This is a genomic window from Bacillaceae bacterium S4-13-56 (genome assembly GCA_040191315.1).
In the GTDB taxonomy this organism is placed as follows: Bacteria; Bacillota; Bacilli; order Bacillales; family JAWJLM01; genus JAWJLM01.
Window position 1 is genome coordinate 1 of sequence record JAWJLM010000037.1, and the last position, 42,607, is coordinate 42,607.

The following is a 42,607-nucleotide window of genomic DNA, read 5'->3' on the forward strand; positions in this document are numbered from 1 at the left end:
AAGGGCATCAGAGAGAAGCTTGTTAGTATCCTAGAACTCCACTGCTTTAGCTATGGGAGTTGTCAACTAATTATAAATTAGGTACTCTAGCGTCTTTCAAAAATATATCTTTCACCCACCATAATGCTTTAGAAGATGCATAAGCTGCCGGTGAGTTGTTTCGACATGTACTTATAGAAACAGAATCAGAAAGTGATAAAGAATTAGGAAAGAAGCTAAAGATGAAACGAGCAAAAAAGTTCATAGAAAGACCAAAGAAACCCATGAAACAATAAAGATTGATAAAAAAAGTCATGCGCCCTTCCATATTGTGATGTATTGAATAGGATATATCATCAATGGAAAAAGGAGGGTTACAAATGAGCGGAGGATATGGCGGCGGCTTCGCCTTAATTGTAGTATTGTTCATTCTGTTAATCATTGTAGGAACATCCTACGTTGGTGGTTACGGATATTAATTGATGGAAAGGGACAGAAAAATCTGTCCCTTTTTCATTGGTTTAATGGATAATTACAACTTTTCAAACACAACCTATTGAAAAAGAAAGGTTGAGTTTTGAATGGTTCATCGTTGGTTAGATCAATCTTCAAGTCTTCTATTTTTCTTTACGATCTACGCATTTTTTGGCTGGTGGATTGAAAATATCTATAATTTTTTTACTGTTGGTCATTTTTTAAAACCCAACTTCTGGGTTGGCCCTTTCAAACCTATGTATGGTGAAGCCCCTGTTTTATTAATTGTCCTTATATCCCCTAAAACCAGAAAAACAGTAGTTCTTTTTTTGTGTGCATTGGTTCCAACTATAGTTGAATACATTAGCGGAGCATTATTGGTATATTTTACAGATAGAAAATGGTGGGATTATTCTCATCTTCCCTTCCAACTTCATGGACATGTTTCCTTACTTTTTTCATTAGCTTGGATTATTTTGTCTCTTCTTTGTTTAAAGATCATTCATCCTAAAATCGTGATTGCCTTTCACTCGATCAAACCAGTTTGGACTAAATTCGTTCCATTTATCATCTTGTACTTTTTGTTAGAAACTTTTGTCGCAGTCCAACGATTCTCCAATAACCTAGATTATGTATTTAATTAATTTTCATTTTTCAGATCTATCTTTCCTTTCCTTCATGATAAAATAAGAACAAAATAGGTTAAGGGAAGTGGAAGAATGGAGGAAATATATCTAGATAATAGTGCGACAACGAAACCATATCCGGAAGTTGCTGAAAAAGTAATAGAAATGTTGACAAAATATTACGGTAATCCATCCTCTATCCATCGCCTTGGTTTAGAAAGTAAATCTGAAGTAGAAACAGCAAGAAAAAATTTAGCGGATTCCCTAGCAGTACACCCCAATGAAATTTATTTCACATCTGGCGGAACAGAATCCAATAACATTGCAATAAAAGGAGCTTGCTTGGCAAAGAGTAACATTGGCAACCATATTGTTACTACGGTTGCAGAGCACCCTTCCGTAACAAAAACGGTTCGTGATTTAAAAAGGCAAGGCTGGAAAGTATCTTATATCCCTGTACGAAATGGGAAATTAAATATTGAAAAGCTGGAAAATGCCATTCAAACGAATACCGTACTTGTTAGTACAATGTTAGTGAATAATGAGACCGGTTATATTTTTCCTGTTCGTAAAATAAAAGAGATCATAGAACGCAAAAACTCTTCAGCTCTTTTGCATTGCGATGCTGTACAAGGGTATGGGAAGCTTCCTTTTACAGCAGATAGCTTAGGAGCTGATTTAATCACTATAAGTTCTCATAAAATACACGGGCCAAAAGGAGTCGGTGCGCTTTATGTGAAGAAAGATACCCCTCTTTACTCTTTACATCTAGGGGGTGGACAAGAGCGAGGGCTACGTTCTGGTACAGAAAATACGTCATCTATCGCAGGATTCGGAGTAGCGGTTAAAAGAACTTTTGACAATATGGAGGAAAATGTTACTCATATTCGGGAAATTCGAGATTATTGTTTGGAAAGTGTACAGAATAAACTTCCCCAAGCAATCCTTCATTCTTCAAAATACGGAGCACCGCACATTGTTCACTTTTCTCTTCCTGGTTTTTTAAACAGTGAGGTGGTTACAGAATTGAGCAGGCAAAACATTTTTATATCAGGAGCAGCAGCTTGTAAGTCTAATCACTCTCGAGGTCCATCCATGTTAGAGTCCCTAGGGCTTACCCGTGAAATGGCAAATAGCGCATTAAGAATTAGTTTGTCCTATCAAAACACAAAAGAAGATATAGACCGATTGATAAATGGATTAAAACAAATTAACACACTTAAAGAGCTCGCTGAAAAGTGAGCTCTTTACATTTTTTCCCACAGTTATATTCCTTATAATTGAGAAAAATAGAAAAAACATCAAGAATCATATTAAAATGGGGTGAAAAAATGAAAAAAATCAATGTAGCATGGTTTTGCTTTTTATTGTTGTTAACGTCATGTAATGTAAATGAAAATGATCAAGGTCAGAATGAATTGAATAATGAAAAGGACAATATTTCTAGTTTAAGAACAGACTTGGATAGCAAAAATTATCCACATACTCAGCCTGTAAAAATTCAGGATGCTAAATATGAATTTAGAACCATCAATGGTAAAGGTCAAAATAATATCCAATCTCCAAATTTTCAAATGAACCAAAATCAAACTCAACAACGACAAGACTATTCAAGACTACAAAACACAAATAACATTCAAGCCAAGCAAAAAAATCAGCAACAAACACAAGAACAGATAACCAAAAAACAAAATAATCAAAACCAAAATGTGGATCAAGGTAAAACCCAAGAAAATAAAAATCAAACTACACAAGATAACAAAGCAAATAATAATTTTGTTCAATCTGTTATCGAATTAACCAATGTGGAAAGACAGAAGCAAGGTCTTCCAGTGTTAGAGGGATATACTGAATTAAGCAACGTAGCTCAAGAAAAAGCACAAGATATGAATCAAAAAGGTTATTTTTCCCATACTAGTCCTACTTACGGGTCACCATTCGATATGATACGGGATTTTGGGATTAATTATCAATCAGCTGGGGAAAATATCGCAAAAGGTCAGAAATCCCCTGAAGAAGTTGTGAATGCATGGATGAATAGTGAGGGCCATCGTGCTAATATTCTAGATAACAAATTTACACATATTGGAGTTGGCTTTGATCCAGGTGGAAACCAGTGGGTACAAATGTTTATTAAGAAATAAAAAGAAAAATAAAGTGAAACTTAAATCAGTGGCTGTCCCTCACTGATTGTTAGCACCAAGGGTATGACCTAAAGGCTCTTGAACCAATCGGACATTTACGGGCAGCCACCCATGTAGCAAGGTTCACCAACAAGGATGAAAAATTTATTGTTTTATTTTCATGAGAGTTTCTCACCACCTACTCTTTTCTTCTCACTTAAGACGTGAGGTGAGGGGGTATTACTGCCTGTTCATGCGGGATAAAAAGCGAGCCTCTATTTTGAGCGCTCGCTCTCTTCGATAAATTCATTTTATTCTTTCTCTAAAAGAGCTACACATTCCACATGAACAGTATGTGGAAATAGATCTACAGGCTGTACTACTTTCAATTTATAACCAAAAGGCTCCAATTCCTTAATATCTGTAGCAAAGGTTTCAGGGTTACATGAAACATATACAATACGATCTGGTTGGGATCTTCCTATTCTTCTCATTACTTTTCCACCGGCACCTGAACGTGGAGGGTCCAAAAGTAAAAGTTCGGGATGTCCAAATTCTTCAAGTATTTGATCAATCCCCTTTCTTGCGTCCTTAGCTAAGAAGTAGGTATTAGGTATTTCGTTATCCTTAGCATTTCTTTTTGCAGACTCGATAGAACTTTCCACAATTTCTATTCCTGCCATTTTACCTACACGATCAGCAAATGGTAATGAAAAAGTTCCAACGCCACAAAACAGATCAATCATTTTTTCTGACTTTTGCGGTTTCCCCATTTCAAGAGCCAAGTCAACGAGCTTTTGTGCTTGAACGGGATTTGTTTGGAAAAAGGTATCAAACCAAAGTCTATAACGGTAACCTGCCATTTCATCATTAATAAAGTCTCTTCCGTGTAATATATGACTTTTTTCAGATTGAGTACGATCCCCCCAGTCGGTGTTTTCCAACCACATTAAACTTTTAACTTGTGGAAACGTGGAAGTAATTCTGCTTACTAAATCATTAATTGGGACACTTAACTCACCTTCGGGTGGATCTGTTGCAAATAAAGCGAGCATTATTTCCCCTGTTGCGAAGGATTGTCGTACCATTAAATGACGAAGTAAACCCTCATGCGCATCTTTATCATAGCCTTTTAGATAGTGTTCCCTCGCCCATTGAGCCACTTCCATCGCAGCTTCAACCATTTCTTTCCCGGCAATCAAACAAGTCTCAAGAGAAATAATTTTACGCCAATTTCCTTGTTCATGTAGACCTAATTCACCTTCTGGAGAAAATGTGAATTCCATTTTATTTCGATAATGCCATTGATCATCCATTCCAATTGTATCTAGGACGAGATTGGTGTCAAAACCTTGAGAACCAATAGATTCTCTCACATGATCAGTTTTTTGTTCTAATTGCCCTTCATAGCTCCAGTGCTGCCACACACATCCTCCACATAGATCAAAATGGGGACATGGTGGGGTCACCCTTTCAGAATGAGTTTTCAATATTTCATCGGGCATCGCTTTCCATCTTTTACGATCAGGCGAATCCACAGTAACTCGAACTGTTTCACCAGGCAATGTTTGAGGAATAGTAAGTTTTAATTTTTTTGGATTTTCATTTCCCGTTTCACGCCAAACGACAGCTTGTCCAGAACCTTTTTTATCTAGTTGACGGATTTCGGCTTCAAAAACTTGACCAATTTCTGGTTTCATTCCTATCCCTCCTCGTAAATGGTTATATTCGCCAACAGGTTGTTCTCAAGTATATTGACTAGGCAACAATTCTTTTTTTCTATAACAAAATTTACAAAGGCTATCATACCAAACTTGATATTTCTTATCAATAAAAATATAAGTTTCGATTTTTGTTCATAGAGTATCCTCAATTCTTACCTATATTTAAAGTATAATAAAAGTGTTAATAAAGGATAGTTTTACCTTAAAATAAAAATAAAATTGGTTTAATTCATGGGGTGTATCGAAATGGGTATTTTAAGTAAATGGCTCGAAAGTTTAGATTATAGTTATGAAGTCCTTCAAACATGCACACGATATGCGAGTCATCGTTCTAAATGCCAAAAGTGTGCGGATTCTTGCCCGAAAGACGCCATCATTTTTAAAAATAATGTTCCAACCATTGAATATAGTCGATGTGACCAGTGTGGTGAATGCTTATCAGCTTGTCCAATCCAAGCTATCGCTGGAATTTTCCCTAAAAGAACGATAACACGAAGTCAATTAATTCTTTCTGGTGAGTTTACCCCTTCCACTAAGGAACTGCTTATTTACTATAAAAAAGGGATAAAATCAATCCTATTTACTGATGATTCTGTTTATAATCAATGTAAACAAGTACTTTCTGAAACAAATAAGACCTTAGACATTTTGAATGAGTCTAATTTTACTTTCGAAATTAAAAAATTGGATCCAAATACTGAGAGTCTTTCAAGACGAGAACTGCTCTTCCATTGGAAAAATGATTCTGAGCAAGTAATGAAAGAATTCACCCCTGCGAAATGGAGATTTAATCAAACCGATCTTGATTTACCAAGGCATTACCCTGATTACCAATTTGCAGAAATTACTTTAAATAGTGATAAATGTGTCTTGTGTAAGGCTTGTGAAAAACTATGTAACAAAAAGTGTTTAGAGATAAATGAGGATTACTTTTTAATAGATTCCCAAAGATGTAGTGCTTGTCAACTGTGTCAAGACATATGTCCTGAAAAAGCAATTTCAGTTTCGGAAAAAATTTCTAGGCATAATCCACTACAATTTAAAGTTTATAATAAAACATGCACTAAGTGTAATAATCCCTTTCAAACCATGTCCAACGATGAAACTACGTGTTTTATATGTGATAGAAGCTCTGATTTTTTAAAAGGATTTTAAAAGCAAAGAAGGACTAGCATTAGTTTTTTATCTAGCTAGTCTTTTTTGTGTGATTGAAAGGAAAAGCAAACCCAAACCATTTGAAGGTTTGGGTTTGCTTTTATAAAAATATTGAAGTGGAAATGGCTGCAGCTAATAAAATATAGCGTAGGATGAATCCTCCCACTAGTACTCCAGCTTCTGTCACAACAGTAGGAACTAGGTGTAGAACCCCCGTTGAAGTTGCAGCAACCTCTGCCTCTGCAGATTGTTTCTTAGATGATCTTCTTCCGAGTAATAATTCAATACCCTCAATAAGCATTGGTAGACCTAATCCAAATAACATGAGGCCTAACCAAAATAGAAGGCTCCAATTACCTGTGATAATGGACTTGATAGATAAATAAGCTACCTCATTAGCATTCATAGTTACATAGAACATGAAGAAGATGATAAGAACCTCTAGTGCTAATAAAACTAGATGTGTTTTCTTTAACCATTTTAATCCATGTGCTGCATGACGGTTAACAAGACTAGCGAGTAATACTGTAGCTGCTATTCCTGTAGACATTGCAGAAACTACAAATAAAATAGGTAGAATAGATGTGTTCCATAGAGGTACAGCTTTTACTACACCAATCAGTAATCCTGTGTAAGCAGCAGTACCTACTGCAAAGATAACACCGATGATATCAACAATTTTCGGAACATTCTTTTTGAAATATAGCATTACTGCTTTAAAAAGGGCTATCATCATAAATATGGAAAGGATGATTGTACCATTAGTCATCATTGAGCTAGGAAAGTTCACGAACAAATATATGAAACGTAACGGATCCTTTAGTCCTGCTTCTGCATCAAATACAAGTAATAATAACCCTATTCCAAGTAAGGCTGGAGCTAAAAAATATCCTGTCTTTTGAATAGTAGTTGATAATGGTGACTTATTGCTAACTACATAAGCAGTTAGGTACGCTCCTGCGCTCAGTCCTGCTAGAAATAAATACCAAGCAATAATTGTTCCCCATGCCATTTCTATCACCTCACATAATATATTTTAGGCTTAGTACCCAAATCCGGTCTTAGTAGTGCTGCTTTACGTGCAATAATTTCCTTGCTAATTGTACTATTTGGATCATCTAAGTCCCCAAAAATACGTGCAGAAGAGATACATGTGTTAACACATGCAGGAATATCTTCGATGTTTGATGATGCCCCTGAAGTTGCTTCTGCCTCACCAGAAGCGCCAGCCACAGCAATTACACCCTCGTAACAGAATTTACATTTTAAGACAACACCTGTTTCATGATGTTGAACACGTGCATCGTATGGGCAGGCAACCATACAATATTTACATCCAATACAACGGTCTTCATCTACCAATACAAATCCATGTTCTGTTTGATATGTTGCTCCTGTTGGACAGACCTCTTTACATGGAGGATTTTCACAGTGCTGACATTGAACTGGCAAAACTTGAAAACTCACATTTGGAAATTCCCCTTTTTCTATTGGATTTAAAGTTATAAATGATTCATCTTTTGGTAGATGATTTTGGTGCTGACAAGCTACTCTACATGAATAGCACTCTGCACATTTAGTTGTATCAATAAGCATTCCATAGCGTGCCATTAGCTTCTCACCTTCCTAACCTTGACAATGTTTTCATGTGCCATATTCGTACCACCGATAGGGTCGACTTGATACGGTAAAAAATCTAAATAGCTAAATCCAACCCCATTAGCCGTTTTTAAATGTTCAGAAAATCTTCCGTAGCCAGATGGTACATATACAGCTTCTGGATGAAGACGTTCAGTTACCTTCACTCTTACCTGCTTTGTCGCAACGTCATTGTAAACTTCTACTAAGTCTCCATCTTTTACACCGAACAATTCTGCTTTTCGAGTATTGATCCAGAGACGTTCACCGTTAGTTGTTTCTGTAATAGCCATAAGCTCGGGAATATCTGCTGTAAAAGTTTGAGAGTGGTAACCTTGCTTACCAGTAATAAGACGAACGGATTCTCCAATAGGTTTAACACTTGGTTCCATCCATTTTACAACTGGGCTAAATCCTGCTTTTTTATAGGCTTCACTTAAAAACTCTACTTTTCCAGAAGGAGTTTTTAAAGTTGGAACCGTTCCAATTTTATTACTTAATGCTAAAGTAATAGTTCCACTGTCTCTTATTTGCTTCATAGAAAGATTAGCTGGTGCTAGGATAGCTTCGTTTAGTTCTTCTAAGGTAAAGTCAAAATATTTACCTAATCCCATTTCTTTAGCAAGTTCTGTAAAGATTTCATCTGATCCTTTTGTTTCTGGATGGATTTTCTCAATTGCCCGTTGACCAAAAACGTAAGTACCCACATCAGCGGAAATAACGTGATCTCTTTCCAAATAGGAAGATTCAGGTAATACATAATCTGCAAGTAACGCTGTCTCAGACAATTGGACATCGATTACAACCATAAGCTCTAAAGCATTTAACCCATCTGTCATATACTCTGGATTCGAATAATTACGTACTGGATTGGTATGATTGAATATGGCAGCTTTAATTTTTCCTTGTTTAGCTTTTTCCGGAAGTACTACTGAGACTCCATGATTGGTAGGTACCAACTTAAATTCAGCATCCACTCTTTCTATAGTGGATGGTTGAGGAGTAGGACCTGCTATTGTTCCTAGTTCTGGTTTTGCTTTAAAAACGAGTCCACCGCTTTGTTGAATATTTCCTAATAAAGCATTAAATAATGCTACAGCTCTGGCGGCTTCTGCACCATTTGAATAAGTAGCACCGAATGCACCTCGCCATGATGGCTCAATGACCGCATTTGGTTTAAGAGCAGCCATATCTCTTGCTATTTCAGTTATTTTCTCAGCAGAAATACCAGTGATCTTAGAACCCCATTCAGGAGTATATTCTTCTAATGCTTTCGCATACTCCTCGAATCCAATCGAGTATTTTTCAACAAAATCTTTATCATATAAATTTCCTGTTACTAATACATTGGACATAGCAAGAACAAGTGCAAGGTCTGTTCCAGGACGAATGGCTACCCACTCATCAGCAAATGCTGCCGTATTATTTAGTCTTGGATCAACAATAACAACCTTTGCACGTCTATCCTTCGCAATAGCTAATTCTTGGATAGAAGATGGTTTAATTCCATCACCATAACTTCTACCTATAAATAAGATGTACTTAGAATTTTCAACATCAGCTGATGGTACCCCACCTAAAGTATGTTTAAAACCGGTGTCTCTTCCGTTTGAACATGCACTATGGTGTGTGAAGTAGTTTGGTGATCCAATGGCATCTAAGAACCTTTTTCCATAAAAAGTACCAGTAGGGCGCGGATTTTCTGTATAAGCAACAACCTGTGGACCATTTTCTTTTATAATTTGATTAAGTTTTTCACCAATTTCTTTATATGCTTGTTCCCATGAAATCGGTTCAAACTCACCGTCAGAACCCTTCTTTAAAGGCTGTGTCACACGATCAGGTGCGTATGGAAAAGTTATTAAACCATGACCTCTAGCACAAAGTTTTCCTTTACTGCTAGGATGATCAGCCAAACCTTGAATTTTCCAGATATGATCATCCAACTTATACACGTTAATTCCACACTTGTTAGAACAGCCGTCACAAACTGATGGAAGATCAGAGGCAGCCTCACTAAAAGCTTGAGCTCTTTCTTGAAAAGCTTTAAATTCCACAGTGCCAATGGTAGCCAATGCTGTCGTAGCGGCAGATGCTTTCAAAAAGGTACGTCTGTTTAATTTGTTATTAAGCATTATGCTTTTCCTCCTTTATTATTGTGAAAATATTCACAACAGTTTTCAGAACGTATGAAAATGGCAAGTCTTAGACTTCACTCTATCAGACCCCCTTAGTCTACAATCCGCTACCCAGTCGTCTTTTTTCTTCAGAAAGCACTTGCCTGATTAAATCTGTTACAACAACATACAACTCGCTATTTTCCAGTGTTTGTAATTTATAAAAAAAGTCACCTAGCCAATCTAAGTGATCTTGAATAAACTGTTTGGCATATATTTCATAGTCAGAACCTATTAAAAATGCCAAAAATTCAAGTAATAAAGTCAAATGATCAGGCATCATCTTGTATTCTTCAGGAATTTCAATATTTAATTCTTCAAAAAGATATCTAATATGCATAGCAGAATCTCCATTGAAATATCCCTTACTTCTTGCCATTGGAGATGATTGTAGAGCTGGATTTGTACTCCAAACCTTGTATACAGATTCAACAGGGGTTGCGAATGGTCTCCCTGTTCCTATAAAAGTCCGGTTGTAATTTCTTTTATATTTTTTAAAATTGGTTAAATAATCTTTAAAGCTTGTAAGCTTTAAATCATAATCAGCTTGAGAAAACAGTATCTCTAACAATCTATCAATCTCTCCACTATGTAATTGCTCATAAAATTCTACTGTTGGAGGTTTATAAAACTCGGAAAAAATCAAAAAGATCTCTTGGATGGCTTCTTTTTCCTTATGATTTTTTAGCATGAACATACTCTCCTTTCTTTTAAGTTTACTTTTTCTGCCAGCATAGTCGGCCGTTAAACACAAAATTATTGTCATTACTTACAATCCATTTGTTAACGATTTCACATTATTTTCTTACATTCAGTATATTTCATTACGTGAACAAGGAATGTGAAAAATAAGCAAACAGTTCTCATTCCTTCTATCTGGGTGGTGTTAAATGGAAAGAATGTGAAATTTAGATGGATAAAGAGTGAAAAATTTGTAAACTTATTTACAAATTTGTGTACAAAAAGAATCATTTTCTAACAGAAGAGTGCAGAAATAAGAAAAGCGCAAGCACCCTCGATCATCGACGTAAAGCGGTGGACCTCATCGATATTAAGGATCGTTGGCTATAACCGTAACATCGTGTGATAACGCCGACGTGACATACTTCCTCGAAAAAGCAAGCTTTTTCTTCGTGCGAAGTAGCTCTATGTAGCTTTCCTTTGTGCGATTACTTGGGGCAAAAACTTCGAAGATTACTCGATGAAGCTTTTTCGCTGGAGCTAGGCAGATTTTATACTTTCTTTCAAAAAAAGAAACCTCATTTTTTGAGGTCCCTTTTGTTTCTTTTCTCTTTATTTCTTTCTTTTCCGATAACTTCGCCAGATTTAAAATTATATCCTTTATGAAACCGCAGCGTGGAAGAACCAATATTATTGTTCATTGTTGCTTCTTCATTGAGTTTCTCATTCTTTGCCATACAGCGTCCCCCTAACTATTTTATTATTCTTATTATGAACAATATAGATAGAAAGATGTGTTGCACTTCCCGTGTGAACTTACTTCACGACTAGTGGGAATCAATGGATTTCTTTGTTTAACTCAATGACACCATAATGAAATAATGCGGTTTTTCGTTTGTACTGTGTAAATCCAAATTCCTTAAATCGTTGACTCTGCCAATGATCTTTGAGGACTACTCTTTGTTTAGCTACTCTTTTAGCCTCTTGAATAAGATCTAAAGTCAATTCTGATTTGAATGCTTGATTTCGGATTGAATTGATTCCATTGGAAGTTTCAATAGAAGAAGAAAACATAGGATCTAAATAAACAACATCAAAGGAATTTGTATCTGCTTTTTTTAGGTAATGACCATGATCGGCTTGTACCACATCGATAGCTCTCATCGCACAGTCGAATCTTTTAATTCCGGAGACAAATGATGATAAACCTTCCTTCGTTAACAGATATAATTTGGGATTGGCTTCAATGCCAGTAACCAAACCTTTGTCTCCAAGCACTAGGCTTGCAATAATACTGTCAGATGCTAACCCAAGAGTACAATCAAGAAACGACATTCCCTCCTTTAGTTTCGCTATGCTTACTAAAGGTTCCTCTTCCCCATTAAGTATCCTTTTTGCTCTTACCATAGCTAGATTTGGGTGAAAGAACAATTCTTGATCGTCATGCAGTGGAGAGATGACTAAACGATTTTTCCCGACAATAAGGACATCGTCTTGAAACTCCATCTTCATAGTCTTAATCGATACCCCACTTCTTTCTTTGTAATGAATCTGATGAGTTTCTGCTAGTTGTTTTGCTTTCTTTACCATATCTCTTGAAGTGCGACCCGCAGTAGTTACAATCATAATCATTCATCTCTCTTCAGTAATACCTATTTCTTCAATACTTATGTAATGTAACACACGGAAAATCAAAATGAAATTCCGTGTGTGATCATCTTTTATTCTTTCTCAAACATTGCAATCCACAAATCAACCTCAAGTGAAATTACTCGTTCCTTGTCAAAATCTATCGAAAAGTACTGTTTTTGTCTGGGTGTAGCATCCAATAATAGCTCTTGCATTTCGTGGACCTTTTTCTCATGAAGAAGGTGCTCATGTATCCATTCCTCCAAATAAATTTGTCTCTTCTCTATTTTGGCTGAATGCACATAAAGGCGGTACTTTTTAAATATTGTTTTCCATTCAATTGTAGATTTAAAATGAAATGGCTGATCATTTCCTAAATTGAAGAATTGGCTTACAATTTTTCCGTGTGAAGGATCATTGGGCAACACATGGTCTATAAACATGAATTTTCCTCCGTGTTTTAAAACCCTATGAAGCTCTGACATTAAAGGATTAGAGCTTGTTAAAAGGCAGGAGGACATTCTAAAAATAATAGCATCAAAGTAATGGTCAGGAAAGGGAACCCTATCCTCCCCTCCCTTCGACAAATCTAATAAGATAACTTTTCTTACCCATGGTGAAATTAATTCTTGAATATATTGAATATCCTTAGAGTCTATCACCAGTACACGCCAAGTCGATTTGAAATTCATCCACTCTTTGATTTTCATTATGTCTTTTTCAAACTTAGGAGAGCTATGAAACTTCTTATCTAACTGACCATTCACATGGTTAGAATTAATCATCCCATCAACTCCTATCCTAAACAGGATATACGCCATGCTTACGCTCTGAAAACATTACATTTTTTGATTCATAGGCAGCGAATCTTTGTATTAACTCTTTTCTTAATTGGTTTGGATCTACAATAGCATCGACAACCATTTCTGAAGCTAATCGATAGATATCAATATTCTCTTTATACTCTTCTTGCTTTTGTTTAATAAAAACTGGACGTTCTTCCTCTGGAAGCTCTGAAATTTTATTAGCATACACAGCATTAACAGCTGCCTCTGGCCCCATAACAGCAATTTGTGCGCTAGGCAAAGCTAAACAACAATCAGGGTCAAAGGCTGGACCTGCCATGGCATATAACCCAGCTCCATACGCTTTTCGAACAATAACTGAAATCTTAGGGACAGTTGCTTCACTCATGGCTGCCAACATTTTTGCCCCATGGCGGATGATACCTGCTCTTTCTACTCTAGTGCCAATCATAAATCCAGGAATATCTGCTAGGAATAGCAATGGGATATGGAAGGCATCACACAGTTGGATAAACTTTGCTGCCTTATCGGCTGAATCATGAAAAAGAACGCCACCCTTTACTCGAGGCTGATTTGCAATAATTCCAACAACCTTACCGTCCATTCTAGCTAAGCCAGTGATGATTTCAGAAGCAAACAGCTTTTTAATCTCACAAAAACTGTCTTCATCAATAAGGTGATTGACAAGCTCATACATATCAAAAGGAGCGTTTTGATTTTCTGGGATTAAATCTTCTATGCTTCTCTCAGAAAATAAAGGTGATTGTGCTTCATTCACACGTGGTTTTTGCTTATAGTTTTGAGGAAAATAGCTCAAATAATTACGCGCATAGTGGATGGCCTCTTCCTCTGTTTCTGCAAGCACATCACCACATCCAGAAACAGAGCAGTGCATTCTTGCACCTCCCATTTCCTCTAACGTAACTTTTTCCCCTATTACCTTTTCTGCCATACGAGGTGAGCCTAAGTACATGGAGGCATTTCCATCAACCATAACTACAATATCGCAAAAAGCAGGAATATAAGCTCCGCCCGCTGCTGACGGCCCAAACAATAAACACACTTGTGGTACACGTCCTGAAAGCTTTATTTGGTTATGAAAAATTCGTCCTGCTCCACGTCGACCTGGAAACATTTCAATTTGATCCGTGATTCTTGCTCCTGCTGAATCTACTAAATATAGCATTGGTATTTCTAGTTTTTCTGCAGTTTCCTGAATACGAATTATTTTTTCTACCGTTCGTGATCCCCATGAGCCTGCCTTGACTGTTGAATCGTTGGCCATAACGCAAACTTGTTGGCCGTTAATCTTTCCAATACCTGTAACCACTCCATCTGCAGGCAGATCCTCCCTTTGGCAATTAGCAAAAAAAGCATCTTCTATTTCTAAGTCCCCATCAAATAAAAGAGCAAGTCGCTCTCGGACAAATAACTTTCCTTGCTCTTGATTCTTTTCATGATATTTTGGATGTCCTCCTGATTTGATTCTCTCTTCTATTTCTTTTAATATTTTTGTATTTCCCACGAACAAGTAACCCCCTTCTTTCTCATTCTCCCTTATAGACCGGGCTTCTTTTCTCTTGAAAAGCTTGAAGTCCCTCTAATCGATCTTTTGTTCCAATTGTCTTCTTATAAAAAGTGTGTTCTATGTTTAATCCTTCCTCTAAACTAAGCTCGATTCCCTGATCGATGGCCTGTTTTGCCAACCGCACGGCAATGGGGCCATTTTGTGAAATCTGCTTGGCAATTTGTAGAGTACGTTCATATAGTCCTTCTGGCTCTGATATGAATTCGGTAACCCCATAATGGTAAGATTCTTGAGCATTTAACCGTTTGGCCGAGAGAATCATCCATTTTGCCTTTCCAGCACCAATTAACCTGCTTAATCGTTGCGTTCCTCCCGCTCCAGGAATAATTCCAAGAGAGGTTTCAGTAAGCCCGACCTTGGCATCGGTACTCATGACTCTAAAATCACAGCCCAATGCTAGTTCAAGTCCGCCACCAAAAGCTACTCCTTGAATCATAGCAACTACCGGAAATGGCAATGCTTCTACTTTCTTTACTACATCACCAATTTGTTGAACGGTCTGAATTACCTCTCGATCGTTCATTCCTTTTCTCTCTTTTAAATCGGCCCCCGCACAAAATGCCTTTTCTCCTTCTCCTGTTAAGATAAGGCATCGTATATCTGACCTGTTTTTTACCTCCTCTAGAGTTTGTAGAAATTCTTTCAGCATTTCTTGTGATAAAGCGTTAGCTGCCTCTGGACGATTCAGTTTTAGCATACCAATATGGGAATCTATCATATCAAATGTAACCGTTTTACTCATCGATTGTCTTCCTCCTTCCTCATCTGATTTCTTATTTGCATTTGATGACTAGGAAGGGACTTTCCAACAGCTTCTTGAATAAAATCTGCTGCCTTCATGAGTTGGCTGGTCTGTATCCCCGTTTCAACCCCCATAGACTCTAGCATATGATTTAGGTCATCCGTGGCCAGATTACCCGAGGCTCCTTTTGCGTAAGGGCACCCACCTAATCCACCAAGAGAGCTATCAAAGATGGTAAATCCCATTTCAAGCGCCGCCCATACATTTGCTAGTGCCATTCCTCGCGTATTATGAAAATGTAAGGCTATTTTTTCTTGAGGAATATATTTAGTGAGTTCGTATAAGACTTGCTGGACTTGTCTTGGATTCGCAACACCAATCGTATCTCCTAATGATAATTCATCGACTCCCATTTCTAGTAACCTCTCAGAAACCTTAACAACCTGAGAAACTGCTACGTCACCATCATAGGGACAACCAAACACGGTAGAAACGTAGCCTCTAATATTTCTTCCTGTGGCTTTCCCCTCTTTGACGACCTCTTCTAACACAGAATAGGTCTCATCGATCGTCTTATTAATATTTCGTTTGTTATGTCCCTCACTGGCAGACATAAACACTGAAAACTCGTGAATAGGAGTGTCAAGCGCCCTTTCCAACCCTTTTCGATTAGGAATAAGCGCTGCATAGGTTACATCGGGATGGGAAGGAAGATGTTTTACTACTTGTTCCGAATCTGCTAATTGTGGGATCCACTTTGGATGAACAAACGAAGTTACTTCTAAATAGCGCAAGCCAGTTTGAACTAACTTTTCAATCCATGCTATTTTTTGTTCCGTTGGAATAAGTTTTTTTTCATTTTGTAGACCATCCCTTGGACCTACTTCTTTTATGAAAACTTCTTTTGGAAATGACAAACTTCCACTTCCCCTCTACTCTTCTTCCACAACGGCGATAAGGTCTCCCTCATTTACAAAATCTCCTTCTTTCACATAAAAGGTGGTCACCTTTCCTTTCACAGGAGTTGATATAGGAATCTCCATTTTCATAGACTCAAGAATAACAACATCCTGGCCAATATTAACCGTATCTCCTTCTGTCACTATCTTCTTCCATATACTACCTGCCATATTTGCAACTACATCAGCCATGACTTATATCCATCCTTTCTTTTACTAGACTTGTTATTTGATAATCTTGTAGATAGGTGGTCCATGTAGACCCTTGTTTAAATTTCTCATGTTTTCCAATTACCTTTAGTAATGGCAAATTGGTTTTTATCCCTTCCACAACTGTATAATTTAATGCACTGTTCAATTTTTCTATTGCTTGTGACCTGTTTGAACCATGTACTATGACTTTAGCAATCATTGGATCATAGTAGGGCGTCACTTTTGCACCTTCTTGAACTCCTGTGTCCACTCGAGAATCCTTAGAAAAAGATAACTTTGTGATTAATCCAGGCGATGGATAAAAAGTAATCGGGTCCTCTGCATACACACGAACCTCTATGGAGTGCCCCTTTATTCTTAAGTCCCCTTGGCGGTATCTTAGTTCTTCACCAGCAGCTATTCTTAACTGCTCCTCCACCAAGTCAAGGCCCGTAATAAATTCTGTAACAGGATGCTCCACTTGAAGTCGTGTATTCATTTCTAAAAAATAGAAATTTTGTTCTGAATCTACTAAAAATTCGATAGTACCCGCATTCTGATAGCCAATATTTTGGGCTGCGATAACAGCTGCTTCTGCCATTCTCTCTCTCGTTTTTTCTGTTAAGAATGGAGAAGGAGCTTCCTCAAGGATTTTTTGATGTCTACGTTGAATGGAACATTCACGATCAAATAGGTGAATGACATTTCCATATCGGTCAGCCAAAATTTGAACTTCAATGTGTCTAGCATTTTCAAGCTTTTTCTCCATATACATAGTTCCATCTCCGAAAAACGCAGTGGACCTTCTTTGGTTCGATTCGAAGGCTTTTTTTAACTCTTCATTAGAATAAACAGTTTCCATCCCAATTCCACCGCCTCCGGCTGATGCTTTGATCATCACTGGGTAGCCAATGGATTGGGCTGCAAGTACAGCTTCATTTTCGTCTTTAATTCCATGAAATATCCCAGGTATAACAGGAAGTCCTGCAGCTTCCATAGTTTTCCTAGCCTCAATCTTGCTTCCCATTGTTCTTATGACCTCTGAGGTGGGACCAATAAACGTAACACCTGCTTCTGTACATTTTTTCGCAAAATCTGCATTTTCACTTAATAAACCATAGCCTGGATGAATAGCGTCTACCTTCTCCTGTTTGGCTAGATCAATGATGGCATCCATCTTTAAATAGCTATCTTGGACACGAGAAGTTCCAATAAGGAACGCATCATCTGCTTCTTTTACAAAAGGCATCTCCGTATCTGCTTCCGAAAAAATTACTACAGTATGAATCCCTAGTCTTTTACACGTTTTTATAATTCGTGAAGCAATCTCTCCACGGTTTGCAATCAAAACTTTGTCAAACAAAAAAGACCCCTCCTACACACAACCTAATTGTCTTGAGATCACCAATCTCTGAATCTCGGATGTTCCTTCCCCAATTTCTAATAGTTTGGCATCTCTCAACATCCGTTCCACTTCGTATTCCCGCATATACCCATAACCGCCATGGATCTGAATGGCTTGATTCGCGGTTCGAAAAGCAGCTTCTGAGGCGTAGAGTTTGGCAAAGGCTGCTTCTTTGGTAAAAGGCTTCCCTTGGTCTTTCAGCCATGCAGCTTTATGAACCATATTTCTTGCAAGTTCAACTTCCATTGCCATATCAGCCAATTTAAATTGAATAGCTTGAAAAGAGGAAATAGATTTCCCAAACTGTTTCCGCTCTTTCGCATAAGCTAGAGCCTTTTCTAATGCACCTTGTGCTATGCCAACAGCGAGTGCACCTATGGAAATACGGCCTCCATCTAATGTGTAAAGAAATTGCTTAAATCCTTTTTGGGGATCTCCTAAGAGATTTTCCTTTGGAACTTTTACATTTTCTAAAATAATTTCCGTCGTATTCGATCCTCGGACACCCATTTTGTCATAAGGAGCTGTTATCGTTAACCCCATTGTGTTTTTTGGTACGACAATAGCAGAGATTATATTCTTTCCCCGTTCATCTTTTCCAGTAACAGCTGTCACTGTAATGGTCCTAGCATAACTTGCATTTGTGATCCAGCATTTTTCTCCATTGATAATGTAATGATCATCCACTAATTCCGCCTTTGTTTGGGTCCCCCCAGCATCAGAACCTGCATTAGGTTCAGTCAAACCAAAAGAACCAAGAGCTTTCCCCTTAGCTAGCGGTATAAGATGCTCTTGCTTTTGCTCTTCTGTCCCAAAATAATAAATAGGTGATGCACCTAAACTTACAGCTGCAGCGTAACTCAGTCCCGTACTCCCACATACACGACCAATTTCTTCAACTGCTAGAGCATAGGTTAAAGTGTCCCCTCCTGAACCACCATATTTTTCAGGAAAAGGAATACCCATCAAACCAAGCTGACCCATCTGTTTAAAAATATCTTCTGGAAACATTGAGTCTCTATCAATTTCTACTGTTATGGGTCTAATTTTCTCCTCGGCAAAATTGTGAACCATTTCCCTTGTCATTTCCTGTTCCTTGGACAATGTAAAATCCATAAACTTCCCCCTTTGTGAAGTGAATTAGACCGACTGGTTGGTCGGTACAAGCCATAGTCATGTGTCCTTTGTTAATAAATACCCCTTAGTTCTTGCTTCTCCTAGCATAGAAGAATGAACAACACTATGCAGAATGAAGTCCGTAAAAATATTTGCGATGTCCTCGATCGAATACTCCCCATTTTTTCGATACCATTTGTATGTCCAATTCACCATTCCTAAAATGGACATTACCGTTATATTAGCAGGGATTTCTTTTCTGAATTCTCCCCTTTGAATTCCTTCTTCGATCACTGTACGTAAAAGCAACCGGAACTGATCCCGCTTTTCTTTAATTTCTTCCTCATAGTCTGGTTTTAAGTAATTGCTTTCTTGATAAAAAACTGTAATATGTGGTTTATAAATATCAAACACTCTTACAAATACTTGGATAATCCCATACAACTGATCTAAAGGTCTTTCGTGTTTTTCAAAGGCATGATTGGCTTTTTCCAACACGTAAGTAATAAACGTATCGTGTATTTCAAAAAGCAAATCATCCTTTGATTGAAAATAGTGATAAAACCCCCCTTTTGATGTATTACATGCCTTCACAATGTCATTAACACTTACCCCGTGATAGCCATGTTTTTCAAACAATTCAAGTGCTGCTTCCATAATTGCATCTCTTAGCTCTGCCATTTCCAATCCCGCCTAACACTTTTCACCATTGACACAGTTTATAAAAATGAAACTTTGTAATCGCTTACATAATAACATAAAGTTCTGAAAATTGTAAATTCCAAACGTATTTTTGGTATAAAAACAAATCCACGATTAATCAATTTCATATTTTCAGGTATAGAAAAACCCTCTTGCTCTCCAAAAGGGTTTGTAAATATTTAATTTATTTCATTGACAACAGGGTTGTCTTTATAACTAATCCAGTCGCTCCAACTTCCTGCATATAATTTAGGATTAGCACCAATTGAATCAAGCGCTAAAAAGTTCACACAGGCAGTGACACCAGAGCCACAATAAACTATAATTTCCTTATCTAGATTTCTGTATATCCCGAGGCCTTTTTCTTGTTCTTCTTGTGATTTCCAGCGTCCTTCTTTGGTGATTCTGTTTTGCCAATCTTCATTTTTAGCACTAGGTATATGTCCGGCGATAGGATCGATATTTTCATTTTTCCCTTGATAGCGGTCATTCGACCTAGAATCTATGAACAAGACGTCCTTGTTATTTATAGATTGTTTCACATAATTCATTGAAACTAACATCTGATCTTGGATATTCGGTTCAAAATGTGTAAGTATAGGTTTTCTTATTTCAGCAGACACTGGATATCCTTTTCTTTTCCAATTCGTATAATTCTCCTCTAGTACGTACACTTTCTCATGCCCAAGGTATTTTAGCAGCCACCAAAGTCTTGATGCCATTGCTCCTCCCTGATCATCATAAGCCACCACTATTTTTGTTTGATCTATGCCCGCTCGACTAAATATCTGTACTAGATTTTCTATAGCAGGAAGGGGATGTCTGCCTCCGTGCTCTGAAACAGGGGCTGACAAATCCTTTTCTAAATCGAAATAAATAGAGCCTGAAATATGGTCTTGCAAATAATCATCATATCCCTTCTTGGGGTTTCCTAATTGAAAACGGCAATCGACAACTACCAAATTAGGATCTTTTATATGTTTGTTTAGCCAATCAAGACCAACTAAATTTTTAATAGACACAGGACTTAACCTCCTTTTTTAGTTACCTCGTATAAAAATTCTCGGTAAAGTAAGGTTGATCGTCTTCACTAAAAGCAACTCCTACTCCGAGCAAGCGAAAATCAGGTTGAAGAATATTTTTTCGATGGCCCTCTGAATTCATTAGACCCTCGTGGGCAAAAATGCTACTCGTTTGGCCAGCAGCTAGATTTTCTCCAGCCATCCGATAGTCAATACCATCCTCATCCATTCGATCAAAAGGTGATTGACCTGCAAGATTGGTATGTCCAAAAAAATTGTTTTCCGCCATGTCCCGACTATGATCAACAGCAGTTTCTTTAACCATATCGTCCCATTCGAGAATCGTTAAACCATGGTTGACTCTTGTAGCGTTAGTGACATCAAATAATTGGTAAGCAAATGCCTCGGCCAATTCAGAGCTACCTACTCCATATATCCCATCTTTCTTAAGTTCCAAGTCTTTATCGATAATTTGAATGGCGGTCACGGTGTTATTTTCATGTTTATCATAAAAAATGGTGACATAATTCCCATTCATTTCATATAGGTCATATTCTCCGTTGTTTTGAGTCTGGTAGATCGTCCATCCTTTTTTTATTCCTTCTAGTGGCTCTCCAAATTCCGCACGAACCTGATCTTTGAGGGTATTTAATGTAATGCCTACAGAGGATGCTATTAAATCCTGATTGGTATACAATGCAACTACGTTTTCTTTAGAATCAAAGGCTACCATTACAAAGTTCTGATAGCTTTCGTGATAGGTTCTCCAATGAACTTCATATCCATTTAAACCTACACGTTTAGGAGACCCTAAGACTGCTTCTACCTCATCAAGACTGTCTCCTATTTGAATATTGTAAACAGAAAAAGTTTGCTCAACAGGATTTAACAGCTGTGGTTTCTTTATATTTTGAAACCTTGACTCATCTACTTGCTCATTCAAGGTCCCTTTCAATTCAGAGGTCCAAAATTGTAAATTTGTAAAAAACTTGTTAAGAGTTTCAGGTATATTACTTTCTTCCATTTCCGTCTGGATTGTTCCGATAAAAGATTCTGGATCTGCCTCTTTTACTTTCTCTTGAATCCTAGGATACATAAAAAACAAGATAGCTAGGAGAATGATCGTTAAAAGAAATTTTCTCATATAGTCCCTCCATTCCCACTATCATCCTTTCCATTTTCTCACCAAATTAATGAAAAAACAATAAAAACTGGATTTACAGAGTAATAAAGCATGTGACTTCTTCCTAGAAGAAATCACATGCTGTCCATTAGTTTAGATCATCTACTCATTCTTTTTCACTAAAAGGCTGATTATAAATGGCTTCTTTCCAAGACCGAATTACAGGTCCTGTTTCATCCGTATCCATGATAAAGCTTCCATTACTATATCGATCACTATGCCTCAATTCCATAGGGTCAACAGTAACTCTTGTCCCATTTTCACTTTCTACAAATATTGCTTCGTGTGAAGAAACAACAAACAATTGAACCACTCGATGAGGATTGCGTTTTAATTCTCTCAACATGACAACCCCACGGTTAGCACGGGTCGTTTTTTCAAATTCACTAATCTTCATTCGTTTTACTGAACCGCGATTGGTCAACAAAAATAGATTCGGGGAAGATAAATCATCAAATAGTTGCCCGCTAACGATTGCATCCCCATCCTTGAGATTCATTGCTTTTACACCTGCTGCTCTTAGTCCAACAGAGTTGACTTCCGATTCGTGGAACCAAAGCCCATATCCGTTGTAAGTAGCTAAAAAGACATCTGAATTCCCATCAGATAACCAAACATTTATAACCTCATCATTCCCTTTAAGATTTATTGCTGCTAAAGGTTTTGAATATCTTTGAGCATGATACAAGGAAAGTTCACTTCTTTTTATCATTCCCTTTTTGGTAACAAAGACTAAGTATTTCTTCTCCTCGAAGGAACGAACCGGAATCGAATCAATGATGACTTCATCTTTATCGATTGGCACTACATTGGCAATATGTTGCCCCATATCCTTCCAGCGAATATCTGGCAATTCATGAACAGGAACAAATAAATAATTTCCTTTATTCGTGAATAAAAGAATATTATCTGTTGTATTGATTTCAAGAAGATTCAACAAATAGTCACCTTCTTTCATAGCAAATTCCTCGCCATTTGAGGCTTGATACGAACGAAGACTTGTACGTTTTATATATCCTTCTTTTGTAACCGAAACCAGAACATCCTCACTTGCAATCATAGCTTCTAAATTAATTTTTAATTCTTCAATTTCATTTTCTATATGCGTTAGCCTTGGGCCTTCATACTTTTTCTTTAACTCTTTTAAATCCTTTTTAATAACTGAAAACAGCTTTTTCTCATCAGATAAAACAGTTTCAAGTTCTTTTATTTTGTTTGCCAGCTCTTTTCCTTCTTTTTGTAGGGCTGTAATATCAGTATTCGTTAAGCGATAAAGTTGCAATGTAACAATAGATTCTGCTTGTGGATCTGTAAACTGGTAAAGGTCTTGTAATCTTTGTTTGGCATCTCCTTTATCCTTGGAAGCACGAATGGTTGCAATGACTTCGTCTAAGATGGAGATCGCCTTAATAAGACCTTCCACAATATGCTCGCGTTCTTTCGCTTTTCTCAACTCGAATTTTGACTGTCTAGTGAGTACTTCTTTCTGGTGGTCAATGTAAGCATCTAAAAAATCTGCAAGAGACATAACTTTTGGACGCTTATTATGAATAGCCACCATATTAAAGTTATAGGAAATTTGTAGATCGGTATTTTTGTATAGGTAGTTTAAAACGCTTTGACTATCTGCGTCTTTTTTTAGTTCGATCACGATTCTTAATCCTGTTCGATCTGTTTCATCTCTGACTTCAGCCATTCCCTCAACTTTACGATCAAGGCGTAACTCGTCCATCCTTTTTACGAGATTTGCTTTATTGACATCGTAAGGAATTTCATCAATTACAATTTGCTCTTTATTTCCTTTAATAGATTCAATCGTAGCTTTCCCTCGTAGTATGATCCGACCTTTTCCAGTACTATAAGCGTTTTTGATCCCTTCAATTCCTTGGATTATACCACCTGTTGGAAAATCTGGTCCTTTAATCACTGTCATAAGGTCATCTATAGTTGATTCAGGATGATCAATTCTCATGATTACCCCATCAATTACCTCTCCTAAGTGGTGTGGAGGGATATCTGTTGCATAACCAGCTGATATTCCAGTTGATCCATTAATTAATAGATGTGGAACTTTAGAGGGGAGAACAACAGGTTCTTTATCCGTATCGTCAAAATTCTCCACAAAATCAACAGTTTCTTTATCAATATCTCGTAGCAATTCAGAAGCAAAACTAGAAAGTCTAGCTTCCGTATAACGCATGGCTGCAGGGGGGTCTCCATCAATAGATCCATTGTTACCATGCATTTCAATAAGGACATTCCGCACCTTCCATTCCTGACTCATACGAACCATAGCTTCATATACAGATGAATCCCCGTGGGGATGATAGTTACCAATTACATTACCCACGGTTTTTGCTGATTTACGAAAAGGCTTGTCATGAGTATTTCTTTCGCGGTGCATTGCATAAAGAATACGACGTTGTACCGGCTTTAATCCATCCCGTGCATCAGGTAATGCACGATCTTGGATAATGTATTTACTATATCGTCCAAATCGATCGCCTATGACTTCTTCTAAAGGCAAATCGAGATATTTTTCTGGTCCTACCAAAAGTTGTTCCTCCTCTTATGATTGAATTTTGTCATTTTCTAATATATTAGATTCTTCTTCTAATCCGAAAGAAACATGGGATTCAATCCATTTTCGACGAGGTTCAACTTTGTCGCCCATCAATGTTACAACTCTCCGTTCAGCTCTTGCTACGTCATCTATTGTAACTCGGATTAGTGTTCTTGTTTCAGGATTCATGGTTGTTTCCCATAACTGATCAGCGTTCATTTCACCTAAACCTTTGTAACGCTGTAAAGTATAGCCCGATTTAAATTTTTGAGTGACTTTTTTTAGATGATCTTCTTCCCAAGCATACTCTATTTGTTCTTTTTTACCGCTACCCTTTGAAACCTTATATAAAGGAGGAAGAGCGATATAAACCTTTCCAGCTTCTAATAAAGGCTTCATGTAACGATAGAAAAATGTGAGTAACAAAACCTGAATATGGGCCCCATCTGTATCAGCATCTGTCATGATAATTACTTTGTCATATTGGACGTCTTCTATCGAAAAGTCAGCACCAACACCCGCTCCGATAGTGTGAATAATGGTTGATATTTCTTCGTTTTTCATAATATCAGGAAGCTTCGCTTTTTCCGTGTTGATTACTTTTCCACGAAGAGGTAAGACAGCTTGGAATTTTCGATCTCTTCCTTGCTTTGCTGACCCACCTGCAGAATCTCCCTCTACTAAGTAAAGTTCATTTTTCTTAGGGTTACGTGATTGGGCAGGTGTCAGTTTCCCACTTAATAGCGTATCCTTACGCTTTTTCTTCTTTCCACTACGTGTATCCTCTCTAGCCTTTCGTGCTGCATCACGGGCCTCTCTAGCCTTAACTGCTTTTCTAACCAACCTGGTTGCATTATCTGGGTTTTCTTCAAGAAAATAAGATAGATATTCTGAAACAACGCTATCTACTACAGACCGTGCTTCCGATGTCCCAAGCTTTCCTTTCGTTTGTCCTTCGAATTGCAGCTTGTCCTCTGGTACACGAACAGAAATTATGCCAGTAAAGCCTTCTCTAATATCCGTTCCTTCCAAATTTTTATCTTTTTCTTTTAATAGATTATTTTTTCTCGCATATTCATTAAATACGCGAGTGATTGCGGTTTTAGCACCAGATTCATGGGTGCCCCCGTCCTTCGTACGAACGTTATTCACAAAGGAGAGAACATTTTCTGAATAGCCATCATTAAATTGAAAAGCAAAATCAACATCAATTCCATTTTGATGACCTTCAAATGAAACCACAGAATGAAGTGGATCCTTCTCTTCGTTTAAATATAAAACAAAGTCCTTTAACCCTTCTGGATATTGGAATTCTTCTTTTTGATCATTACGTAGATCATTAACTGTAATTTTTAATCCTTTTAGCAAAAATGCTGCCTCGCGTAGTCTCTCAGCCAGCGTTTCAAAATCATAAGTTATTACAGAAAAAATAGTTGGATCAGGCTTAAAATGAATAGTTGTACCTGATTTTCTGGTTTTCCCTACTTTTTCTAATGTTGTAACTGGCTTACCACCATTTTCAAATCGTTGTTTATACGTAGTTCCATCACGATGAATAGTTACCTCTAACCATTCAGATAAAGCATTAACAACAGATGCTCCAACACCATGTAATCCTCCACTTGTTTTGTATCCACCTTGTCCAAACTTTCCCCCTGCATGCAGGATGGTAAAGATAACTTCAGGTGTGGGCTTGCCTGTTTTGTGCATCCCTGTTGGCATTCCTCGTCCTTCGTCTTCCACTTGTATACTATTATCTTTATGAATTGTCACACGAATCTTATTTCCAAATCCCGCCAACGCTTCATCTACAGCATTATCCACAATCTCATAAACGAGGTGATGTAAACCTCTACTATCTGTACTTCCTATATACATTCCTGGTCTTTTTCGAACAGCATCCATGCCTTCTAACACCTGAATGGAATCATCATTATACTGAGACGTATTAATAATCAAACTCGTTTCCCCTTTCGGACGTTTCTATAGTTATATCTTAGAACAGTTGTTCTGTTATGTAAATCGAGTTTCTTATGCTTCTCCTATTTTAGCTATTTTATGCTAGGAATCCAAACCCTTTTTCTATAATTCCAAATAATTCTTGTAATTAGGATTCGAATTCAAAAGGAAAAATCCCTGCTTAAAAGCAAGGATCTCTTAAAAAAAACTATTTTTTTACTAGAACTGAATGGGCAACCTTAATGCAAAGATCCATGATGACTGTTTTGTTTTCTTTCTTTAGTATGTCATAAGCCTCTTCATTGTAAAGTCCTTGCTGAGCCCAAAATACCCCTGCATTTGTTTGAACAGCCTCTTCTGCAACTTCAGGTAATAGTTCTGATCTTCTAAAAACATCAATGATATCAATCTTAATATCATCCTCAATGTCCAACAAAGAAGGATAAGCTTTTTCTCCCAGCACTTTATCAACCGTTGGATTGATCGGAATTATTTTATAGCCCGCGTCTTGCATAACTTTTGAAACCTGATAGGATGTTCGATCAGATTTATCAGATAATCCAACAACAGCAATAGTTTTCGCTTCTTTTAAAATTTTTCCGATCTCTTCATTAGATGGATTTGAATACATTCCTAGGTCCCCCTTTTATCCTTAAACTTTCACCATATTTCTTTTGCTAATAGCTTTATTCTATAGGAAAAAGGAAATCATTGCTAACAAAAGGTTTACGGTTGATCAGACTTTACAAGGTTTTTACTTTTTAATTCTGATTCTAGTGTGAGAAAAGCTTCCTCTTCAGCGAAATATTTATTCCAACTCGCAATACCTGCTAGCTCATATTTCTCGGCTAGTCGAACTCTTTTTTTAAGAGAGTTTAGGTTTTCTATCCAGACACGATAGGTTTTGTTTCCTTCCACTACTTCTACATAGTCTTGTCCTGATGCTTGATCATAAACTGGTTCAACTCCACGCTTCTCTATCCAATGTTTTACCTGATCCATCGTGAGAGCTTTTGATGAAACTTTTACCGATCCGTCCTCTTGTTTTTCCTCCGTCCATAACCGAGTATAAAACGGAATTCCTAATAATACCTTTTTGGAAGGGATAACTTCTAAGGTGCGTATTAAGTGTTTCTCAACCCATGGAAGACTTGAAACACTCCCTGCGACAGACGAACCTCCTGGTTGCTCATCATAGGCCATCACCATGAAGTAATCGACTATCCCCGCTAATTCTTCTCTCTCATAAAATTTTGACCACATTGGGCTATTTGAAATAAAAGTGATGTCCATCGATATGGTCAAGCCCGCTTCATGTGCAAGAGGTGTAAGCTCCCTCATGAATTGAGTTAAAAAGGGGCCATCTTCTTCATAAACATTCTCAAAATCGACATTAAGACCTTGTATTCCATAGATCTCAGCATAAGCTAACAGTTGCTGAATCATCTTTTTTCGTCGATCAAATGAGGATAATACATCGTGTGTTTTATCAGGGTCGAAGTCATTAGAAAAAAGCGCCCATACTTGATACCCCTCTTTATGGGCATCTTTTACATAGGTTTTAGATGCCATGTTTTCAATTTCTCCTGAAGAATCTTTCACATGAAACCATGTTGGAGAGATAACATTCACGCCTGCCATTGTAGTTACATCAGAAGGGTTATTATTTGCTTGATAAATAGCGTCCCATGTCACATTTATGGGTCCAGTAATAGATGGGATATAGCTTTTTTGGTCTTGATTGATAATGATCGTTTTTGTTTCATACTGTGATAGAAGATCGTTTGGAAGAAATCCTGCGTATCCATCCTCTGATCGGGCTTTGCTGAATTTTTCCCCCGATTCCTCCAATATCAGTTTTTCTTCTGGTTTAACTTCATGAACATACGAAGATCTAAAATTGGGCTCTGTTCGCATTTGGTATTCATATTCTTCCCCATTAGGTTTAACAGAAGCAAGTTTCTCTTGATCTCCATCTTTTTTTATAAAAATAGCTCCTGTTGATTCAACACGTGTAATTTCAATTGGATAGACATCTTCAAGCCAATCCGCAGCAACATATGGATCATATGGATGTCCTTCAAAATTTTTTAAAACAGGAAATGAAAGAGAGATAGTTTCATAATTTTTTTCTATCTTTGTTTGATTTTGTGTAAGTTGGAACACATCAAATTCTGTTGTGATAATGACAGATTCAGAAGAGTTTTCCATATAAATATTCGGATCAATGTATTCTTTAATAAAGGTTATAGGTAGAAATAGTTGACCATCTGTCCATACCCCTTCATTATAAATTGAGTTATTGAAGATAAGAGTAGTTTCCGAATTAAAATATGAGGTCTTTTCTTTTGATGGAAAAGGATATAAAATATAAATGCTAAGTGTTAAAGTAATAAAGAATGCGGTAACGATAAACACAGATGCGATTTGAACCGTATTCATTGTCGTTTTTTGTCTCATAGTATCCCCCCAACATAATCGTATCGAAAATCTTTAAATTTGAACACAGGAAAAACCAAGAAAACTATACTTACTATCAACCTTTTGTTAAATGAAAAAACTTTGCTAGGAAGGAAGTATATTATGGACTACATTATCTTCGGAATTATCGCCTACATATTAGGATCTATTCCCTTCGCCTTAGTTGTTGGAAAAATTGGTTATAATACGGACATACGTCACCACGGCAGTGGTAATCTTGGAGGCACCAATACTTTCCGAGTTCTTGGTATTAAGGCTGGAATCATTGTTACTGCTTCTGACATATTAAAAGGAACACTTGCCACTTCTTTACCAATAATATTTAACGCATCAGCAGATCCACTAATTATTGGAATTTTCGCGGTGTTAGGTCATACCTATCCACTCTTCGCAAAATTCCGTGGGGGAAAGGCTGTAGCAACCTCAGGTGGAGTTATCCTTGCGGTTAATCCACTACTGTTTCTTATACTAGTCCTAACCTTTCTTCTGACTCTATATCTATCAAAATTCGTCTCTTTATCTTCAATGGTTGCAGGAGTAACTGGTGTCGTTTACTCTATTTTCACTGGTGACATTGGACTTACAATCGTGATTGGACTTCTCACTATTTTTATTATCTATCGACATCGAACCAATATCAAACGTATCAAAGAAGGGACAGAACCCAAGATTAAATGGATGTAAGAAAAGCGCAAGCGCCCTTCGAAACAAGAAAAGCACTTGTTTCTGCGAAGTAGCTCTATGTAGCTTTCCTTTGTGCGATTACTCGGGGCAAAAACTTCGAAGATTATTCGATGAAGCTTTTCGCTGGAGCTAGACAATTTTATACTTATCTTTTAAAAAAAGTAACCCCCAAAAGTTTTAACTTTCGGGGGTTACTTAATGTATGATATTAATATCCATAATCCCAATCAATTTCGTCTTCTTTATATCCAATAGGCAGCACATATCCTAAGTCAACTACTCTCTTCTCATCCACTGAGCAATTGCAATGTTCACAACCACATTGATTTTTGATTTCCTCGTAAGTTTGCCGATCCAAGTTCTCTAATATTAAAATTGATGATTTCTCACGCGTTAACACAGCTGTGCCCTTCACGATAGTCACCTTCCATTCTGTATTTTTCTTCACAAACTTATTGTAAGAGATTTTCGATTCGATTGCTACATTAATGTGATAACATTCACAAAATATTCAAATACTCAGTATCCCTCATAATAAAATACTTTTTAAGAAAAACTGTAAATAAAAGTTTTATCTTTAGAAACGTTTTTGCATGTCCTATAATAGGATTATCATGTTTTTGAAATGGGTGGCAATATGAAAAAGAAAAATGGTATGTTTTTTAGCCTTTCTATAGCTTTCATCTTAATTATCAGCACCTTAATTGTTTATCAGTTTACCCAAAAAAGCACAGAAAAAGAAATAAAACCTGTTAGTTCCCATGCATTAAAAACGAGGGAAGAGCAAACGGCTAAGTCTTTTGAAACTGCAGTCACACTAAGAGCTATTGGTGACATACTTATACATAGCCCTTTATATAGAGATGCATGGAATGGAGAAGACTATGATTTTCGTACTATGTTAGAGTTTGTCAAACCGCTTTTACTTTCAGCAGACATTACATTTGCGAATCAGGAAACGATTCTCGGTGGAGTAGAAATGGGGCTCTCATCCTATCCTCAATTCAATTCCCCAGTTGAAGTAGGTGAAGCCTTCTTTGATGCTGGTGTAGATATTGTTTCGAATGCAAACAACCATTCGCTTGATCTTTATGAAAAAGGCGTATTAAATAGTACGAAGAACTTGTCTGAAATTGGACTAGAATACGTGGGCAGTTTTAATAGCTTTGAAGACCAAGCAACTTCTCGAATTTTAAAAAGAAATGGAATGGACATCGGATTTTTAGCTTATACCTATGGTACGAATGGGATTGTTCGTCCTCCAGATAAACCTTATCTAGTGAACTATATAAATGAAGAAGAAATAATCCGTGCTGTTCAGGAACTAAAGAAAAAAACTGACTTTATTATCGTTAGCCTTCATTTTGGGAATGAATATCAACCATTACCATCAAGTATGCAAAAAGAGTTAGCGACCTCTGTTATCAATCAAGGCGCGGATATTATACTTGGCCATCATCCACATGTTCTTCAACCAGCAGAGTGGATCACACGTGCAGACGGTTCAAGAGGATTCGTCATTTATTCACTTGGCAATTTCATATCTGGACAAACAACTTTAGATCGACGTATAGGTGGAATTATGGAGCTTACCTTGACTCATAAGGTTGGACCTATTGGAACTGAAAATTCAATAGGTTCCCCAGTGTTTACTCCTACTTACGTTTATCATTCCAATTATAGAAACTATAGAATTGTGTCCCTGTATGGGGCTTCAAAATATGGATTACCTAATAGCAATAGTGTTTTTGAAAATACGAAAGCACATATGACTCAATGGGTTCCTGACATGAGGATTCGTAAATATTTTACTGAATAGTTTCTCCTCATCCTAAGTTGTTTAATTGGATTTATTCTAAATAAATCATGTATACTCAAAGCACATATTGTTGGTTTGAAAGGAGTAGCTTCATGAATAAAGTTTCTATTTCTAAAAATAAAAATAAAGATCTACCTTCTAAGGAAGAGCGTCATAAATTATTTGGATCTGTTGAGCCAGGACCAAGAACAAAGCCTGTCACTAAAGAACAAATGGTGGATTTACAAAATACCAAGAAAGATTTTTTGTTTGACCTTGATGTGGTGGGTATTGCTAATGTAAAGCATCCTATACGCATCTACAGCGAACTCGCACCTGAAGTTCAGACTACTATTGGAACCTTCACCTTTTCATCCACGATTGCTAAAGATAGCAAGGGCACTAATATGAGTCGGTTCACAGAACAGTTAGATCAGTATCATCAAGAAGGCTTTGCATTAGACTTAAGTACTTTAAAAAAATTCACCAAGGAACTTGCTGATCGATTAAAACAAAACGATTCCTTTGTTGAAGTAAGTTTCCCATGGTTTTTTGAAAGAAAAGGTCCATCATCCCAAATCGGTGGTCTCAACCATGCAGAAGCAACGATAAAAGTAAACTATGATAAAAAAACTGGATATGACATTCAAGCAGGTTTACGTGCAACCATAACTACTCTATGTCCATGCTCTAAGGAGATTAGTGAATATAGCGCACATAATCAAAGAGGACAGGTTTCTATAGAAGTCGTGCTTGATGATGATTTTGATGATACGCAAAAAGATTGGAAAGCAGCTCTATTACATGCCGCTGAGTCTAATGCAAGTGCCGTTTTACATCCTGTGCTTAAACGCCCTGATGAAAAATACGTTACTGAACATGCATATGAAAATCCAAGATTTGTAGAAGATGTGGTCAGGTTAGTGGCTGCTGACTTATACGAAATGCCTTTTATTGAGAAATTTACCGTTCGCTGTCAAAATGAAGAATCGATTCACCTGCATGATGCTATTGCTCAGTTGACTTATGATAAACGATATGAAGAATAGATGATGAAATGAGATGGTTAATGTGATCAAATATCTATTACTTGCTGTTATAAAAGGATATCGGAAATTTATATCACCGTTGACACCACCATCTTGTAGATTTTATCCGACCTGCTCACAATACGGTTTGGAAGCCATTCAACGTTTCGGTGCCTTTAAGGGTGGATATTTAACCATAAAAAGAATTTTAAAATGTCATCCCTTTCATCCTGGAGGAGTTGATTTGGTTCCTGAAAAAAGTACAAAACAACGATCCTCAAAGACTACACAAGAGAGATAAAGTGAAATTTCAATCAGTGTGGGGATTACTCTCATGAAAATAAAACATTAAATTTTTTATCCTTGTTGGTGAAGCTTGCTTCATGGTTGGTTGGCTACCCGTTCATGCGGGATAAAATAGAAAAATCCCGGACAAAAGAAATCCTGCCCGGGATTTTTTGTTTCATGTATTTTTTGATAACCCTTTACTAGCCTAATCTAAAACGTTTGATTTGCTCTGTTTTGCCTTCTGCTCTTAAAATCTTTAACTGCCAATCTCCAAATAAATCATAATGAGGAAATTCGGGATGTCGGTCTATCATATACGACTTTAACCCATATTTCTTCCCCCATTTTTCTAATTCCTCGATAGATCTTGCCCCTACCTTTGTTACAGTATTGCAATCAGGAAAACGGTCATCTATCCAATAGTGAGTTAAAAAGGCAATTTCCCCATTAACAATCGATTCCTTCCACTGTTGTAGTTCCTTTCTGTTCACTCCAAATGCCATGTTTTATGACTCCTTTATTTGCGCTTCCTCATAAGCTTGGTGCCAATCAGGGAACCTTTTTTTGATTGAAATAGGTCGAAACGATTTTTGTTCAACACAAACATGTTCTGTTTTTCCCTGAACAGAAAGCTCCCCTTTTTCGTTAAATATTTCATAGGAATAAATTACTCGTACTCCAGTGTAGGAAGAAATGGAAGTTCTTATGGTAGCCGTTTCTCCATATCTTACCGGTGTTTTAAAGGCCACATCTGCGTGTACAACAGGTGATACAACCCCTTCTTTTTCCATGTCGGCATATCTAAACCCCAATTGTTCAATTAAAGCTGTTCTTCCAATTTCAAACCAAACCAAATAGTTTGCATGATAAACAACCTGCATTTGATCTGTTTCGGCGTATCTTACTTTAATAGTAGTCTCATTCACGACCATTTCCTTCTCTCTCCTTTACCATTTTCCATGCATTTAAGATATCATCTTTATTTAAAATATCCCAATCTGCTTGAGAGTCATCCCGTTCTTGTCGTAAAGCTTGAAATTGGATGGCCTCTTCAATAATATTCCTTATAAATCGCCCATTCCCGTTTATTTTTTCTGAATTCAAGTTTTCCTCCAACTGGTTTATTGCCTCTTTGCTTACCTGATATTTATAAGAATTGGCAATTTGATTACCCATTCGGATCATTTCCGCAGGGGTATAATTTGGGAAATGGAAATATTTTTTAAACCTTGAAGACAATCCAGGGTTGCTCTCTAACAAATAATTCATCTCATTAACATACCCAGCTAGAATGACAACTAAATTCTCCTCATGTTTCGTCATTTCGTCAACTAGGGTGTCAATAGCTTCCTTACCAAAATCCTGTTGGCTTCCTTGCATTAAAGAGTAAGCCTCGTCGATAAATAAAACTCCACCAAGTGCCTCTCTAATTTTACGTTTAGTCTTAATAGCCGTTTGACCCACATAACCTGCAACTAGATCGCTTCTAGAAACAACAACCATATGTCCCCTTTTTAATAAGCCACAATTCTTTAAAATCTGTGCATAGAGATGCGCTACGGTTGTTTTTCCTGTTCCCGGATTTCCAGAAAAAACAGCGTGTAATTGTATCGGAACTTTAGGGAATCCTTTTTCTTTTCTCCTTTGCTGCATATTTACAAAGGATGAAATTTTTTCAACTTCTGCTTTAATATGATCTAAACCAACTAATGATTGAAGGTTTACCTCTGGATCTTTTTCGTTTCTATTGTTCTCTAGAACAAATCGAATATCATCTTCTGTTATACGCATATGGTCCATGATCGAATTTTTTAATTTTTCTTGATCTCGATTTACCCCTTTATGGAAAATAACAGATAAGATGACATCTTTAACGGTTCTAGCGTTCCCAAATGACTGGTCTACTCTCCTTTGATCAATAGCTTCTTCTAATACATTAAGTGCGGTTTCTGTAAAAAAGTAATCATTTTCTAGTGCCATTTGCTCGGAAATGATAATTAACTCTTCCATCTTATAATCCGATAATTCTATATGGTTTTGTTCAGGAAATCTACTTCTCAGCCCCGAATTAGACCATAGAAATTGTCTCATTTCTTCAGGATATCCTGCAAGAATAACTCCAAATTTCCCTTGATGCTCCTTGCTAGTCATCGCTGAGACAAGTGTATCAATAACGGCCTGTCCGTAATCATTCCCGGTTTGTCCTTCTCTTTTAAGACTATAGGCCTCATCAATAAAAAGTATCTTTTCTTCAGCTTGTTTGATATAGGACATTGTATTTTCTTCACTTTGCCCAACATAAGACCCAACCAAGTGGGATCGATTCACCTCTACAATTTCATCACTTTTAAGCAAAGAAAGATCTGCGTAAAGCTTTGCTAAAAGCCGAGCAATCGTTGTTTTTCCAGTTCCAGGATTACCAGTTATAATCATATGCAATCCAGGTTCATCTTTCATCGAAAGACCAAGCTTTTTCCTATCTTGCTGATATTTTAAAAATAAATAATAGTTGCGAATATATTCTTTTACCTGTTTAATCCCAATCATATTATCTAACTCTTTTAAAGGAGATGGACGCATTATGTCATTTATCCAATTAGGTGTTAATAGTTGAATTTCATCAAGTGATTTCATGATCTCTTTAAAAAAAGATTGAACATTGGAAAGAGACTGAGAAGATATATTCTTTTGTCCCTCTTTTTGTAATTCCAGAAGAACTTCATGCAAATCTATCACACTATTTTGAAGTTTAGTAAGTTCTTGGAACAAAAGTGAATCTTCATCACTTAAAGGAGTTCGGTCGTCACCATTTGGAATTAAATCCTTAAATGTCTTTATTTCTTCTAGTAATTGAGCCATTTTATTTTGCTTAATCGACATGTGATCCGTTTCTCTTGGAACAAGTTCTCCAGAAATATATTCAGATAATTGCAGACTTTCTAACCATATAATAAAGCTCTCAACTTCCTCTGTCTTTCTAATTGGTTGGATCTGTTTCGCCTTATTTAAAAAATAGTCAGAAATATGATCTCTTTTGCGATTTCGAATGATTCTTTGAAAGGTAATATATGTGTAAAGAAGAGCTAATTCTTCCTTGTCATCGGTATCCCATAAATCCACTATACGAAGTGCCTCAGCTTCAGTTAATGAAATTGGATCCATTAGATGTAACCAATTTTCTTGTAAATCCTGTAAGGGAGCATATTTCCTCATGTTTGTTCCCACCTTTTTAAATTAACACTGATAGTGTAACATAATCTCCATAGTAAGGACTTAACCAAGGCTTAGGAAAAGGTTAGAAAAGCTCGATAAGATTCAAAAAAAACAAAGCCCAAAGGACTTTGTTTAATATCTTGCCGGTCGATCTCGATGGATAAAAAGTATGATCGCGCAGTAAATAGGGATTAAAACAGAAAGAACAGTGTGTAATACTGCATTCTCTGAATACTTTTCAAGTAACCAGTAGATAACAACAATACCGACTATAGCTACAATAATAGAACCAAGAAACGGAATCATGGAGACAAAAATGGATATGACCGAAATGATTAATAGTTTCATGCCACCATTTCCTTTTAATTTTTCCGTAATAAGTTCTCCCAATACCCACATGTTCCCAATTGGAATCCAGGCCAGCCAAGCATAGTCAATATTTTCATTTTGTGCCATTTTCATAACTGCAAATGCAGTTAAAACGTAGCCAATAATTCCTAAAATCACAAAGATAAAATTCATCCTATTCCCCCCTTCGCTACTAATTTATTTTGCTTTTGAGAAAAAATTCCTTAACTTATTTTAAGGTTCAAAAGATAAAAAGCTTTCATAGATTTTTATTTCTCCGCAAGCTTTGAAAGCTTAAGACTCTTATAGCAAAAATGATAAGGCAATGATACCAACGGAGAGTTGAAACAATATTTCTAACCAATCCTTCGTCCGTCGGCCAACTAAATGGTAAAAACGCATCCCACATCGAACCACAATACAAACCCAAGCTAACGTAATAAGAATAGGGGGAATTACCATCCCATAAATCCTCCTTAAAATCAAAGATAGACAAGCTTATCTAATATCTATGATATTTTTGGAGGGAGAATTCTTTTTTAAATAAGAAGGTTAAACAAATTTTGATCTTTATTGATTTCGATGTAAGAAAAACCGTTTTGTTCCATACGCTGAACTAGAGGTTCATAATCACTCTTATTTTGTAGTTCAATTCCTACAAGGACAGGCCCTTTATCCCTGTTATTTTTTTTCGTATATTCAAATCGAGTGATATCATCGTTTTTCCCCAACACTTCCATCATAAATTCGCGTAGTGCTCCAGCTCTTTGAGGAAAATTTACAATAAAGTAATGTTTATACCCTTCATAAATTAATGACCGTTCTTTCATCTCTTGCATTCGATCAATATCGTTATTTCCCCCACTAATGATACAAACAATATTCTTTCCTTTAATCTCTTCTCGATAAAAGTCGAGTGCTGCTATCGGCATAGCACCAGCTGGTTCAGCAACTATGGCATTTTCGTTATAAAGATCCAGTAAGGTAGTACATATCTTGCCCTCAGGAACGACAATGATATCATCAATAACTTGATTACCGATTTCAAAAGGAATATTTCCAACCTGTTTTACGGCTGCACCATCAACAAATTTATCAATTTTATCAAGGGTAACTACTTTTCCGGCTTCCATTGACCGTTTCATACTTGGAGCACCTAATGGTTCTACACCTATAACTTTTGTATCCGGGCTAATGCTCTTCATGTAGGATCCAACGCCAGAGATTAACCCCCCACCCCCTATGGACATAAATACATGGGAAACAGATTCTTCAACAGAGTCCAAAATTTCCAGTCCAACTGTACCTTGCCCTGCAATTGTTCTTTCGTCATCAAAAGGGTGGATGAATGACATACTATTTTCTGAACAATATGATACTGCTTCTTTGTAAGAATCATCAAATGTGTCCCCTGTCAGAACAACATCAATGAACGGTTGCCCAAAAAAATCAACTGCAGATACCTTTTGCCGTGGGGTTGTAGTAGGCATAAAAATCTTGCCCTTCACACCAAGTGCCTTACAAGAATAGGCTACACCTTGAGCGTGATTTCCTGCGCTTGCACAAACTACTCCATTCTTAAGCTCTTCAGGAGTTAGACTTTGCATTAGATTATAAGCTCCACGTATTTTAAAGGAACGAACTACTTGTAAGTCTTCTCTTTTCAAATAAACATTACAATCGTATCGGTTAGATAATATTTCATCTCTTTGGAGTGGAGTTTTCACCACTACGTCTTTTAGAGCTTGATTTGCGATTAAGATATCTTTCACTTGAATGGTTTGTAATGTTTTCGTCACCGCTGAACTTCCTTCCCTGCATAAAATATTTAGACTTATACTACCACAACCTTTACTTAAGAAAAACCAATTTGCGAATATTTTCTGAAAAATTTAACTAATAAAAAAATGAAAGCGGTTTACTATTTTTGTAAACCGCTTTCATTTTTTTATTTGTTGTGTTGATTGCGATATTCGTCTTTTATCTCCCGACGAAATCCTTCAATAGATTCCTCGCGTCGTTTGTTTTTTTCTTCTATTTGTTGTCTCTCTTCTCTAGAAGAAAATTGCATAGCTTCATGTGATTCCTCAATATTTTCTATTGTGTTTTGAACCATATCTTGAAGCTTTTCAACATTATCAGATCGGTCGTCTGGATTTGGCTTTGGATAATTACGATTCACCATCCATCCCCCTATTTTCCTTTTGTTTGTATAACTTGTGTTTGATATCTACTTTTAACTTGCATTTTTTTTCCTTTGTTTCCACTAAAACCTCGAGGTTGTGTCCCTAAATGGTCAGGGGCGAAATGTTTACTATCCCTTTTCGGATTACCCATGTATCCATTCCTCCTTTTTAACACCTCATGTATAGTATGATTCGATGGACAGAGAGTATGCTAAAGAAGGACTCATCATTTTTTGGTAAAGATTAGAAACCAAGGCATTCAGCAAGCTTGTGGGTGTATGCTTTGGTTGTCCTCATACTGATAGGTAAAGTTTCCTATCAGTAAAAAAGCCTCGGTCTATGACCTGGCTTTCAATGCGTTCAATCTTTCAAAAACACGTTCTTCAATCTTCTCCATCGCAGATTGATCATTTTCAATCAACATTCGATTTTCTTGTACAAGTTCTTCAAATGATTTCCGCTTTCTCCTTTTCATGGCGATCCCTCCTATTTTTATAATAGGATAACCAAATTTAGGAGAGTTCATTCATCTTTTCAATCATCATCTCTTCTGTTAAAGGCCCGACATGTCTTTCTAACTGTATTTTGCCATCCGTTCCAATGAAATACGTTGTGGGAAGTGCAACAGCTCGATAAGGTTTTGTGGCTTCATCTTCAGGATCAAGGAGTACAGAAAAGGTATATCCATATTCTTGAATAAAGGAGCTAACTTTTTCTTTTCCACTTTCTGTAGTCGTATAATTAATAGCTAGAATGACCACTTCATCCTTATACTTTTCATAAAAAGATTGCATTTCTGGCATTTCTTCTTTACATGGTGGACACCATGTAGCCCAAAAATTCACAAAGACCTTTTTTCCTCGAAGCTCTGATAGTGCTACGGTTTTACCGTCCAAAGTTTGTAGAGTAAAATCAGGCGCAACTTCCCCAACCTTTAGTCCTTCAGGTAATTGAGGAGTATTGTTTACTTCCTCGCTAGACAGAACATTTTCCTCTACTGAATGATTCGAACTCAACTCATTAGAAATAGTGTAGAAAGCGACACCAATTAAACCTATGAGTAAAATGAAGGATATCCAACGTTGAACCAATTTGTAATCTTCCTTTCATCTTGTGAAAAAAAGCAACGGAATCCCGTTGCTTTTTTATTATCCATTCTTTTGAAGCTTATTTCGCAATACCATTTGTAAAATTCCGCCATGACGATAGTAGTCAATTTCAACTTCACTGTCAAAGCGTGCAATAACTTCAAAGTTAGTCTTTTTCCCATTTTTAGATGTTGCTGTAACTTGAACAAGGTCATGTGGTTTCACATTCTCTTCGATAGAAATATCAAATGATTCTTCCCCTGTTAAACCAAGAGTTTCACTGCTTTCACCTTGTTTGAATTGAAGAGGAAGAACTCCCATCATCACTAAGTTTGAACGGTGAATTCTTTCAAAGCTTTCAGCAATGACTGTTTTAATTCCTAACAGATTCGTTCCTTTTGCAGCCCAGTCACGGGAACTTCCCATTCCATAGTCTTTTCCAGCTACTACAAGTAAGCTAGTACCATCAGCTTTATACTTCATAGCTGCATCATAAATAGGCATTACATCACCTGTTGGCCAGTAAGTGGTATATCCTCCCTCTGTTCCAGGAGCGATCTGGTTTCGGATTCGGATATTTGCAAAAGTTCCTCTTGTCATTACTCTATCATTTCCACGACGTGAACCATAGGAGTTAAAGTCACGAGGTGAAACTCCTTTTTCCTGCAAGTAACGACCTGCTGGCATATCTTTAGCAATTGCACCTGCTGGTGAGATATGGTCCGTCGTTACAGAATCGCCAAATTTACCAATGACACGCAAACCAGACAAAGACTTAACCTCTTCTGGGTCTGGAGATAACCCTTCAAAGAATGGTGGGTTATGAATATAGGTAGAATCCTCATTCCACTCGTATAGTGGTTCATCTGTTGTGTTGATATTATTCCACTCTTCATTTGAGTTGTAAACTGATTCGTATTCTTTCCTGAAAATTTCTGGTGTTACTACCTTAGCAATTTCGGATTTAATTTCTTCCATTGAAGGCCAAATATCAGCAAAGTAAACATTATTTCCATCTTTGTCTTTACCGATTGGGTCATCCTCAAGATCCACATCAACTGTACCTGCTAAGGCATAGGCGACTACAAGTGGAGGTGAAGCTAAATAGTTAGCTTTTACCAATGGATGGATACGACCTTCAAAGTTACGGTTTCCTGAAAGTACAGACGCTACGGTCAAATCAGAGGAAGCAATAGCTTCTTCAATTTCTTCAGCTAATGGACCAGAGTTACCAATACATGTCGTACATCCATAACCTACAAGATTAAACCCAAGTTTATCTAGGTATGTCATTAATCCAGCATCTTCTAAATAACGAGTAACTACTTTTGATCCTGGTGCTAGTGAAGTTTTCACATATTTAGGCACTTCTAATCCCTTTTCTACTGCTTTCTTAGCCAAAAGACCAGCGCCCAACATAACATATGGGTTAGATGTATTTGTACAAGAAGTAATAGCTGCAATGGCAACTGCGCCTGTTTTCATCACAGACTTCTTGCCGTTTGGATGTTCAATCTCAACTTTTTTATTAATTTCACTTTCATCTAATCCAAAGCCTGCATTTCCTGCTGGAGTAGTTAAAGCTTTATTAAAGGATTTTTTCATTTCAGAAAGTGGAATTAAATCCTGTGGACGTTTTGGTCCAGAAAGATTGGGTTCTAGCTCAGATAAATCGATTTCTACTAACTCAGTGAATTCTGGGTCAGGATACTCTGGGGAATACCAAAGATCATTTTTCTTACAATATTCTTCAACTAGAGAAATTTGATCTTCCGTTCTTCCTGTTAATCGCATATATTCAAGTGCTTCTTTATCAACCGGGAAGAAACCACATGTTGCACCATATTCAGGAGCCATATTGGAAATGGTTGCACGATCTGCAAGAGGCATTTCCTTTAATCCAGGTCCAAAAAATTCCACGAACTTACCAACAACATTCTTTTGGCGTAGAACTTGGGTGACTTTTAACGCTAGGTCAGTGGCTGTAGTTCCATTTGGAAATGAACCTGTTAGTTTAACACCAATAACTTCTGGAGCAGGGAAGTAAGATGGCTGGCCTAACATTCCAGCTTCAGCCTCAATTCCTCCAACACCCCATCCAAGAACACCTAAACCGTTAATCATGGTGGTATGAGAATCTGTACCTACTAATGTATCTGGATAGGCTTCATATTCACCGTTTTCACCTTCAACTGCATGAACTACTTTGGCAATATATTCAAGGTTAACCTGGTGTACAATTCCTGTTGCAGGTGGTACTGCACGGTAATTATCAAAAGCTTTTTGAGCCCATTTCAAAAATTCATATCTCTCTGCATTACGTTCAAATTCTAATTCCATATTTCTTTTTAAAGCATCAGCCGTTCCGTATCGATCAACCTGTACGGAATGGTCAATTACTAAATCAACTGGAACCTCTGGGTTAATTTCATTAGGACTACCACCCAAATCAACCATAGCCTTACGTAAAGAAGCTAAGTCAACAACGGCTGGAACACCTGTAAAGTCCTGTAAAATTACGCGAGAAGGTTTAAAAGGAACATCTACTCCTTTTCCTTCTTCTGTGCCCCATCTTGCTAATTTTTCAACATGCTCATCTTGAATAACTCGTCCATCATGTTGTCTTAGGACGGATTCCAGTAAGACGCGGACAGAATAAGGCAATCTAGAAATTTCCCCTTTACCCGCTTCTTCTAGGGTTTTAAGTCGGTAATAATTATACTTTTTACCGTTCAATTCAAATTGCTTACGAGCTTGAAATGCATTATCTCGTGCCATTTTTCCCCCTCCTTCATAGTTCGCCGCGGAGTATAATCGAATCAACTCCAACATTCCCCAATTGTTTCAATTTTTCTGCACTTTTATATTTTAAATGAAAACGATTTATAAGTAAAATGATTCGTTATTGTAGTTGTCAAGCCAATAAAAATGACTTGCAATTTACACAAGCCATTTTTAAACAAGCTTATTCTTCTATATGTGCTTTTATAATGTCCAAATGTGATCGAAAGTCTTCCGGGAGTTTGACACTTCAAATCTACAAAAATGCT

The 42,607-nt window shown here is 37.0% G+C and carries 42 protein-coding genes; 9 read left to right on the forward strand and 33 right to left on the reverse strand.

The window, feature by feature from the left end; genetic code table 11:
* Window positions 1-359: 359 nt before the first annotated feature.
* From RZN25_11010 to RZN25_11025, 4 genes are all read left to right on the forward strand, one after another.
* Window positions 360-458: a YjcZ family sporulation protein gene (locus RZN25_11010; protein MEQ6377350.1), complete on the forward strand. Its 99-nt coding sequence runs from the start codon at window positions 360-362 to the stop codon at window positions 456-458.
* A 102-nt stretch (window positions 459-560) separates the two neighbouring features.
* Entirely contained in the window at window positions 561-1,097 is a 537-nt protein-coding gene (locus tag RZN25_11015; protein MEQ6377351.1) for a putative ABC transporter permease, read from the forward strand.
* 75 nt (window positions 1,098-1,172) lie between these two features.
* The gene (locus RZN25_11020; GenBank protein ID MEQ6377352.1) at window positions 1,173-2,321 is read left to right on the forward strand and encodes a cysteine desulfurase family protein; all 1,149 of its coding nucleotides are present in this window, start codon (window positions 1,173-1,175) and stop codon (window positions 2,319-2,321) included.
* A gap of 89 nt (window positions 2,322-2,410) precedes the next feature.
* Complete coding sequence (locus RZN25_11025; protein MEQ6377353.1) at window positions 2,411-3,223, forward strand: CAP domain-containing protein; 813 nt, start codon at window positions 2,411-2,413, stop codon at window positions 3,221-3,223.
* Window positions 3,224-3,513: 290 nt separating this feature from the next.
* Here RZN25_11025 and rlmD read toward each other — a convergent pair whose 3' ends face one another.
* Window positions 3,514-4,902, reverse strand: coding sequence for a 23S rRNA (uracil(1939)-C(5))-methyltransferase RlmD (rlmD, locus tag RZN25_11030; GenBank protein ID MEQ6377354.1), 1,389 nt, complete (start codon window positions 4,900-4,902; stop codon window positions 3,514-3,516).
* 270 nt (window positions 4,903-5,172) lie between these two features.
* Here rlmD and RZN25_11035 point away from each other — a divergent pair, with 270 nt between their 5' ends.
* Complete coding sequence (locus RZN25_11035) at window positions 5,173-6,081, forward strand: 4Fe-4S binding protein (GenBank protein MEQ6377355.1); 909 nt, start codon at window positions 5,173-5,175, stop codon at window positions 6,079-6,081.
* 100 nt (window positions 6,082-6,181) lie between these two features.
* On the opposite strand, the gene nrfD is transcribed toward RZN25_11035, so the two are convergent.
* The 20 genes from nrfD to RZN25_11135 form a co-directional block, all read right to left on the reverse strand.
* Entirely contained in the window at window positions 6,182-7,093 is a 912-nt protein-coding gene (nrfD, locus tag RZN25_11040) for an NrfD/PsrC family molybdoenzyme membrane anchor subunit (protein MEQ6377356.1), read from the reverse strand.
* 5 nt (window positions 7,094-7,098) lie between these two features.
* Window positions 7,099-7,692 (reverse strand): 4Fe-4S dicluster domain-containing protein, encoded by a 594-nt coding sequence (locus tag RZN25_11045; protein MEQ6377357.1) that lies wholly within the window; start codon window positions 7,690-7,692, stop codon window positions 7,099-7,101.
* On the reverse strand, window positions 7,692-9,854 hold the full coding sequence (locus tag RZN25_11050) for a molybdopterin-dependent oxidoreductase (GenBank protein ID MEQ6377358.1): 2,163 nt from the start codon (window positions 9,852-9,854) through the stop codon (window positions 7,692-7,694). Before RZN25_11050 ends, RZN25_11045 begins: the two co-directional genes overlap by 1 nt.
* 100 nt (window positions 9,855-9,954) lie before the next feature.
* Window positions 9,955-10,587 (reverse strand): molecular chaperone TorD family protein, encoded by a 633-nt coding sequence (locus tag RZN25_11055; GenBank protein ID MEQ6377359.1) that lies wholly within the window; start codon window positions 10,585-10,587, stop codon window positions 9,955-9,957.
* 568 nt (window positions 10,588-11,155) lie between these two features.
* Window positions 11,156-11,314: a hypothetical protein gene (locus tag RZN25_11060; GenBank protein ID MEQ6377360.1), complete on the reverse strand. Its 159-nt coding sequence runs from the start codon at window positions 11,312-11,314 to the stop codon at window positions 11,156-11,158.
* Window positions 11,315-11,414: 100 nt separating this feature from the next.
* Complete coding sequence (locus RZN25_11065; protein MEQ6377361.1) at window positions 11,415-12,209, reverse strand: class I SAM-dependent methyltransferase; 795 nt, start codon at window positions 12,207-12,209, stop codon at window positions 11,415-11,417.
* An 89-nt stretch (window positions 12,210-12,298) separates the two neighbouring features.
* Window positions 12,299-12,991: a methyltransferase domain-containing protein gene (locus RZN25_11070; GenBank protein ID MEQ6377362.1), complete on the reverse strand. Its 693-nt coding sequence runs from the start codon at window positions 12,989-12,991 to the stop codon at window positions 12,299-12,301.
* A gap of 16 nt (window positions 12,992-13,007) precedes the next feature.
* On the reverse strand, window positions 13,008-14,537 hold the full coding sequence (locus RZN25_11075; protein ID MEQ6377363.1) for an acyl-CoA carboxylase subunit beta: 1,530 nt from the start codon (window positions 14,535-14,537) through the stop codon (window positions 13,008-13,010).
* 22 nt (window positions 14,538-14,559) lie between these two features.
* Window positions 14,560-15,342 carry an enoyl-CoA hydratase gene (locus tag RZN25_11080; GenBank protein ID MEQ6377364.1) on the reverse strand — a complete coding sequence of 261 codons (783 nt, stop codon included), beginning with the start codon at window positions 15,340-15,342 and terminating at the stop codon, window positions 14,560-14,562.
* Entirely contained in the window at window positions 15,339-16,259 is a 921-nt protein-coding gene (locus RZN25_11085; protein ID MEQ6377365.1) for a hydroxymethylglutaryl-CoA lyase, read from the reverse strand. Before RZN25_11085 ends, RZN25_11080 begins: the two co-directional genes overlap by 4 nt.
* 15 nt (window positions 16,260-16,274) lie before the next feature.
* Window positions 16,275-16,493 (reverse strand): acetyl-CoA carboxylase biotin carboxyl carrier protein subunit, encoded by a 219-nt coding sequence (locus RZN25_11090; GenBank protein ID MEQ6377366.1) that lies wholly within the window; start codon window positions 16,491-16,493, stop codon window positions 16,275-16,277.
* Window positions 16,486-17,856: an acetyl-CoA carboxylase biotin carboxylase subunit gene (locus RZN25_11095; GenBank protein ID MEQ6377367.1), complete on the reverse strand. Its 1,371-nt coding sequence runs from the start codon at window positions 17,854-17,856 to the stop codon at window positions 16,486-16,488. The genes RZN25_11090 and RZN25_11095 overlap by 8 nt, the downstream gene beginning before the upstream one ends.
* Before the next feature lie 12 nt (window positions 17,857-17,868).
* Window positions 17,869-19,014 carry an acyl-CoA dehydrogenase gene (locus tag RZN25_11100; protein ID MEQ6377368.1) on the reverse strand — a complete coding sequence of 382 codons (1,146 nt, stop codon included), beginning with the start codon at window positions 19,012-19,014 and terminating at the stop codon, window positions 17,869-17,871.
* Between the two features lie 57 nt (window positions 19,015-19,071).
* A complete protein-coding gene (locus tag RZN25_11105; GenBank protein MEQ6377369.1) occupies window positions 19,072-19,695 on the reverse strand; it encodes a TetR/AcrR family transcriptional regulator in 624 nt (207 codons plus the stop codon).
* Between the two features lie 200 nt (window positions 19,696-19,895).
* Entirely contained in the window at window positions 19,896-20,738 is an 843-nt protein-coding gene (locus RZN25_11110; protein ID MEQ6377370.1) for a sulfurtransferase, read from the reverse strand.
* A 22-nt stretch (window positions 20,739-20,760) separates the two neighbouring features.
* The gene (locus tag RZN25_11115; GenBank protein ID MEQ6377371.1) at window positions 20,761-21,882 is read right to left on the reverse strand and encodes a CAP domain-containing protein; all 1,122 of its coding nucleotides are present in this window, start codon (window positions 21,880-21,882) and stop codon (window positions 20,761-20,763) included.
* A 145-nt stretch (window positions 21,883-22,027) separates the two neighbouring features.
* Window positions 22,028-24,475: a DNA topoisomerase IV subunit A gene (gene parC / locus RZN25_11120; protein ID MEQ6377372.1), complete on the reverse strand. Its 2,448-nt coding sequence runs from the start codon at window positions 24,473-24,475 to the stop codon at window positions 22,028-22,030.
* Between the two features lie 15 nt (window positions 24,476-24,490).
* Window positions 24,491-26,443 carry a DNA topoisomerase IV subunit B gene (gene parE / locus RZN25_11125; GenBank protein ID MEQ6377373.1) on the reverse strand — a complete coding sequence of 651 codons (1,953 nt, stop codon included), beginning with the start codon at window positions 26,441-26,443 and terminating at the stop codon, window positions 24,491-24,493.
* A gap of 208 nt (window positions 26,444-26,651) precedes the next feature.
* Window positions 26,652-27,074, reverse strand: a complete 423-nt coding sequence (locus RZN25_11130) for a CoA-binding protein (protein ID MEQ6377374.1) — start codon at window positions 27,072-27,074, stop codon at window positions 26,652-26,654.
* Window positions 27,075-27,169: 95 nt separating this feature from the next.
* Window positions 27,170-28,903, reverse strand: coding sequence for a glycosyl hydrolase family 18 protein (locus RZN25_11135; protein MEQ6377375.1), 1,734 nt, complete (start codon window positions 28,901-28,903; stop codon window positions 27,170-27,172).
* A 123-nt stretch (window positions 28,904-29,026) separates the two neighbouring features.
* On the opposite strand from RZN25_11135, the gene plsY reads away from it, so the two are divergent.
* Entirely contained in the window at window positions 29,027-29,608 is a 582-nt protein-coding gene (plsY, locus tag RZN25_11140; protein MEQ6377376.1) for a glycerol-3-phosphate 1-O-acyltransferase PlsY, read from the forward strand.
* A 208-nt stretch (window positions 29,609-29,816) separates the two neighbouring features.
* Here the strand turns inward: plsY and RZN25_11145 are convergent, their stop codons facing one another.
* Window positions 29,817-30,023 (reverse strand): hypothetical protein, encoded by a 207-nt coding sequence (locus RZN25_11145; GenBank protein MEQ6377377.1) that lies wholly within the window; start codon window positions 30,021-30,023, stop codon window positions 29,817-29,819.
* 222 nt (window positions 30,024-30,245) lie between these two features.
* Here RZN25_11145 and RZN25_11150 point away from each other — a divergent pair, with 222 nt between their 5' ends.
* The 3 genes from RZN25_11150 to yidD all read left to right on the forward strand — a co-directional run bounded on the left by RZN25_11150 (window position 30,246) and on the right by yidD (window position 32,735).
* Window positions 30,246-31,427 (forward strand): CapA family protein, encoded by a 1,182-nt coding sequence (locus RZN25_11150; GenBank protein ID MEQ6377378.1) that lies wholly within the window; start codon window positions 30,246-30,248, stop codon window positions 31,425-31,427.
* 92 nt (window positions 31,428-31,519) lie between these two features.
* Window positions 31,520-32,455, forward strand: a complete 936-nt coding sequence (folE2, locus tag RZN25_11155) for a GTP cyclohydrolase FolE2 (GenBank protein ID MEQ6377379.1) — start codon at window positions 31,520-31,522, stop codon at window positions 32,453-32,455.
* A gap of 25 nt (window positions 32,456-32,480) precedes the next feature.
* Window positions 32,481-32,735, forward strand: coding sequence for a membrane protein insertion efficiency factor YidD (gene yidD, locus RZN25_11160; protein MEQ6377380.1), 255 nt, complete (start codon window positions 32,481-32,483; stop codon window positions 32,733-32,735).
* Window positions 32,736-32,922: 187 nt separating this feature from the next.
* Here yidD and RZN25_11165 read toward each other — a convergent pair whose 3' ends face one another.
* The 11 genes from RZN25_11165 to acnA form a co-directional block, all read right to left on the reverse strand.
* Window positions 32,923-33,225 carry a hypothetical protein gene (locus RZN25_11165; GenBank protein MEQ6377381.1) on the reverse strand — a complete coding sequence of 101 codons (303 nt, stop codon included), beginning with the start codon at window positions 33,223-33,225 and terminating at the stop codon, window positions 32,923-32,925.
* 3 nt (window positions 33,226-33,228) lie between these two features.
* Window positions 33,229-33,654, reverse strand: coding sequence for a thioesterase family protein (locus RZN25_11170; protein ID MEQ6377382.1), 426 nt, complete (start codon window positions 33,652-33,654; stop codon window positions 33,229-33,231).
* Window positions 33,641-35,935 carry an AAA family ATPase gene (locus tag RZN25_11175; GenBank protein MEQ6377383.1) on the reverse strand — a complete coding sequence of 765 codons (2,295 nt, stop codon included), beginning with the start codon at window positions 35,933-35,935 and terminating at the stop codon, window positions 33,641-33,643. Before RZN25_11175 ends, RZN25_11170 begins: the two co-directional genes overlap by 14 nt.
* A gap of 132 nt (window positions 35,936-36,067) precedes the next feature.
* Window positions 36,068-36,457, reverse strand: a complete 390-nt coding sequence (locus RZN25_11180) for a hypothetical protein (GenBank protein ID MEQ6377384.1) — start codon at window positions 36,455-36,457, stop codon at window positions 36,068-36,070.
* Between the two features lie 129 nt (window positions 36,458-36,586).
* Window positions 36,587-36,745, reverse strand: coding sequence for a hypothetical protein (locus RZN25_11185; GenBank protein ID MEQ6377385.1), 159 nt, complete (start codon window positions 36,743-36,745; stop codon window positions 36,587-36,589).
* Between the two features lie 77 nt (window positions 36,746-36,822).
* Complete coding sequence (gene ilvA / locus RZN25_11190) at window positions 36,823-38,082, reverse strand: threonine ammonia-lyase IlvA (protein ID MEQ6377386.1); 1,260 nt, start codon at window positions 38,080-38,082, stop codon at window positions 36,823-36,825.
* Window positions 38,083-38,231: 149 nt separating this feature from the next.
* A complete protein-coding gene (tlp, locus tag RZN25_11195) occupies window positions 38,232-38,468 on the reverse strand; it encodes a small acid-soluble spore protein Tlp (protein MEQ6377387.1) in 237 nt (78 codons plus the stop codon).
* 8 nt (window positions 38,469-38,476) lie between these two features.
* Complete coding sequence (locus RZN25_11200) at window positions 38,477-38,620, reverse strand: acid-soluble spore protein N (GenBank protein MEQ6377388.1); 144 nt, start codon at window positions 38,618-38,620, stop codon at window positions 38,477-38,479.
* A 186-nt stretch (window positions 38,621-38,806) separates the two neighbouring features.
* Entirely contained in the window at window positions 38,807-38,944 is a 138-nt protein-coding gene (locus RZN25_11205; protein ID MEQ6377389.1) for an FbpB family small basic protein, read from the reverse strand.
* 37 nt (window positions 38,945-38,981) lie between these two features.
* Window positions 38,982-39,560 carry a TlpA disulfide reductase family protein gene (locus RZN25_11210; GenBank protein MEQ6377390.1) on the reverse strand — a complete coding sequence of 193 codons (579 nt, stop codon included), beginning with the start codon at window positions 39,558-39,560 and terminating at the stop codon, window positions 38,982-38,984.
* A 57-nt stretch (window positions 39,561-39,617) separates the two neighbouring features.
* The gene (gene acnA, locus RZN25_11215; GenBank protein MEQ6377391.1) at window positions 39,618-42,335 is read right to left on the reverse strand and encodes an aconitate hydratase AcnA; all 2,718 of its coding nucleotides are present in this window, start codon (window positions 42,333-42,335) and stop codon (window positions 39,618-39,620) included.
* Between the last annotated feature and the right edge of the window lie 272 nt (window positions 42,336-42,607).

Bases quoted from the DNA above. Each gene is read 5' to 3' on its own strand.
- RZN25_11010 (MEQ6377350.1), top strand. From the start codon at position 360: ATGAGCGGAGGATATGGCGGCGGCTTCGCCTTAATTGTAGTATTGTTC.
- RZN25_11015 (MEQ6377351.1), top strand. From the start codon at position 561: ATGGTTCATCGTTGGTTAGATCAATCTTCAAGTCTTCTATTTTTCTTT.
- RZN25_11020 (MEQ6377352.1), top strand. From the start codon at position 1,173: ATGGAGGAAATATATCTAGATAATAGTGCGACAACGAAACCATATCCG.
- RZN25_11025 (MEQ6377353.1), top strand. From the start codon at position 2,411: ATGAAAAAAATCAATGTAGCATGGTTTTGCTTTTTATTGTTGTTAACG.
- rlmD (MEQ6377354.1), bottom strand. From the start codon at position 4,902: ATGAAACCAGAAATTGGTCAAGTTTTTGAAGCCGAAATCCGTCAACTA.
- RZN25_11035 (MEQ6377355.1), top strand. From the start codon at position 5,173: ATGGGTATTTTAAGTAAATGGCTCGAAAGTTTAGATTATAGTTATGAA.
- nrfD (MEQ6377356.1), bottom strand. From the start codon at position 7,093: ATGGCATGGGGAACAATTATTGCTTGGTATTTATTTCTAGCAGGACTG.
- RZN25_11045 (MEQ6377357.1), bottom strand. From the start codon at position 7,692: ATGGCACGCTATGGAATGCTTATTGATACAACTAAATGTGCAGAGTGC.
- RZN25_11050 (MEQ6377358.1), bottom strand. From the start codon at position 9,854: ATGCTTAATAACAAATTAAACAGACGTACCTTTTTGAAAGCATCTGCC.
- RZN25_11055 (MEQ6377359.1), bottom strand. From the start codon at position 10,587: ATGCTAAAAAATCATAAGGAAAAAGAAGCCATCCAAGAGATCTTTTTG.
- RZN25_11060 (MEQ6377360.1), bottom strand. From the start codon at position 11,314: ATGGCAAAGAATGAGAAACTCAATGAAGAAGCAACAATGAACAATAAT.
- RZN25_11065 (MEQ6377361.1), bottom strand. From the start codon at position 12,209: ATGATTATGATTGTAACTACTGCGGGTCGCACTTCAAGAGATATGGTA.
- RZN25_11070 (MEQ6377362.1), bottom strand. From the start codon at position 12,991: ATGATTAATTCTAACCATGTGAATGGTCAGTTAGATAAGAAGTTTCAT.
- RZN25_11080 (MEQ6377364.1), bottom strand. From the start codon at position 15,342: ATGAGTAAAACGGTTACATTTGATATGATAGATTCCCATATTGGTATG.
- RZN25_11090 (MEQ6377366.1), bottom strand. From the start codon at position 16,493: ATGGCTGATGTAGTTGCAAATATGGCAGGTAGTATATGGAAGAAGATA.
- RZN25_11100 (MEQ6377368.1), bottom strand. From the start codon at position 19,014: ATGGATTTTACATTGTCCAAGGAACAGGAAATGACAAGGGAAATGGTT.
- RZN25_11105 (MEQ6377369.1), bottom strand. From the start codon at position 19,695: ATGGCAGAGCTAAGAGATGCAATTATGGAAGCAGCACTTGAATTGTTT.
- RZN25_11115 (MEQ6377371.1), bottom strand. From the start codon at position 21,882: ATGAGAAAATTTCTTTTAACGATCATTCTCCTAGCTATCTTGTTTTTT.
- RZN25_11130 (MEQ6377374.1), bottom strand. From the start codon at position 27,074: ATGTATTCAAATCCATCTAATGAAGAGATCGGAAAAATTTTAAAAGAA.
- RZN25_11135 (MEQ6377375.1), bottom strand. From the start codon at position 28,903: ATGAGACAAAAAACGACAATGAATACGGTTCAAATCGCATCTGTGTTT.
- plsY (MEQ6377376.1), top strand. From the start codon at position 29,027: ATGGACTACATTATCTTCGGAATTATCGCCTACATATTAGGATCTATT.
- RZN25_11150 (MEQ6377378.1), top strand. From the start codon at position 30,246: ATGAAAAAGAAAAATGGTATGTTTTTTAGCCTTTCTATAGCTTTCATC.
- folE2 (MEQ6377379.1), top strand. From the start codon at position 31,520: ATGAATAAAGTTTCTATTTCTAAAAATAAAAATAAAGATCTACCTTCT.
- RZN25_11165 (MEQ6377381.1), bottom strand. From the start codon at position 33,225: ATGGCATTTGGAGTGAACAGAAAGGAACTACAACAGTGGAAGGAATCG.
- RZN25_11170 (MEQ6377382.1), bottom strand. From the start codon at position 33,654: ATGGTCGTGAATGAGACTACTATTAAAGTAAGATACGCCGAAACAGAT.
- RZN25_11175 (MEQ6377383.1), bottom strand. From the start codon at position 35,935: ATGAGGAAATATGCTCCCTTACAGGATTTACAAGAAAATTGGTTACAT.
- RZN25_11180 (MEQ6377384.1), bottom strand. From the start codon at position 36,457: ATGAATTTTATCTTTGTGATTTTAGGAATTATTGGCTACGTTTTAACT.
- RZN25_11185 (MEQ6377385.1), bottom strand. From the start codon at position 36,745: ATGGTAATTCCCCCTATTCTTATTACGTTAGCTTGGGTTTGTATTGTG.
- tlp (MEQ6377387.1), bottom strand. From the start codon at position 38,468: ATGGTGAATCGTAATTATCCAAAGCCAAATCCAGACGACCGATCTGAT.
- RZN25_11200 (MEQ6377388.1), bottom strand. From the start codon at position 38,620: ATGGGTAATCCGAAAAGGGATAGTAAACATTTCGCCCCTGACCATTTA.
- RZN25_11205 (MEQ6377389.1), bottom strand. From the start codon at position 38,944: ATGAAAAGGAGAAAGCGGAAATCATTTGAAGAACTTGTACAAGAAAAT.
- acnA (MEQ6377391.1), bottom strand. From the start codon at position 42,335: ATGGCACGAGATAATGCATTTCAAGCTCGTAAGCAATTTGAATTGAAC.